Origin of the sequence: Iodidimonas sp. SYSU 1G8, from assembly GCF_039655775.1 — a bacterium.
Lineage (GTDB): Bacteria > Pseudomonadota > Alphaproteobacteria > SMXS01 > SMXS01 > RI-34.
The window spans coordinates 1,923,480-1,981,150 of sequence record NZ_JBBYXJ010000001.1; the positions used below are offsets into that span (position 1 = coordinate 1,923,480).

At 65.4% G+C, this 57,671-nt stretch carries 48 protein-coding genes and 1 riboswitch (2 of these 49 cut by a window edge); of the genes, 16 read left to right on the forward strand and 32 right to left on the reverse strand.

The genetic code is table 11. From position 1 onward, the window contains the following. Positions 1 to 781, reverse strand: partial view of a type VI secretion system-associated FHA domain protein TagH gene (tagH, locus tag WJU17_RS09155; protein ID WP_346327426.1) — the 5' portion only. The gene continues 311 nt to the left of window position 1, outside the view; the window shows 781 of its 1,092 coding nt (coding positions 1–781); its start codon is at positions 779 to 781; its stop codon lies beyond the left edge, outside the window. 79 nt (positions 782 to 860) lie between these two features. Then, entirely contained in the window at positions 861 to 2,999 is a 2,139-nt protein-coding gene (locus WJU17_RS09160) for a tetratricopeptide repeat protein (protein WP_346327016.1), read from the reverse strand. A gap of 490 nt (positions 3,000 to 3,489) precedes the next feature. On the opposite strand from WJU17_RS09160, the gene WJU17_RS09165 reads away from it, so the two are divergent. Then, on the forward strand, positions 3,490 to 4,590 hold the full coding sequence (locus WJU17_RS09165) for a LysM domain-containing protein (RefSeq protein ID WP_346327017.1): 1,101 nt from the start codon (positions 3,490 to 3,492) through the stop codon (positions 4,588 to 4,590). 61 nt (positions 4,591 to 4,651) lie between these two features. Here WJU17_RS09165 and WJU17_RS09170 read toward each other — a convergent pair whose 3' ends face one another. The 4 genes from WJU17_RS09170 to WJU17_RS09185 form a co-directional block, all read right to left on the reverse strand. Then, positions 4,652 to 5,587, reverse strand: a complete 936-nt coding sequence (locus WJU17_RS09170) for a hypothetical protein (RefSeq protein ID WP_346327018.1) — start codon at positions 5,585 to 5,587, stop codon at positions 4,652 to 4,654. A gap of 5 nt (positions 5,588 to 5,592) precedes the next feature. After that, positions 5,593 to 6,618, reverse strand: coding sequence for a polysaccharide deacetylase family protein (locus WJU17_RS09175; RefSeq protein WP_346327019.1), 1,026 nt, complete (start codon positions 6,616 to 6,618; stop codon positions 5,593 to 5,595). 4 nt (positions 6,619 to 6,622) lie between these two features. Beyond that, positions 6,623 to 8,524 carry a protein kinase gene (locus WJU17_RS09180; protein ID WP_346327020.1) on the reverse strand — a complete coding sequence of 634 codons (1,902 nt, stop codon included), beginning with the start codon at positions 8,522 to 8,524 and terminating at the stop codon, positions 6,623 to 6,625. A 153-nt stretch (positions 8,525 to 8,677) separates the two neighbouring features. Beyond that, positions 8,678 to 9,178 carry a GNAT family N-acetyltransferase gene (locus tag WJU17_RS09185; RefSeq protein WP_346327021.1) on the reverse strand — a complete coding sequence of 167 codons (501 nt, stop codon included), beginning with the start codon at positions 9,176 to 9,178 and terminating at the stop codon, positions 8,678 to 8,680. 119 nt (positions 9,179 to 9,297) lie between these two features. On the opposite strand from WJU17_RS09185, the gene WJU17_RS09190 reads away from it, so the two are divergent. Both WJU17_RS09190 and WJU17_RS09195 read left to right on the forward strand, forming a co-directional pair. Continuing rightward, positions 9,298 to 10,083, forward strand: a complete 786-nt coding sequence (locus WJU17_RS09190; protein WP_346327022.1) for an SDR family NAD(P)-dependent oxidoreductase — start codon at positions 9,298 to 9,300, stop codon at positions 10,081 to 10,083. A 27-nt stretch (positions 10,084 to 10,110) separates the two neighbouring features. Further along, the gene (locus tag WJU17_RS09195) at positions 10,111 to 11,280 is read left to right on the forward strand and encodes an acetyl-CoA C-acetyltransferase (protein ID WP_346327023.1); all 1,170 of its coding nucleotides are present in this window, start codon (positions 10,111 to 10,113) and stop codon (positions 11,278 to 11,280) included. Positions 11,281 to 11,356: 76 nt separating this feature from the next. On the opposite strand, the gene WJU17_RS09200 is transcribed toward WJU17_RS09195, so the two are convergent. The 4 genes from WJU17_RS09200 to WJU17_RS09215 form a co-directional block, all read right to left on the reverse strand. Further along, entirely contained in the window at positions 11,357 to 12,112 is a 756-nt protein-coding gene (locus tag WJU17_RS09200; protein WP_346327024.1) for a SapC family protein, read from the reverse strand. 192 nt (positions 12,113 to 12,304) lie between these two features. Then, entirely contained in the window at positions 12,305 to 13,861 is a 1,557-nt protein-coding gene (locus WJU17_RS09205; protein ID WP_346327025.1) for a DHA2 family efflux MFS transporter permease subunit, read from the reverse strand. Next, positions 13,858 to 14,904, reverse strand: a complete 1,047-nt coding sequence (locus WJU17_RS09210) for an HlyD family secretion protein (protein WP_346327026.1) — start codon at positions 14,902 to 14,904, stop codon at positions 13,858 to 13,860. Before WJU17_RS09210 ends, WJU17_RS09205 begins: the two co-directional genes overlap by 4 nt. Positions 14,905 to 15,085: 181 nt before the next feature. Continuing rightward, positions 15,086 to 15,694 carry a superoxide dismutase gene (locus WJU17_RS09215; protein WP_346327027.1) on the reverse strand — a complete coding sequence of 203 codons (609 nt, stop codon included), beginning with the start codon at positions 15,692 to 15,694 and terminating at the stop codon, positions 15,086 to 15,088. Between the two features lie 288 nt (positions 15,695 to 15,982). On the opposite strand from WJU17_RS09215, the gene WJU17_RS09220 reads away from it, so the two are divergent. Then, entirely contained in the window at positions 15,983 to 17,236 is a 1,254-nt protein-coding gene (locus tag WJU17_RS09220; RefSeq protein ID WP_346327028.1) for a DUF6515 family protein, read from the forward strand. 61 nt (positions 17,237 to 17,297) lie between these two features. Here WJU17_RS09220 and WJU17_RS09225 read toward each other — a convergent pair whose 3' ends face one another. Beyond that, entirely contained in the window at positions 17,298 to 18,749 is a 1,452-nt protein-coding gene (locus tag WJU17_RS09225; protein ID WP_346327029.1) for an undecaprenyl-phosphate glucose phosphotransferase, read from the reverse strand. Between the two features lie 198 nt (positions 18,750 to 18,947). Between WJU17_RS09225 and WJU17_RS09230 the strand changes: the two genes are divergently transcribed. Continuing rightward, positions 18,948 to 20,447: a lipopolysaccharide biosynthesis protein gene (locus tag WJU17_RS09230; RefSeq protein ID WP_346327030.1), complete on the forward strand. Its 1,500-nt coding sequence runs from the start codon at positions 18,948 to 18,950 to the stop codon at positions 20,445 to 20,447. 5 nt (positions 20,448 to 20,452) lie between these two features. Here WJU17_RS09230 and WJU17_RS09235 read toward each other — a convergent pair whose 3' ends face one another. Beyond that, the gene (locus WJU17_RS09235) at positions 20,453 to 21,778 is read right to left on the reverse strand and encodes an O-antigen ligase family protein (RefSeq protein ID WP_346327031.1); all 1,326 of its coding nucleotides are present in this window, start codon (positions 21,776 to 21,778) and stop codon (positions 20,453 to 20,455) included. 139 nt (positions 21,779 to 21,917) lie between these two features. On the opposite strand from WJU17_RS09235, the gene WJU17_RS09240 reads away from it, so the two are divergent. Then, positions 21,918 to 22,745: a WecB/TagA/CpsF family glycosyltransferase gene (locus WJU17_RS09240; RefSeq protein WP_346327032.1), complete on the forward strand. Its 828-nt coding sequence runs from the start codon at positions 21,918 to 21,920 to the stop codon at positions 22,743 to 22,745. A 10-nt stretch (positions 22,746 to 22,755) separates the two neighbouring features. On the opposite strand, the gene WJU17_RS09245 is transcribed toward WJU17_RS09240, so the two are convergent. The 7 genes from WJU17_RS09245 to WJU17_RS09275 form a co-directional block, all read right to left on the reverse strand. Next, positions 22,756 to 23,667, reverse strand: a complete 912-nt coding sequence (locus WJU17_RS09245) for a sulfotransferase domain-containing protein (protein WP_346327033.1) — start codon at positions 23,665 to 23,667, stop codon at positions 22,756 to 22,758. After that, positions 23,664 to 24,830, reverse strand: a complete 1,167-nt coding sequence (locus WJU17_RS09250; RefSeq protein ID WP_346327034.1) for a hypothetical protein — start codon at positions 24,828 to 24,830, stop codon at positions 23,664 to 23,666. Before WJU17_RS09250 ends, WJU17_RS09245 begins: the two co-directional genes overlap by 4 nt. Next, positions 24,815 to 25,915: a glycosyltransferase family 4 protein gene (locus tag WJU17_RS09255; RefSeq protein ID WP_346327035.1), complete on the reverse strand. Its 1,101-nt coding sequence runs from the start codon at positions 25,913 to 25,915 to the stop codon at positions 24,815 to 24,817. Before WJU17_RS09255 ends, WJU17_RS09250 begins: the two co-directional genes overlap by 16 nt. Beyond that, positions 25,912 to 27,054 carry a glycosyltransferase gene (locus WJU17_RS09260; RefSeq protein WP_346327036.1) on the reverse strand — a complete coding sequence of 381 codons (1,143 nt, stop codon included), beginning with the start codon at positions 27,052 to 27,054 and terminating at the stop codon, positions 25,912 to 25,914. The genes WJU17_RS09255 and WJU17_RS09260 overlap by 4 nt, the downstream gene beginning before the upstream one ends. 18 nt (positions 27,055 to 27,072) lie before the next feature. Beyond that, on the reverse strand, positions 27,073 to 29,283 hold the full coding sequence (locus WJU17_RS09265) for a polysaccharide biosynthesis tyrosine autokinase (protein ID WP_346327037.1): 2,211 nt from the start codon (positions 29,281 to 29,283) through the stop codon (positions 27,073 to 27,075). 133 nt (positions 29,284 to 29,416) lie between these two features. Next, positions 29,417 to 29,992: a polysaccharide biosynthesis/export family protein gene (locus WJU17_RS09270; protein WP_346327038.1), complete on the reverse strand. Its 576-nt coding sequence runs from the start codon at positions 29,990 to 29,992 to the stop codon at positions 29,417 to 29,419. After that, entirely contained in the window at positions 29,979 to 31,190 is a 1,212-nt protein-coding gene (locus tag WJU17_RS09275) for an outer membrane beta-barrel protein (RefSeq protein WP_346327039.1), read from the reverse strand. Before WJU17_RS09275 ends, WJU17_RS09270 begins: the two co-directional genes overlap by 14 nt. Positions 31,191 to 31,542: 352 nt before the next feature. On the opposite strand from WJU17_RS09275, the gene galE reads away from it, so the two are divergent. Then, entirely contained in the window at positions 31,543 to 32,529 is a 987-nt protein-coding gene (gene galE, locus WJU17_RS09280) for a UDP-glucose 4-epimerase GalE (RefSeq protein ID WP_346327040.1), read from the forward strand. Positions 32,530 to 32,569: 40 nt separating this feature from the next. Here galE and WJU17_RS09285 read toward each other — a convergent pair whose 3' ends face one another. Beyond that, entirely contained in the window at positions 32,570 to 33,160 is a 591-nt protein-coding gene (locus WJU17_RS09285; RefSeq protein ID WP_346327041.1) for a carboxymuconolactone decarboxylase family protein, read from the reverse strand. A 13-nt stretch (positions 33,161 to 33,173) separates the two neighbouring features. Next, positions 33,174 to 34,472: a cytochrome P450 gene (locus WJU17_RS09290; protein ID WP_346327042.1), complete on the reverse strand. Its 1,299-nt coding sequence runs from the start codon at positions 34,470 to 34,472 to the stop codon at positions 33,174 to 33,176. Between the two features lie 168 nt (positions 34,473 to 34,640). Here WJU17_RS09290 and WJU17_RS09295 point away from each other — a divergent pair, with 168 nt between their 5' ends. From WJU17_RS09295 to WJU17_RS09310, 4 genes are all read left to right on the forward strand, one after another. Then, a complete protein-coding gene (locus WJU17_RS09295; protein ID WP_346327043.1) occupies positions 34,641 to 35,312 on the forward strand; it encodes an EthD family reductase in 672 nt (223 codons plus the stop codon). Positions 35,313 to 35,314: 2 nt separating this feature from the next. Then, positions 35,315 to 35,890, forward strand: coding sequence for an EthD domain-containing protein (locus WJU17_RS09300; RefSeq protein WP_346327044.1), 576 nt, complete (start codon positions 35,315 to 35,317; stop codon positions 35,888 to 35,890). Between the two features lie 67 nt (positions 35,891 to 35,957). Continuing rightward, on the forward strand, positions 35,958 to 37,511 hold the full coding sequence (locus WJU17_RS09305) for an AMP-binding protein (protein ID WP_346327045.1): 1,554 nt from the start codon (positions 35,958 to 35,960) through the stop codon (positions 37,509 to 37,511). Positions 37,512 to 37,580: 69 nt separating this feature from the next. Continuing rightward, positions 37,581 to 37,994, forward strand: coding sequence for a group II truncated hemoglobin (locus WJU17_RS09310; protein ID WP_346327046.1), 414 nt, complete (start codon positions 37,581 to 37,583; stop codon positions 37,992 to 37,994). Here the strand turns inward: WJU17_RS09310 and WJU17_RS09315 are convergent. Further along, entirely contained in the window at positions 37,972 to 40,035 is a 2,064-nt protein-coding gene (locus WJU17_RS09315) for a TonB-dependent receptor (protein WP_346327047.1), read from the reverse strand. The genes WJU17_RS09310 and WJU17_RS09315 overlap by 23 nt on opposite strands. Before the next feature lie 108 nt (positions 40,036 to 40,143). Between WJU17_RS09315 and WJU17_RS09320 the strand changes: the two genes are divergently transcribed. Further along, positions 40,144 to 40,653 (forward strand): homogentisate 1,2-dioxygenase, encoded by a 510-nt coding sequence (locus WJU17_RS09320; RefSeq protein ID WP_346327048.1) that lies wholly within the window; start codon positions 40,144 to 40,146, stop codon positions 40,651 to 40,653. On the opposite strand, the gene WJU17_RS09325 is transcribed toward WJU17_RS09320, so the two are convergent. Both WJU17_RS09325 and WJU17_RS09330 read right to left on the reverse strand, forming a co-directional pair. After that, a complete protein-coding gene (locus WJU17_RS09325) occupies positions 40,630 to 41,541 on the reverse strand; it encodes a hypothetical protein (protein WP_346327049.1) in 912 nt (303 codons plus the stop codon). The genes WJU17_RS09320 and WJU17_RS09325 overlap by 24 nt on opposite strands. Positions 41,542 to 41,725: 184 nt before the next feature. Continuing rightward, the gene (locus tag WJU17_RS09330) at positions 41,726 to 42,937 is read right to left on the reverse strand and encodes a glycosyltransferase family 1 protein (RefSeq protein ID WP_346327050.1); all 1,212 of its coding nucleotides are present in this window, start codon (positions 42,935 to 42,937) and stop codon (positions 41,726 to 41,728) included. Between the two features lie 281 nt (positions 42,938 to 43,218). Here WJU17_RS09330 and WJU17_RS09335 point away from each other — a divergent pair, with 281 nt between their 5' ends. Beyond that, positions 43,219 to 43,932, forward strand: a complete 714-nt coding sequence (locus tag WJU17_RS09335) for a response regulator transcription factor (protein ID WP_346327051.1) — start codon at positions 43,219 to 43,221, stop codon at positions 43,930 to 43,932. Between the two features lie 54 nt (positions 43,933 to 43,986). Here the strand turns inward: WJU17_RS09335 and WJU17_RS09340 are convergent, their stop codons facing one another. The 3 genes from WJU17_RS09340 to WJU17_RS09350 all read right to left on the reverse strand — a co-directional run bounded on the left by WJU17_RS09340 (position 43,987) and on the right by WJU17_RS09350 (position 50,052). Next, positions 43,987 to 44,733: a transglutaminase-like cysteine peptidase gene (locus WJU17_RS09340; RefSeq protein ID WP_346327052.1), complete on the reverse strand. Its 747-nt coding sequence runs from the start codon at positions 44,731 to 44,733 to the stop codon at positions 43,987 to 43,989. Between the two features lie 12 nt (positions 44,734 to 44,745). Further along, positions 44,746 to 44,834: riboswitch (cyclic di-GMP riboswitch) on the reverse strand. Positions 44,835 to 44,976: 142 nt separating this feature from the next. Continuing rightward, complete coding sequence (locus tag WJU17_RS09345) at positions 44,977 to 49,194, reverse strand: PAS domain S-box protein (RefSeq protein ID WP_346327053.1); 4,218 nt, start codon at positions 49,192 to 49,194, stop codon at positions 44,977 to 44,979. Between the two features lie 231 nt (positions 49,195 to 49,425). Further along, positions 49,426 to 50,052, reverse strand: a complete 627-nt coding sequence (locus WJU17_RS09350) for a sulfotransferase family protein (RefSeq protein WP_346327054.1) — start codon at positions 50,050 to 50,052, stop codon at positions 49,426 to 49,428. 192 nt (positions 50,053 to 50,244) lie between these two features. On the opposite strand from WJU17_RS09350, the gene WJU17_RS09355 reads away from it, so the two are divergent. Genes WJU17_RS09355 through WJU17_RS09365 form a run of 3 tightly spaced genes read left to right on the forward strand, consistent with a single transcriptional unit; the run spans position 50,245 to position 52,910 of the window. Then, a complete protein-coding gene (locus tag WJU17_RS09355) occupies positions 50,245 to 50,997 on the forward strand; it encodes a glucose 1-dehydrogenase (RefSeq protein WP_346327427.1) in 753 nt (250 codons plus the stop codon). A 4-nt stretch (positions 50,998 to 51,001) separates the two neighbouring features. Next, positions 51,002 to 52,459 carry an NAD(P)/FAD-dependent oxidoreductase gene (locus WJU17_RS09360; protein ID WP_346327055.1) on the forward strand — a complete coding sequence of 486 codons (1,458 nt, stop codon included), beginning with the start codon at positions 51,002 to 51,004 and terminating at the stop codon, positions 52,457 to 52,459. 16 nt (positions 52,460 to 52,475) lie between these two features. Further along, a complete protein-coding gene (locus WJU17_RS09365) occupies positions 52,476 to 52,910 on the forward strand; it encodes a nuclear transport factor 2 family protein (protein WP_346327056.1) in 435 nt (144 codons plus the stop codon). Between the two features lie 30 nt (positions 52,911 to 52,940). Here the strand turns inward: WJU17_RS09365 and WJU17_RS09370 are convergent, their stop codons facing one another. The 5 genes in view from WJU17_RS09370 to WJU17_RS09390 are tightly spaced (at most 33 nt apart) and all read right to left on the reverse strand, a layout consistent with a single transcriptional unit that may run on beyond the window. Beyond that, positions 52,941 to 53,783: an HNH endonuclease signature motif containing protein gene (locus WJU17_RS09370; protein WP_346327057.1), complete on the reverse strand. Its 843-nt coding sequence runs from the start codon at positions 53,781 to 53,783 to the stop codon at positions 52,941 to 52,943. Positions 53,784 to 53,816: 33 nt separating this feature from the next. After that, on the reverse strand, positions 53,817 to 54,068 hold the full coding sequence (locus WJU17_RS09375; protein WP_346327058.1) for a MoaD/ThiS family protein: 252 nt from the start codon (positions 54,066 to 54,068) through the stop codon (positions 53,817 to 53,819). A gap of 1 nt (position 54,069) precedes the next feature. Further along, positions 54,070 to 56,337 carry a xanthine dehydrogenase family protein molybdopterin-binding subunit gene (locus tag WJU17_RS09380; protein ID WP_346327059.1) on the reverse strand — a complete coding sequence of 756 codons (2,268 nt, stop codon included), beginning with the start codon at positions 56,335 to 56,337 and terminating at the stop codon, positions 54,070 to 54,072. Continuing rightward, positions 56,334 to 56,816, reverse strand: a complete 483-nt coding sequence (locus WJU17_RS09385) for a (2Fe-2S)-binding protein (protein WP_346327060.1) — start codon at positions 56,814 to 56,816, stop codon at positions 56,334 to 56,336. The genes WJU17_RS09380 and WJU17_RS09385 overlap by 4 nt, the downstream gene beginning before the upstream one ends. After that, positions 56,816 to 57,671, reverse strand: partial view of a xanthine dehydrogenase family protein subunit M gene (locus tag WJU17_RS09390; protein ID WP_346327061.1) — the 3' portion only. The gene runs 2 nt beyond the window's last position; only the last 856 of its 858 coding nucleotides appear in the window; the start codon is cut by the window's right edge — 1 of its three bases falls inside, at position 57,671; it ends in the stop codon at positions 56,816 to 56,818. The genes WJU17_RS09385 and WJU17_RS09390 overlap by 1 nt, the downstream gene beginning before the upstream one ends.

The window sequence follows — 57,671 nt, forward strand, 5'->3', positions numbered from 1 at the left end:
CTGACGCCAGATACCCCTTCTGGTCGCTCCGGAGCAGCCGGACCGCCAGTTCGTCGGGCATCAGCGACTTGAACGGATTGTTATTGGCCGGCGTCACCATGGTCTGTTCCGCCCGAAACTGCGCCTTCACGACCGACCTGTCGCGCAGCAGATCATAGACATGGGTGATGATCTGACGGTAGAGGCGGCCGGCCCGCCGCAGGATGGCCGTCGCATCGCCTCCAGCCATGGTGGAGGGATCAAGATCGGCGCCTTCGAGGAAAGCAGCCAGCGAGCCGCCTGTGGGGATCGGCGCCGGGCGCGCCGCCGCCGCGGGGATGGGCGCCGGTTCCGGTTCGCCAAACGGGTTGCTCGCCGCGGCGGGGGGAATACTGGAATGGGTCGCCGCTGCCCGGTCAGCGGCCGGGATGCGTTCCTGACCGGGCCATGGATCCCGTGAGACAGGCGACGAAACCGGCGGCCGCGACGATGTTTCCACCAAGACTGTCAGCTCATATTCACCGATCCTGACGGAGTCCTGATGCTCGACCTCGATCCGCGCGCCGCGTTCCAGCCGCTGGGTTTCGCCGTTGAGGAAGATGCCATTGGCGCTGAGATCGGTCACGAAGACCCGTCCGTCCGCCAGGGTGATCTGGCAGTGCTGACGTGACAACAGCCGCGCCCGGTCATCGAGCACCCAATCGCAATCCGGCGCGCGGCCCAAAATCATGGCGCCTTCTTCCAGCGTCCGTTCGGTCGCGCCGCTGATATCGTCGCCAGCCCGGACGAGACGCAATCGCACCCAAGTCAAACCACTTCTCCTCTCTGTTGCCGCCCCAGGCCTGTTTGGCCCGCTTGCCCGCCCGTCATCCCGAACCGCATCATGACGCCCCCAGCAATCCCATCTCGCGCAACCGTATCCGCCGCCGTTCGCGGTCGGCGTCCAGATCGGCGACCAGCATCCGGTATTCGGGAAGGTCGCGCAATGACGCCAGTGCCGGATCCCATGCCACACCCGAGATGCCGGGAAAGCGCTGGGAGACGGCCTGACGCAGCGCGGCCATCGCCTGCGCTGCGTCACCACTAAGGGCCGCGATCCGGGCATCGAGATAGATGAAATACGGGTGCTCGAATCCCATCTCGCGCTGGCGAGCCAGGTACCGCCGCGCGCCTTCGAGCAACGGGGCGGCACCGGCCTCATCGCCCACCGCACGCTTGGCGGCGGCAAGGGTCAGCGCCGGCATGGACGCGGGCGTGCGCCCGTAAAGCGGCCCCGCTCCATCGGACGAGAGCAGTTCGTAGGGCTTGAGCACGTCGATCGCGCCGGACGGGTTGCCCACCGCCAGTTCCGCATCGGCGAGCGCGAAGGCCCGGTCCGGATTGGCCGGTTCGGCCGCGAACAGATGCCGCGCCTCGACCAGCGCGTCGGCGGCCCTGCCCTGGGCCAGACGAACGTCGCCCTTGCCCTGGTCGAACCAGCGCTCGGCTTCCGCGGTGGCGCCCAGATCCAGATAAGCCATGCCGAGCATCAGCCTGATGCGCTCGTCCGCGGGTCCGCTCTTGTTCGCCCGAAGGAGCAACTGGATCGCATCGACCGGCCGCCATTCATCCGCCAGCCGCGCGCCGCGCGCCGCGAGCAGGTTGATGTTCCCGGGGTAGAGCCGGTCGAGACGGTCGAGCAGCGTATCGGCCTCGAGCCGCCGGTCGCGCAAGGCCAGGAACCGGGACATGTTGAGGCCGATCGCCAGATTGTCGGGTTCGAGCTCGTAGGCGCGCTGCAGCTGCGGCACTGCTTCGGCCAGCCGATTCCGCGCGGCGTAGGCCTGATAGAGCCAGAGGCGCGCCCTTGCCAGGGCCGGCTTGCGCTCGACGGCTTTCTTCAGCTTGGTGATCGCCTGATCCGCATGGCCGGAGGCGAGGTCGATGAGGCCCGAGACCGCGTGGCCTTCGGCCAGGGCCGGGTCGATCTCCAGCGCCCGCGCCGCATAGGGCCGGGCGCGGGCCAGCGCATCCTCGAGCGGAACGGTTCCGTAAGTGGACCATCCCTTGCCTTGAAGCAGATAGGCCTCGGCCATGGCGGCATGAGCCTGGGCCAGCCTGGGGTCGCGAGCCAGCGCCTGTTCAAGCGCCGTGATCGCGGTGGCGAGGGATTCCGGCGTCCGCTGCGTCAGCTTGGCGCGCCCGGTCTCCAGCAGTTTGCGCGCGGCGGCGCCATAGGCGTTCTTGCCGGTCGCCAGATCGCCCATTCCCTCCTCCGGCGCGGGCGGCGTGATCGCCTTGCGGATGTCCTCGACAATGGCCTGCGACAGGTCGTCCTGGACGGAGAGCATGTCGCTGACATCCCGGTTGAACGTCTTCGCCCACAGCTGGACGCCGCGTTCGGTATCCACCAGCTGGGCCATGACCCGCAGCCGGTTGCCGACCCGCTGGACGCTGCCATCCAGCACCACGGGGACGCGGTATTTTTCACCAATGGCGGCCAGATCCTGATTGTCGTCCGGCTTGAGCGAGGCGGTCCCGGCCACCACCTTCAATCCGCCGAGGCGGGTCAGCCGGTTGCGTACCTCGGCCGTGAGGGCCCGCGACACGCCTTCCTGCTCGGGCTCCACAGACAGATTGGCGAAGGGCAGCACCGCCATGGCGCCAACGGTCAGCGTGCCGTCTCCCTCGTCGCCATCCCGGCTCTGGAAGTCGTAGTAGAGATAGCCGCAGATGACGAGCAGCGCGACCAGCACCAGGTAATCGCCAACCCGGACAGGCGATGTCGCGACACTACGGTGCGGTTCGGACTCATGCGTTCGGCGCAGCCCTTCGGGCGTCATCTCGAACGCCCAGGCGACGAGCATGGTGATGGGCAGACCGATGCCCAGCATGACGAAAACGAAGGAATTCGACCAGGACGGCAAATGGAAGGCGACGACGAGCTGGTCCGCGAGCTGGATCAGGAACCAACCGACCACAAGGTAGGCGCCGGCGACCCGGATCACGTTACGCCGCTTGAGTTCGTTGATAAACTTCACCGCGTCAGATTCCCCCAGGGACCGGTCAAGTACGCTCGTCCTGATAACCCCCGATACTATATGCGATAATTTTCAAGGTGGGTAGCGCTCGTCAACGGAGCGCCGCGAACCGAATCCCTTGGCCACGAGGCATTGATTCGCCCCGGTAACGATATTTGCATACAATCTGTCGACGGCCGTGATGGTTTTGGAGCGGGCGCGCCTCCTCCTCTATCCATCTGGATACAAAGGACAAACTTGGACTTTGTTTCGCTTCGGAGGATGGCCTCACGGCTCTTCATGACAAAGACCATTTACGATCCGCACGCGATAGCCGATCATTCCCACGCTCAGTACTGACCAGAACGTTGCGAACAGCCGGATGCCTTGGCGCGGCAGCTGTTCGCGGGGTCTGTATCGGCCGGTTGGCAACCGTTGTCGCATCCGCTCGAATCGCCTATTGGGGGTATCCGTGTCGTATCATTCCAGACTGCTTCTCACCGCTTCGGTCATGGCTCTGTTAACCGCCTGCGCGTCCAAGCAGGAAGCGGCTCCCCCGCCGCCGCCGCCGCCGCCGGTGGTCGAAGCCGCGCCGGTGGCCGCGGCCCCGGTCGTGCAGGCGCCGGTTTACACCGCCACCCCGGGCCTCAAGCCGCGCGAAAGGTTCCGCGAGGCGCTGAAGCAGCTCGAGACCGGACAGGAAGGCCAGGCGAAGGCGGAGTTGCACGCCTATATCGCGGAAGTGCCCGACAACAAGCGGGCCCAGGCGCTGCTGTCCCAGATCGAGATGCCCATCGACCAGTATTTCCCGCCCGAGAACTTCACCGTCACCGTCGCGACCGGCGAGACGCTGTCGACGCTGGCGCAGACCTTCCTGGGCGACGCGCTGAAATTCTACGCGCTGGCCCGCTACAACGGCATCGCCAATCCCAGCCAGGTGTCGGTCGGCCAGTCCCTGAAGATTCCGCGCACCCCCGCCTCGCTCGCCGCCAAGGATGCGCGCGAGAACGGCTTGGCCGCCCCGCCGGTCACCACCGCCGAAGCCGGCGATGCCGCGCTGCTCGAGCCCGAGCCTTCGGCACCGCAAAAATCGATGCCCACGGCCAAGGGCGCGACCAAGGGCGCCGTCGAGAAGGTGCGAGCGCTGGCCGCCGCGGGGGACAGCGAGGGAGCGATCAAGGAGATCGAGGCCCAGAAGCTGGGCAGCAGCGGCCTCAGCCCGGCCGACACCACCTTCGTCGCCGACACCTACATGGCCAGCGCCCGCGTCCTGAAGGGGTCGAACCCGGCCCTTGCCGCCAGCCGCGCCCAGAAGGCGGGCGATCTCTATCTGGCGACGGGCGACAAACCGGACAAGGCGCTCGATGCCGCGGAACTGGCGTCGTCGCTGAACCCGGGCGGGGCACAGACCCAGAAGCTGCTGACCACCGCGAAGGCCGCCGCGGCCGACCGCTACTATCGCAACGGCCTGTCGGCCTTCCGCCGGCAGGAACTGGACAAGGCCATCCAGAACTGGGACAGGGTGCTGCAGATCGATCCGACCCACGAAAACGCGGCCTTGCAGCGCGCCCAGGCCGTGGAACTGAAGGAAAAACTCTCCAAGCTGCGGTAAACCCTGAGGCGAGGCGCGCGGCGCCGCGCACGCATGCCGGACCGAGGCGCGGCCGATCGTTCTATCTGGCCGGAATCTTGCCCAGGGTTTCGCGCATCTTGCGTGCCTGCAGCAGGCTGCGCTTGGTCTGCAGGTGATCGGGGTTGTACTCAAGGGCGCGCGTCAGCAAGGCGATCGCCTGATCCACGTCCGAGCTCATCATGGCGAGGCCCTCGCTGTACAGCTTGAGCCCGAGTTCGCCGCGCACCGCCTGCGCCTTTTCCGCGATAGCCGGCTTTTCCGCCTCGGTCGCCATTTCGGCCGCCGTGTCCAGATAGGTCAGGGCCTCCTGATAATTGCCGCGCCGGCGGCTTTCGCCGGCCAGTCCGAGATAGCCCTGTTTGCGGTAGTCCAGCGCGGCCTTGTGATCGGGATTGCGCTTGAGAAACTGGTCGGCCGTGTCGATGACCTTCCGGTAGTCGCCCTTCTTGAGCGACACGTTCGCCCTGGCCTCGAACTCTTCGCTGGTATCCTGCGCGCGCGCCAGCGACGCCCTGTATTCGGCCATCGCCTTGTCGTCCTTGCGGCCCTGATTGGCGAGGGCGATGATCCGGTCGATCTGGCGCAGCCGGTCGCGCGCCGCTATGTCGCCGCCATCCAGCAACAGCAATTTCAGATAGGCGGCCTGCGCCTGTTTCCACTGCTTGCGCTCAAAGGCCGCGTCGGCCTCGGCGCGCAATCCGGCGCGGCGGGCATCGAGGGCTTCGGTCAGATCGGCGATCCGCGCGCGGGCTTCCTCGTCCTGCGGCGCGGCGGCGGCGACGATGCGCCATTGCCGCAGCGCCTCGACCATGTCGCCCGCGGCCTCGAGCTGCTTCGCGGCGTCCTTGCGCGCCCCGACGAAATCGGCCAGCGCCGCATCGGTGCGGGGCGCGACCGAAACCGGCGCCACGTCGTTACCGCCGCATGCGGCGAGGAGCAGCATGACGGCGACCACCGGCCACAGACGGATCATCATGCCCTTCACCGCAGATCGAGGGTGACGCGCACGGTCACGTACTTCTTGAAGTCCGCCAGCGTGTCGTCGGAATAGACCATGTCGCGCCGCAGCAGCAGCGGATCGGCGAAGGCGGGATTGGCGCCGCGCTGCACGGTGGCCGCGGTCACGTAGCCGCGTTCGGCGAGGACGGACAGCACCGTGGGGCTGGTGTCGCCATACGGATAGGCGAAGTGCCTGACCTTCGCGCCCAGCTTGGCCTCGATGGCCGTCTCGGGCACCGATACCTCGCGCGCGACGCGCTCCTGGTAGGCCGTGCCGGCGCTCTCGTTCGGCAGCAGCGCCATGCTGGTATGAGTCTTGGAGTGGGACTGGATGTCGATGACGCCGCTGTCGCGCATTTCCTTCATCTGGTCCCAGGTCAGCGCCATGCCCGTGCCGGTGAAATCCGAATAGACATAGATGGTGGCGGGAAAGCCGTACTTGCGCAGGATCGGATAGGCGACCTCGTAGGACGACCGGTATCCGTCATCGATGGTGATGACCACCGCCTTCGGCGGCAGCGCCTTGCGGCCATTGAGGAAATCGTCCATGTCGGCCAGCCGCACCACCTGATAGCCGTTCTCCTTCAGATAGGCCATCTGCTGCTCGAACGCGTTCTGCGAGACTTCCATCTTGTTGCGCGCGCGGCTGCCGGCGCCGAACTGGTGGTAACACAGAATCGGCACCACCTGATATCCGTCCGGGTCGATGGCCCACTGGGTACCGGCCTTGAGCGGAATGACCATGATCTGGCCCGGCGTCGGCTTTTCCACCCGACTGGCGGCGGCGACCGCCGGAGCGAGCCGCTCGTCGTTCAGATAGGTCTTGGCGAGCGACTGCACCGTATCCGTCGCGCTGGCCCGAACCAGGACGAAATCATCCGTGCGCGCGACGATCGTGTCACGCGGGCGCTCGACCTGAATCTGCTCGGTCGCGCATCCGGCCAGCGCGAGCAGGGTCGCCGCGCACACCGCCCGCCGCACGAAGCCGCCCACCGGCAACGCCGCCATGAGATCAACCCTTTCGCGGAACCTTGACGTCAGGGCTGGAGTCGTCCGGCTCTTCCGCGAAGGGATCGTTTTCATGGACGGGTTCGTTCTCGTTGAAGGGATCGTTTTCCAGGAACGGGTTATTCCGGTCGATCACCGGCGCCGCGCCCGCCGGTGAAATCAGCGTCGCGTCGATATTGGGGCGGACCGCGGGTCCGTTGGAGACCATGGTCAGGTCGCCGTCGGGCGCGGGCATGTCCTCGTCGCGCCACATGGCCGGGATCGGCCGCAGGTCGGGCCCCTTGGCCGGCGTCTCGGCGGCGACCGCGGCCGCGACGATGTTGTGCAGCGCCTCGGACATCTTGTTGAAGGCGGCGAAGAGTTCGCCGATTTCGTCGCGCCGCGTCTCGGAGATGCGCTGGTCGAGATCGCCCGCCGCCACGGCCAGCATGCCTTGGCGAAGACGTTTCATCGGCCGCGCCAGAAGGCCGCCGAACACGTACAGCATGATCACGACGGCCAGCACGGTCACGACGCCCAGCGCCGCCATCAGGCCCTTGGCGATGTTCATCACCTGGTCCATGCCGTCCTTGGACAGGCCCAGATAGATCCGGCCGACTTCCTTGTTCTGGAACATGATCGGCGTGTCGAAGTTGAGCACGCTCGAGCCGTCCGGCAGGTCGATCGACGATGATTCCACGTCCGGCGCCAGCTTCAACACCTCGATATTGGCCGGACGGACATAGGGCTTGCCCGCCAGCGAAGTGTCGGTCGCCGCGCGGATGGTGCCCGTGTGGTCGGCGACGATCAGGTACTTGAAGGTATCGCGTTCGCTGGCGTCCTGAACGAAGGTCTCCAGCCGTATCCAGTCCTCGCTGAGCACCGGAATGGCCGATTCCGTGGAGATGAACTTGGCGAGGGACGAGCCGGCGTCCAGTTCCTGCGCCTGGATTGCGTCGCTGAGAAAGTGAAACACCGTGAACATCGCCGCCAGCATGACGCCGCCGATGATGGCGCCCATGCCCGCGGCCCATTTCACCTTCAGCGGGACATACTTGTTGGCCGCCGCCTCCTGTTCCTGCTCGAGCAGGACGCCGAGTTCGCGCGACAGCGCCTCGGCCAGTTCCGCGCCGGTCTGATAGCGCTTCTCGGGCTTCTTGCTCAGCAGCTTGGTCACGATGCGCTGCAGGCCGACCGGCAGATCCGGCGCCGTCTTGCGGATCGGTTCGGGATCCTGCTGGGTGATCTGAAGCAGCAGCGACGTCATCGTGCTGGCGTTGAACGCCTTCGCGCCGGTGAACAGCTCATAGAGGATGACCCCGACCGAGAACAGATCGGAGCGGCCGTCCACATTGTCGCCCATGGCCTGCTCGGGTGACATGTAACGGGGCGTTCCCATCACCGTGCCCGCATGGGTCTTGCCCATCTCGTCGGCGCCGTCGCGGCGCGCGATGCCGAAATCGGCCACCTTGATGGTCTCGCTGTTGCGCATGAACAGGATGTTGGCCGGCTTGATGTCCCGGTGGACGATGCCCAGGCGGTGAGCGTAATCGAGCGCCTGCGCCAGCTGGATACCGATGGACACCACACGCTTGAGCGGGATTTTCTCGTTCTTGTCGAGCAGATCGCTCAGGGTCTGCTCTTCGAGGAACTCCATGGTGATGTACGGTTTACGCCCGGCGCGGCCGACATCGAAGATGGTGACGATATTCGGGTGGGAAATGGCACCCGCCGCCCGCGCCTCGCGCAGGAAGCGGTTCATGTAGTCTTCGTCGATGCAGAGTTCGTCCTTCAGGACCTTGATCGCGACCGTACGATCAATCTCGGGGTCATATGCCTTGTAGACATCGGCCATCGCCCCTTCACCGATGAGTCCATCGACCAGATAGCGCCCTATCGATGTGCCTTCCATACCCTTAGCGGCCATGTCAGCCTCCCGCCCCTTTCCCCGACTCGCATCCCCGCCCACGATTATCGGATCGGGCAACTCTAGTGCAGACCCATGAGATCAGCAAAGATTCTGCGTTGCAGCAAGCATTCATGCGCCGCGGTCCGCTGCTGCCCGCGGCACCGCATCCGATCATTCGGCGTCCTTGGGCGGCGGCACGCTCCGGCCCGCGAAAACGGGGGCGAGAATGCCGTGCTCGGAGCCGGGAATCACGGCCGCGCCCACCGTCCGGGCATAGAAGTCGGCGGGACCGACACCGCCGATGATGGCATAGGCATATCCTTGGGCGCGCTGCGCATGCAGCACGGACAGCAGCAGCGCCCTGCCTATTCCACCGTCTCGCGACGAATCGCCCACGCCCATCGGCCCGAAGAAGTTGCGACAGGTGGTATCATAACACGCGAATCCCAGAACTTCCCGGTCCTTCACGGCGATATGGCACGCGACGGGAAGCCGCGAAAACGCCGCCTCGGCTTCGCCCAGCCAGCCCGGAAAAACCGCGGCCACCCAGGCCAGCACACCGGCCTTCTCGAGCGCCAGGGCCGGGCGGATGTCGATGTCACGCGCCGTCATCCCCCGGAGCACGGGCTCCAGCTCGGGCAGGTCATAGAGGCGGGCGATCATGTCGGGCATGGCGGTAAGAGCCTACTCCATCATCGGCGCGCCGTACTGTCTACAAGGGAGGCCGTCATCTTGTGTTGGAGTCGCTTCCCGGGCGCGCCATAGTGCCTCAACGTCAGGGAGGAAATTTCATGGAACTGGGACTGAAAGACAAGGTGGTGTTCATCGCCGGCGCCTCGCGCGGCATCGGCAGGGCCATGGCGGAAGCCTTCGCGCGCGAGGGCGCCCGGGTCGCCATCACCGGCAGGACCGAGGACTCGCTGGAGGAAGCGCGGGCGGCGCTCTCCGCGAACATCGGCAAGGACAGCGTGGCCGCCATCACCGGCGACATGACGCAGTCATCGGACATCGCCAGGGCGCTGGACCGCACCGAGGCCAAGCTGGGCCCCATCCACTGCGCGATCGCCAATGTGGGAATCGGCCGCGCGCCACTGGGCATCGAGGTCGGCGATGACGACTGGAACGCCGACATCGCGCAGAATCTGACGGGCTCGATGTTTCTCGCCCGCGACGCCATCAAGCGCATGCTCAAGCGCCCCGCCGACGCGCGGGACGGGGCGAATGTCATCATGATCTCGTCCATCGCCGGCGTCGACGCCATGGGCACGGCCATCCCCTACGCGGCCACCAAGGCCGCGATCAATCACGCCGCCACCGCCATGGCCAAACTGGTCGGCAAGGATGGCATCCGCGTCAACGCCATCGCCCCGGGCAACATCCTGTTCCCCGGCGGCAGCTGGGAGAAGATCACCGCCTCGCGTCCCGACGCGTGGCAGCGCTGGATCGACCGGGAAGTGGCCCTGAAGCGTTTCGGCAAGGTCGAGGAAATCGCCGACGCGGCCCTGTGGCTGGCATCGGATCGCGCAAGTTTCGTCACCGGCGCCACCATCGTCGTGGATGGCGGCCAGGTACGCTGAACCCCACCAATCGAAGGGAGAGAACACATGGAAGCCTATATCGTGGCAGCGGCCCGCACCGCGGGCGGACGGCGCGACGGACGGCTGCGCGGCTGGCATCCGGCGGCGCTGGCCGGCCAGGTGCTCGACGAGCTGATGGCGCGCACCGGCGCCGACCCGGCGCTGATCGACGACGTGATCATGGGCTGCGTCAGCCAGGCGGGCGAACAGAGCGTGAATGTCGCGCGCAACGCCGTGCTGTCGTCGAAACTGCCCGAGAGCGTGCCGGCGACCAGCATCGACCGGCAATGCGGTTCGTCGCAGCAGGCGCTGCACTTCGCCGCGCAGGCGGTGATGTCGGGCACCATGGACTGTGTCATCGCCAGCGGCGTCGAAAGCATGACGCGCGTGCCCATGGGCCTCGCCGCCTCGCTGGCGGCCAAGAACGGCTTCGGCTCGCCCTACAGCCCAGCCATGGCCGAACGCTATCCCAACATCCAGTTCAGTCAGTTCACCGGCGCCGAGATGATGGCCCGGAAATACGACCTGAGCCGCGAGCAGCTGGATGCCTTCGCCTATGACAGCCACCGCAAGGCCATCGCCGCCACCAAGGGCGGCCTGTTCGAGCAGGAAATCCTGCCCGTCGAGGTGGAAATGCCCGACGGGGTCAGGCAGATGCACGTCACCGACGAAGGCATCCGTTTCGAGGCGACGCTGGAGAGCATCTCGCAAGTGAAGCTGCTGGCGGAAGGCGGTCGGCTCACGGCGGCCAGCTCCAGCCAGATCTGCGACGGCGCGTCCGGCGTCATGGTGGTCAACGAACGGGGTCTCAAGGCGCTGGGCGTCGAGCCCATGGCGCGGGTCCATCATCTGACCGTCACCGGCAGCGATCCCGTGATCATGCTGGAGACGCCGATTCCGGCGACCAAGCTGGCGCTGAAGCGCGCGGGCATGTCCGTCGAGGACATCGACCTGTTCGAGGTGAACGAGGCCTTCGCCTCGGTGCCCTTGGCATGGCTCAAGGAAACCGGCGCCGATCCGGACCGGCTGAACGTCAATGGCGGCGCCATCGCGCTCGGCCATCCGCTCGGCGCCTCGGGCACCAAGCTCATGACCACCCTGCTCTATGCGCTGAAGAACCGTGGCAAGCGCTGGGGTCTGCAGACCATGTGCGAGGGCGGCGGGCTGGCCAACGTCACGATCATCGAGCGGCTCTGACCGGCCAGGAACGGAAAGGGCCGCGCCTTTTGGCGCGGCCCTTCTCAATTCGGCCCGTGATGCGGGCGAAAGCCGATTACTTCTTGCCGGATTCGCGGCTGATCAGGTTCTGCCAGCTGTGCATCGAGATCAGGTGGCAATAGATCACCGGCAGCGCGCCGCCCTGGCGCAGTTCGTTGAACGCCGCATCGGACAGGGCGTTGAACTTCTTCTCGTCGACCAGCTTGAAGCCGGTCAGCGAGACCTTCTCGCCGCTGTCGAGAGTGAAGGTGCCGCGATTGCTGGTGAACAGGTCATGCTTGACCAGCAGCTTGGCGATGTCGTCGGTCTTGCGGTGTTCCTGCTCGTAGGCGGTGCAGAACTTCAGCGCGTTGTTGGTGACTTCGGTGCGCTTGCCGTCATTGAAGAACGGGTTGTCGCGGTTCTCGCTGATACGGTCAGACGTACGGTCAATGCACAGGGTCAGCGTCTTGCCATTGGCGTTCTTCATGAACACGAACGGATAGCGGCGCGCATAGGCCGGCGCGTAGACGCCCTTCGCCCAGGTGCCGTCCTTCTCGACGAACAGGTTCGAGCCCTGGCGCAGCCCCACAACCGCGACCGGGAAAGGATTCTCGGTATCCGTGAACACGATCGGGTAATGCCGGACCGCATGCGGCATTTCCGCGGCATTGATCGGCAGGGAATTGGCCTTGCGGGCGAATTCGAACGTCGCTTCCGGACGGAGGCTGAGGTTCTTGTGCTTGTCGGCGCGAAGGACCTCGGGCTTCTTGTAGAAAAGCGGCAAGGTCGGCGTGGTCCCCTTGGTCTGCGCAGCAGTCGCGGTCGGCATATTGGCCTTCTCTCATAGGTAAAGTGGCATTGACTGAGTCGGGCAGTCTATGGCTCGCGGCTGAAAAGTAAATCGGAGAATCCCCCGCGCCGCGCCCGTGATACGGGATGAAGAGCACAAACCGCACTCTGTCGTGTCATCCCGACTGCACTATGAACTTCGAGGGACAGGTCGGCCGCTCCCCCTCGTCATTCAGTCGCGCGTCATCGAGCGGGGCATGCGGACGAAGAACATCAGGACGATGGCGAGCAGCGCCGAGATCATCAGCCAGTGAAAGGCGTTCAGGAAGCTGATCATCATGGCCTGACGGGTGACTTCCGCGTTCATGAGCTGCAGGCTGGCAGGGTCGGCCAGCGAGGGCATGCCGGCGAGGCGCCAGATCTCGTGGAACGGCGACACGAACTGGGTCAGTTCGGCATGGTTGATCTGGGTGTGCTGCGCCAGCAGCGCCACGGCGATCGACAGGCCCGCCGACGTGCCCATGGCCCGCATCAGGTTGAACATGGTCGCCGCCTCCACGTGCAGGTGCCGCGGCAGGCTGGCGAAGGCAATGGTGTTGAGCTGGACGAAGACCAGGCCAAGGCCCAGCCCCTGGATGAACGCCGAGCGGACGATGTCCCATTGCGAGATGTCCGTGGACAGGCGCGACAGATCCCACAGACCGATCGCCGTGAGGCTCAGACCGGTGATCACCAGATAGCGCACGTCGATCTTGTTCATCATCCGGGCGGAAAGCACCATGCCCAGCATGGTGCCCACCCCGCGCGGCGCCAGCAGATACCCCACCACCAGCACCGGATAGCCCATCACGTTCTGCAGCATGGGCGGCTGCAAGGCGACCGTGATCATCATGTTGCCGCTGACCATCACGAACAGGAGCGAGCCGGTGACGAAATTGCGGTCGAGGAACAACGCCCGGCTGACGAACGGCTTGCGGGCGGTGACCGTCTGGACGACGAACATGTAGAAAGCCAGCGCGGCAATGCCGGCATAGAGCATGATCTCGGTGGAATCGAACCAATGCTTGGTTTCCCCCCGGTCCAGCATCAGCTGGAACGCGGCGATGGCGATGATCAGCGTGGCGAAGCCGAACCGGTCGAAATAGGTATCGCCACTGGAGCGATATTCGTCGAGGAAGGCCCAGACGCCCGCCATGGCAACGAGGCCGAGCGGCAGGTTGATGAAGAACACCCAGCGCCAGTTGGAGATCTCGGTGATGTAGCCGCCCAGCGTGGGTCCGAGAATCGGACCGAGCATCATGCCCACACCGATGATCGCCATGGCCTTGGCGAAATATTCCCGGGGATAGAGACGCATCATCACCGCCTGCGCCAGCGGCAGCAACGCGGCGCTCGACAGCCCCTGAAAGGTGCGATAGGCGACCATCTCCTCGAGCGTGCTGGCGATGCCGCACAGCACCGAGGTGATGGTGAAGCCCAGCAGCGACAGCATCAGCACGCGTTTCTGCCCGAAACGGCTGGCCAGCCACCCCATCAAGGGGGTGCCGACGGCCGATGCCACGATATAGCTGGTGAGCACCCAGGCGATCTGGTCGATGGTCGCCGCCAGCGAGCCCTGCATATGGGGCAGCGCCACATTGGCGATGGTCATGTCGATGGACTGCATGGTGGCGCCCACCATGATCGCCGCCACCGCCATCTTGTCCCGCAGGCTGAGGCGAAACGGCTCTCCCGGCGCGGCCGCGGCCGCGGCCGGCGCGGCGGCCGGTGCGCCGATTGCCTCGCTCACCGGTTTGCGACCGTGCTGAAGGGCAAGCCGCGCTCGCGCTCGGTATCGATGGACACGTGCACGCTCATGCCCGCCCGCAGCGGCACCGCGCGTTCACCGTCGGCCAGTTCCAGCCTGACGGGCACACGCTGGGTGATCTTGACCCAATTGCCCGTGGCGTTCTGGGGCGGCAGGACGGAATATTCCGAGCCGGCGGCCGGCGAGATGCCGGAGACCACCGCCGCGAGTTTCACGTCGGGATAGGTATCGACAACCAGGGTCGCCTTCTGCCCGGCGCGAATCTGGGAGAGATCGGTTTCCTTGAGGTTGGCCTCGACCCAGATCGAGTCGGTCGCCATCAGCGCGAAGATCGGCTGCCCGGCCGTCACGTACTCGCCCGGCTGCAACCCGGTCTTGGCGACGATGCCGTTGACCCGGGTCCGCACGGTCGTATTGCGCAGATTGCGCCGCGCTTCCTCCAGCTTGGCGCGGGCGCGCACGACGGTCGGATGCTGCTCTGCCTCGAGCGCGCCGCCCAGTTCGGCCACCGTGGTCTCGATATCCTTGCGGGCGGTCGCGAGGCGATTGGTGGCCGCGACCATCCGGTGCTGCACTTCCTCGTATTTCGCCTTGGAGATGGTGTTGCTGCGGGACAGCCGCTCGTACCGATCGAATTCCCGGGTCTGGTATTCGAGGTCGGACGAGGCCGCCGCCAGTTCCGAGCGCTTCATCGCCAGCGTCGCCTTCTTGGACGACACGCCCAGACGCGTTTCCGCCAGTTCGGCCTCGGCCTCTGCCACGGCGATGGCGAATGGTTCGGGATCGATCTGGAACAGGACGTCGCCGGCCTTCACCGCCTGGTTCTCGCGCACCATGATGGTTGCGATCTCGCCGCTGACATTGGCCGCGACCGACACCATCCCCGCCCGCACATAGGCATTGTCCGTCGTCACGTAACGGCCTCCCGTGGCGTACATGTACACCGCCACGGCCAGCGCGACGACGGGCCCGGCCACCAGCAGCGCTGTCCGCACGGTACGCCGGCGCCTCTCCTGCTGCGCCACTATCGTGTCTCCCCGGTTTTCCGTCATTCGTGCTTATTATTCTTCGAGGTCGTCACGTTACCGCAATTTTTCCGTCGCCAAAGCTGCTTTTTTGGTAGAGCCCCCATTTCCCGCCCGGATAGGGCAGGACGCAAAAAAAGAGCGGCTCAAGCCGCCCTTTTCCCATCCACGATGGGCCTGATCAGCCCTTGCGCGCTTTCGCGAGATTGGTCTCGGCGAACGACCAGTCGAGAAGCTTGTCCACGACGGTCTCCAGATAATCCGGCCGCAGGTTTTGATAGTCGAGATAATAGGCGTGCTCCCAGACATCGATGCCGAGGAGCGCGGTCTGATCTTTCTCGACCAACGGCGTTTCGGCGTTGGAGCTCGTCGTCACCTTGAGGTCGCCGCCGGCGAGAACGAGCCAGACATATCCGCTGCCGAACTGCCCCTTGCCCTTCTCGATGAAACTCTTGCGGAAGTCGCCATAGGAGCCAAAGGTGGCGCCGATCAGCCCTCCCAGTTCGCCGCCCGGTTCACCACCGGCGCCCGGCCGCATGGAATGCCAGTAGAAGGTGTGATTCCACACCTGGGCCGACTGATTGAACAGCCCTTTCTTTTCGGCGTCGCCATGAGCTTCGCGGATGATCGTCTCGAGGTCCGCGGACTCCAGGGGAGTCCCCTTGATCAGATCATTGGTCTTCTCGACATAGGCGTTGTGGTGCTTCAGATGGTGAATGCGCAATGTCCGCTCGGAAATGTGCGGCTCGAGGGCATCGTATCCATAGGGAAGGTCGGGCAGTTTAATCACAGTTCACTCCTTTGCGAGGCGCGGTGGCGCCTCTTGCATAGTCTCGCGCAATGGTGAAAATTCCTCGACAACACTAAGCCGGAAACCAACACCGGAAATTTGCGTTCGACTTACCAACGCGGAGAGACAAACGGGGTTCCTTCTGCGCGCGGCACGGCATCGAAAGCTTTTGTTTTCGGTTCATTCCGCATTCAGCACGACAGACGCAATCTACTGCCATGGAACACTCCGGTTGCGACCCACGTCCACCAGAATGTCCGCTAACAATCCGCATTAGGGAGTTGACCGATGCGTAGGACTCTTACTGCAACCTTGAGAACCGCACTGATCTCGAGCACGGCCTGCGCCATGCTGATCAGCGCGCCCGCCGCCTTCGCCCAGCGGGGCGGCAATGATGACGACGATCCGCGCGCCCAACGTCAGGAACAGCGTCAGGAACGACGCCAGGAACGGCAGGAACAGCGCATGGAGCGCCGGCAGGAGCAGCAGCAGCGCGCCATGCCCCAACAGGAACGCGCCCGTCCGCAGGCCGAGGAGCGCCGGGAACGCCCGCGCCCGCAGATGGAACAGCGTGCCATGCCCCAGCGCGAGGATCCGCGCGCCGGTATCCGCGACAGGGCGGAGGCGGCCCGCGAGAGCCGCGAAGAACGGCGCGCGGAGCGCCAACGCGACAACGACCAGTCGCCGACGCGGATCAACCCCATGCAGCAGACGCCGCAGCAGCGGGATGCCGCCCGGGAATGGCAGAACCAGCGGAACGACCGCCAGGAGAACCGCGCCAACATCCGTGAGGAACGCCGCGAGGACCGCGCCGAAAGGATTGACGACCGGCGTGATGATCGCAACCGGGCGATCAACGAGCGCCGTGACGACCGGATCGATCGCCGTGATGACAGGCGTGACGCGCAGCAGGAACGCCGCGAGGACCGCGCGGAACGTCGGGACGATCGGCGCGACTGGCGGGACGATCGCCGCGATGCGCGCCAGGATTGGCGGCAGGACCGCTGGCGCAACGACCGCAACGACTGGCGCCACGACCGCCGCAACTGGGAACGCCGCTGGGCCGAACGCAATCGCCGCGAACGCGGTTGGGTGTGGGACCGCGCGCCGCGCCGCAGCTATGCCTGGTATCGTCCGGGTTTCAGCATCGGCTATCTGCCGAGGGGCTACCGTTCGCTCCGCGTCGGCCCGCGTGATTACTATTACTACGAGGGCCTGTACTATTCGCGCGGCTCGAGCGGCTACGTGGTCGTGAACGCCCCGTACGGCGCCTTCGTGCCAGACCTGCCGGTCGGGTTCAGCACGCTCTATTACAGCGGCCGAGAGTACTATTACTACTACGGCACCTACTATGTGTGGGACCCGCGTTACCGGCAGTACGTGGTCGTGGAACCGCCGATGGGCGTTGCCGTGAGCTATCTGCCCGATGGCTATGACACGGAATATCGCGACGGCTTCATGTACTACCGCTACGGCAATACCTACTACCGGCCCGATTATCGGGACGACGGTTCGGAAGTGTTCATCAGCGTCCGCTTCTGATCCTGCCCCATGCGTCTGGGATGGCCCGGCTGGCGACAGCCGGGCCATTTCGTTTCACGGGTCAGTACGCATTCTTCTGAAAGAGAAACACGCCCGCGGTACGCAGGAGAATCTGCAGGTCGAGCCATAGCGACCAGTTGTCCACATAGGCCAGATCGTATCGCAGGCGCCTTTCCATATCCTGCAGCGTCCGCGTTTCGCCTCTGGCGCCATTGACCTGCGCCCAGCCGGTAATGCCCGGCTTGATGCCGTGGCGCACCAGATAGTCATCGATGCGACCGGCATAGTCGGCGTTCATCGAAACCTCGTGCGGCCGCGGTCCGACCAGCGACATGTCGCCGCGCAGCACGTTGATCAGTTGCGGCAGCTCGTCGATGCTGGTGGCCCTGAGGATGCGCCCGATCCGGGTGACCCGGTTGTCGTCGCGTGTCGCCTGCCTGAAAGCCGCGGCCTCCTCGACCCGCATGGTCCGGAACTTGAAGATCGAAAATTCGCGCTTCTGGAATCCCGCCCGTTTCTGCAGATAGAAGACCGGGCCGGGCGAATCCAGCTTGATCAGGGCGGCGATGAGCAGGAACAGCGGCGAGACGAGCAGGAGCAGGATGCCGGCCAGGACATAGTCCTCGATCCGTTTGATGAGATGGGCCTCGCTCGACAGCGGCGCCCGCATCAGGTTCATGGCCAGCAGACCATCGAGTGTCTTGATGGGCCGGCCGACCCATGCGTTGCCCAGCCGGGGCAGCACCAGTTCCACATCGAGGGCAAGCCCCCGCAGCGCCCGGACACAGGCGTTGATGTCCTCCTGCTCACGCCAGTTGAACAGCAGGATGACCCGATCCGGTCCCAGATCCTCGGCAAGACGCGGCAGATGATGCAGCCCTGAGTACACGTCGCAGCCATGCGAGCGCTCAAGACTGTCGCCCTCCGTCGCGATCACGCCGAGCACGCTGATGCGCCGCTGCGACTTGCCGAACAGCCAGCCCATGAAACTGCCGATGCGCTCGGGATCGCCGACGAGCAATACGCGGTCCCGCAGCATCCCCTTGGCCTGCGCCGCACGCACCAGCGCGGCGCGCAACAGGAACGATAGCGCGATGCCGACGAACCCGATCAGCATCCACGACAGGAACCAGACGCGCGAGAAATCCGCCGATGTCTTCGATCCGAAACCGATCGCCAGCAATATGGTGGCCACCATGGCCTGAGCACCGAGCAGCCGGAACAGCTGCGGTGTGCGATGGGCATAGGAGTCGATGTCGTAAAGCCGCCGCCAGCGGAAGATGTTGAGAGACAGCATGATCGCCAAGGCGACCGGAAACAGGTAGCCGGACGGCATGTCCAGATCGCCGAAGCGGATCAGGAACGCCACGAACGCCGACCCGAGCATGATGACCGCGTCACCGATCATCGCCATGATCTCGATCGTGCGGGGCGTCCAGCGAATGACCGCCGGCTGCACCCTCTTCGACCTGGAAAGGTCGATCCCCTCTTGGCTCGCGTTAAGCACGAGCATGCCCTCGATATGCGCAGGAAATGTGCGCCTGTTGCCCCACCACTCCTTGTCCTTCAATTGCGGTAGAATGCCAAGGGCAAATCCCGCGATCAACCCTCACAACCCGGTTACCGCGCGCTCGGACTCCCGTGCGATTGCACGCCGGCGGATGCGGGTGTATGCCACGAGACCATCACTCGCGCATGGAGCGTCTTCGCCTTGGAGCGGCCCGAACAACCGGCGGACAGTCTGGATTTCGACGGCGATGTCGGCGCGCTCAAAAGGAAGTCGGTCCGCGGCGGCGCCGTTCTGGGCGTCCTGCAACTGTGCCAGGTCTTCCTGCAGCTGGCCTGGACGGTGGCCATGGCCAGGTTGCTGCGGCCGGAGGATTTCGGCCTGGTCGCCATGGCCGTCCCCCTCGTGTCCCTCATCGGCATCATTCGCGACATGGGACTGGCGGATGCGGTGTTGCGCCGGCCGCGGCTGACCTATGCCGAGATGTCCAATCTCTACTGGGTTTCCCTCGCGATCCACGTCGCCGCGTTCTGCCTGTTCGTCGCCGCCGCGCCGCTGGTCGGACTGTTCTATGGCGCGCCCGAGGTATCGTGGATCGTCGCCGCCTATAGCCTGTTGCTGCTGCTGAACGGTGTGGCGTCGCTGCACGTGGCGCTGCTCACCCGGCGGCTGCAATTCGCCCGGGTCGGCCTGATCAAGCTTGTCGGCTTTACCGTCGGCGCGGCGGCGGGCGTAGTGGTCGGCCTCATCTGGCACACCTACTGGGCGCTGGTCGTCATGGGCCTGACCGTCGGCCTCACCGAGCTGTTGATGGCATGGCTGATGAGCGGGTGGGTTCCCAGCCGGCCGCATCGGGGAACCAACGTGCGCACCATGGTCGATTTTGGCGCCAATGTCGGCCTGTCGCGGCTGATGAACTATGCCTCCTCCAACGCGGATACCGTCATCGTCGGCAAGGTACTCGGCGCGGTCGCCCTCGGGTTTTACGACCGCGCCTACCGCCTGATGGTCACGCCGACCTCGCTGCTGCTGAAACCGCTGGAGTCGGTGGCGCCCTCCATTTTCAGCCGCCTTTTGGACACGCCCGATGTCTATCGCCGCTCGGTGCTGGGCGCGATGGGCCTCGTGCTGATGGCGACCATGCCCGGCATGCTGTTCGCGGTGGTGATGGCACCACTGCTCATTCCGCTTGCCTATGGTCACGGCTGGGACCCGGTCGTGCCGATCTTCCAGGCCTTCGGCGTGGCCGCGGTCCTGCGGTTCCAGATGGTGATGCTCGACTGGCTGTTCGTGGTCGAGGGCCGGTCGAGGGCCTATCGGCATTGGGGAGTGGCGCGCGCCTCCGTGATGATCGCCGGCTTCGCCATCGGCGTGAACTGGGGCGCGCTGGGCGTCGCCGCCAGCTATGCGATCGCCATCGCCCTGCTGCTGCCGGTCCAGGCCATCTGGCTCGGCCGGACGTCGCCGGTGCGTCCCGCCGACATCGGCCGGAGCATCGTCATTCTCGTGCCGGGCGCCGGGATGGCCGTCTCGACCATGCTATGGCTGGTGCGCGCGCGGCCGCTCCCCGACTGGGCGGCGCTGATCCTGGCGCTGGCGGCATCCTATGGACTGGTCATCGCCGTGGCCGCTCTTTTCCCGTCGGGACGCGCCACCATGAAGGGCGGCATCGTCACGATCCGCGAGGGCCTGCGGCGCTCCTGATCGGTCTATTCCCCGGGCTCCAGGGATTGCCGCAACCGCGGAGGCTGCGCCGCCGGTCCCGCTGCCGCCGCCGGTTCGGGCGCCTCGACCGGACGGCGCTGCCAGCGCATGCCGATCAGCCCCGACGTGAAGAGCATCCAGGTGATCTCGGAATGCTCGAAGATCACCTTCTCGGCGATGCTGTACACCAGGATGAAGACCATCAGCCCGCCAAAGAACGCGCCCGCGTCGTCCTTCGTCATGGCGAGGTAGCTGAGCGCCCGGTAGATCATCTGGCCGAACAGGGCCGCGACGAGCACCAGCCCGACGAGGCCGAGTTCGAGCCACACGTCGAGGAAGCCGTTATGACCGTTGCCCAGCTTGGTGTTCTCGCTGCCGAAGGTGTTGAAGAACACCTGGAAGGCATAATCCTCGATCCAGAACGAGCGGTAGCCCGCGCCCAGAATGGGGCTGTTGAAGCCATATTCGAAAGCCGCCTGCCAGATATAGACCCGGTTGGTCAGGGTCGCGTCCCGGCCCAGTAATTCGAGGACTTCGCCGGTATTGGTGAGGACGAGGGCCAGCACCGGGATCGCCGCCATGGTCGTGACCGCCAGCCGGAGATAGACCGGCATGCCGCCCCGGCGCGGCTCCCAGACGATGACGATGCTGATGAAGGCCGCCATGCACGCCACGATCGCGGTCGCCGCGTGCGCCTTCCACAGGCACAGCAGGAAAATCCCCAGCAGGACCGCGTCATAGGCCTGGAAGCGCCATGCCGTGCGGCGCAGGACCCAGATCGCCAGCAGGCCGAGGGCCATCACGCGGCCGAACATGGTGTTGATGCCGACAATGCCGCGCCACCAGCCCGCCTTGCGGATGTCGCCGGTTTCGTAGGCCGTCATGGGCAGGGTGAAGATGCCGATGATGCTGATGATGGCGACGAGGGCGAGCGCGATGCCAGTCAGCTTCAGCAGGTCGCGCAGCGGAAATCTCAGCGCCAGGTAGAAGCAGAACACGCTCGTCATCACCAGCGCCATGCTGCGCCGGAACGCCACCATCGGCTCCACCGACCACAGGCACGACAGCACCACATAGCCGAGCGCCACCAGCAGCAGCTTGTTCTGCGACAGAATGCCAAGCAGTTCATGGCTGTGCCGCCGGACGAGCAGGATGCCCGAAATGCTGTAGAGGGTCAGCAGGATGGCGAAGCGGAGAGGGTTGCTTTCGTCGAGTCCGTCCTGTCCCGCCGTGACCGAGGTCGCGGAGAGAACGAGCACCAGCGCATTGCACGCCGTAAACAGGGTGAAAACCACGAAGGCTTTCTCCCAGACCGGCACTTTTGCGTCCACTGCTGCCCCCTTTGCCGATCCGACGCGGGCTGGCTGTATCGCCAGCTCATCGCTCCTCATCGGCCCACTACCCATGGAAATGTCTTGGCACTCCACGGTATGGTGGTCAACCAGATTCACCCGCCTGAAAGTCCCTGCCTTGCAGTCCCTGACGTCCGAAAACGCACCTTCGGCACCGGCCTCCGGCAGCCGGCCCCGTTCCATCCTCCATGTGCGTGTCGGCGGCGTGCCCACGGCCTGCCTGAATCGCGAGGAGCTTGCCCTGCAGATGGTCGAGGACTGCCTGGCGGCCCGCAACGATCCGGATCTTCCGGCCAAGCTGGTCTACACCTCAAACGCGCATGGAATCTCGCTGGCCGCTACCGACGAGAACTTCCGGCGGGCGCTGGCCGAAGCCGACCTGATCCATGCGGATGGGGGCGTGATCGTCGCCGCGTCCCGCCTGCTGACCCCGCATCGCATCCCGGAACGGTCGGCGACCACCGACTTCATCCATGACGCCGCCGCCGCCGCCGCGCGGGAAGGGCTGAGCTTCTACCTGCTGGGCGCGCCGGAGGAGATCAACGCCGCCGCGGCGCGAAAGCTGGAGGAGCTCTACCCCGGCATCAGGATCGTCGGACGGCGCCATGGCTATTTCAGCGAGGCCGACGAGGAGGCTATCTGCGCCGAGATTTCAGCCTCGGGCGCGGATGTGGTCTGGATCGGTCTCGGCAAGCCGAAGGAGCAGATTTTCTGCCTGCGCAACCGGCACCGGATCAAGGCGGGATGGATCGCCACCAGCGGCGGCTGCTTCCATTTCCTGAGCGGTGACTACAAGCGGGCGCCGAAATGGATGTGCGACAACGGGCTGGAATGGCTGCACCGCATGGTCACCCGGCCCCGGCAACTGGGCTGGCGCTACATGGTCACCAATCCGCACGCGCTCTACCTGCTGGCGACGCGCACCGGCGGCACCGTCTACCTCTAGCCGCGACGATCTACCAGCCGAGTCTGGTCAGGTCGCGGCCGAGAAAGTCGCTCCAGAACACGGTCTCGTCCGCCGCGATCCGTTTCAGCCGGGCGGTCAGTTCGGAAGGCGCCTTGGACGGCGCCGCCTTGATGAGATGGGGGCGCACGCGGGTGAAGTTTCCCCGCTTGATCCAGCGTGCCTGCTCGATGGCGATGCCGAGCAGACTGTCCAGATCGGGCAGCCGCGTGTCGTTGTAAAGCGGCGGCTTTTCGCCGAAGGCGTCCGGGTCCACGCCGAGGAAGTCGCCGAGCCGGGCGCGCAGCAGGTCGGGCCGCGCGAACATTTCCTCGTAGATCAGCACCATGAGCCGCTCGCGCGGAAACTCGGCCAGATAGGGCTGGATCAGGCGGGAATAGAGGCTGTTGCCCAGATAGCGATAGTTCCACAGCACGTCGTCATACTGCCGGACATAGGGACCAGCCTCGATCCGGCCGCTCGCGAGCGCCGTGTCGATGCCCTGACGCTCCGCCGCCATGGCGGCGTCGGGATCGTCCGGCAGGGACTCGAATATCTCCTGCCACGAGCGGCGTTCGTGGCCGCGTTTGACCATGTGCAGGAAACCGGAATAGGTGCGGGCCGCCGGCGCGCGCAGAATGGCGATCAGCTTGATGTCGCGGCCCAGATGGCCGGCGATGCGGCCGGCGATGCGGGGATCGGCCAGATAGGTCGTCGTGCCGTCGATCCGCGCCGGCTCGCTGCCATTGGCCGCGCGGAAGCAGCGTTCATAGCGCTCGGGAGACGCCAGGTTGATGGCGCGGGAGTAGAAATTGGGCTCCTTGGGGTTCGATACGGCGCATTGCGGATGCTCGGACAGGAATTTGCACAGCGAGGAAGTCCCGCTCTTCTGCGCGCCGATCATGATCACATTGGCCAGCGTCAACGGCGCTCCTCCTCCGGCACCGTATCCCGGATCTGGCCGCCGCGGGCGGCCATCTCGCGCAGGATGCGCGTATCGGTCGCGTCCCGGTCCCAGGGCCTCGCGCCGACATCCGGCGCCAGCAGGGCCGGCAAGGCGGCGGCGGGAACGATCTCGATGTCCTCGGGCCAGCCGATGGGCGGCGACGGGACGATCGGGTTGAAGGCGAGCGCGTCCAGTTCCGGCGATCGGGTCTCGAACGCCACCGTGCCTTGGGCTTCATTGCCGTGCAGGTAGATGCGCGAGCCCGTCGTCACGCCCTGCTTGCTGAAGAATTTCACCGCCGGACGGGTCGAGGGACCGGCGATCACCAGGTTGCCCACGACGCTCATCAGGGTCGGCCCCTTGTCCGCCGGACCGCCATAGACGTGCACGGCGTTGAACCCGGGGTTGTAGATCAGGTTGTTGATCACCGCGCCGGTCGCGTCCGGTGAGAACACCGGATTGCGGAAGCCGTTATGAGCCATCAGGTTGCGGTGGATCAGCACGGTCCGGCTCTTGCCGCCGACCAGCACACCCATGGAATGGGGCTGCTTGGGATGGATGGAGCGGTTCAGCGTCTCCGCGACGATGCTGTTCCGGATGGTGACGTTGCGAACACCGTCGAACCAGGTGCTGATCCCTTCGTCGATCGCCCATGAAACCGAACAATGGTCGATCAGCACGTTCTCGACGATGCGCGTTCCCTTCGGGCTGCCGAGAATGGCGATGCCGTCCCGGTCCTCGGGCTTCTCGCCGGGGCCGTCGCCGACCCGTATGCGAAGATGCCGCACGATGACATCGCTGGCCTTGATGCGCAGGGTCGAGCCCCTAAGGGTGATTCCGGGCGATGGCGCCGTCTCGCCCGCGATGGTCATTCGGGGGTGATCGACGATCAGTGACCGCGCCAGGGAAATCTCCCCGCCGACGGTGAAGACGATCTTGCGGGCACCCGGCGTGGTCACGGCCTCGCGCAGGCTGCCCGGGCCGGAATCGTTCAGGTTCGTCACCTTGATGAGCCGCCCGTCATCGCCGCCCGAGGTGCGCGCGCCCGCGATTGGCGCGGACGCCGTGTCCGCGGCGGAAACGGACGCCGGCAGCCCCGCCAGCGCGAGGGCAAGGAGACACTGGGTCAGGAATCGCCGCATACCGCCTCCTCGAAGCCACCGATCATCCGCGCCATGGTGAACGCGCCTGCCCGTTCACGCGCCAGCTGTCCGAGCCGGTCCCGTTCGCCACCGGACGCGAGAGCCTGCCGGATCGCCTCGCGCCAGGCAGCCGGATCATTCAGCGGCAGCAGGACACCCGCCATGCACCCCGCCTCGTCGATCAGGGTCTCGCGCTGTTCGGGAATGTCGCTGGCCAGGATCAGCATGCCTTCCGCCATGGCCTCGAGCAATGCATTGCTCTGGCCTTCATAGAGCGACGCGAGGGCGAAGACGTCGCAGGCGCGGTAGAGATCGGGCAGCCGCTCCGGCGGCAGATGGCCCAGCAACAGCAGCCGGCCGTCCATGCCGAGCCCTCGGGCCTGTTCGGCCAGAGCCGGCGCCTGATGGCCGCTCCCCGCGATCACCAGCACAAGGTCCGGAACGCCGGCGGCGGCCTCGACCAGCAGAGGATAATTCTTTTGCGCCGCCAGCCGACCGACCGCGAGCAACAGCGGCGCGCCGGCCGGCAGGCCGAAGGCCGCGCGCGCCTGCGACCGCGACAGGGCGCTGGCCCGCCAGTCCACCCCGTTATGCACGACGGACACGCGGCGAACATAGTCGGCGGGATACCGCGCCACCGACGCGGCAACCGCGCCCGAGACCGCGATGACCTTGCTGTAGACTCCGATGGAGCCGAGCAGCCGGTCCGCGATCCGGAGCAGCGGATGGTAGGTGTTGCAGACACTGCGATGGGAGACGACCCGCCGCTCAATGCCAAGCAGCGCCGCGACACTCTGCCCCACCACATGGGCCAGCGGCAGGAACGAAAGCACGGCGTCGGGACGGTGCCGGCGCAGCGCCGCGAACAGGCGCGGGGCAAGGGTCAGATAGCCGAGGCCCGAGAGCGGACCATCGACAATGAAGCGCGAGCGCACCCTCGCCTCCGGCGCCGGACCGCGCCGGTAGAGAAACCAGAGCTCGACATCGTGTCCCCGCTCCCGCAGCCCGTCCGCCACCCTCTGAGCGGCCTGCTGGGCGCCGCCTCCCGCCGTGAACGACGTCAGCACCACGATGCGGCGGGTCATGGCGCGGCGCCGGCGAGAGCCCGCATATAGGCATCGGCCGCCTTGCCGGCGGTGAAGCTGCGGCCGCGCTCGACCCGCGCGGCGCGCGGCGGCGCCGTATCGAGCGCGTTCGCCATGGCCGCCGCCAGGGCCAGATGATCGCCCACCGGCACCAGCGCCCCCAGATCGCCGCCGCACAGGATCTCGTGCGGGCCACTGGGACAATCGGTGGCGACGGCTGGCGCGCCGCAGGCCAGCGCCTCCACCAGCACGGTGGGAAACCCCTCCCAGGCCGACGCCAGCACGAACAGGTCGGCGCGCGCCATGTAGGCGTAGGGATTGTCGGTGAAGCCGGCGAGCTCGATGTCGTCGCTGATCCCCAGGCTGGCGGCCAGCGCCTCGATGCCGGCGCGCTCGGCGCCCTCGCCCAGGATCAGCAGGCGCGCGGACCTCGTCCGGCGCAAGGCGGCAAAGGCGCGCAGCAGCGTGGGGTAATCCTTCGCGGGCGTCAGGCGGCCCACCGCCAGCAGCACCGGCGGACCGCCATCGCCGAACCATCGGTGCATGCAGGGCTGCGCGGCCTTGTCCAGGATGTCCGCCGAGACGATGGGGTTATGGATGACCACCGCCCGGTCGGGCGCGAGGCCGGAATAGCGCAGCAGGGACTCGCGCACCCCCTCCGACACGCAGATGACCCCGTCGGCCAGCGGGTAGATCCACGGAATGGCGCGGTAGGATCTGCTGCCGCGGAACTGGGCGGCGTTCTTGTCGACCTGGTTGTGCTCGGTCAGCAGGATCCGGGCACCGGTTCGCGCGAGGCGGCCCGCCACGACGGATGCCGTGTTCGCCGAGACCATGGCGCCGAGGATGGCCGACGGCCGGGTGCGGCGGATATGCCGGATCAGGGGCAGGATCGCCGCGCTCCAGCCGCGGCCGCCCATTTCCGCGATCCGGACCCTGGGATCGACCAGTCCGAGGAACTCGCCCTTGCGGCGGAACAGCGCCAGGCCCACGACAACGCCGCGCGCCGCCAGTTCGTTGACCAGCAGGATGCTGACGCGCTCGGCGCCGCCGGCGCGCAGATCCTGCAGCACCATCAGGACGTCCAGCCTCCCCTCCGTGCCGCGATCCTCGGATGCTGGTCGGGATGCTTGCGCCACGGTCCCGGCTCCCGCCGATCAGGAGGTGTAGTAGCTTTGATAGGCCTTCCCGTAATAGGCCGAGCCGTACTGGTACGAGGACAGCCGGTCCATGTCGGCCCGGGTCATGACCACGCCGGCCACGGGGGCGGCACTGCCATCCAGATGCTTGAGACCGTCCACGAGCGTGTTGCGCGGCGTCTTGCCCCAGCGCACCGCGAAGACGACGCTGTCGCAGCGGTCGGCCAGCACCTTGGCGTCGGCCACCGCCAGCAACGGCGGCGTATCGATGACGATCAGGCCGAAATGCGGCTTCAGCTGGGTCAGCAGCGTACGGAACTTCTGCGATTCGATCAGGTTCAGCACGTTCTGGGTTTCGCTGCCGGCGGTGATGTACTGAAACTTGAACTTGTCATGGGTGCGCATGACCGTTTCCAGTTCCGCTTCGCCCGCCAGGAATTCGACGAGACCCGGTCCACGATCGACACCCAGTTCCTGGTGGACCTTGGGGCGGCGCAGGTCGCAGTCGATCAGCAGCACCCGCTTGCCGCTCGAGGCGGCGGCGGCGGCCAGCGACATGCTGGTGACGGTCTTGCCTTCCGCCGGATTGGACGAGGTCACCGCGACGATCTTGGGCGGATTGTCCACATTCGACAGGTTCAGGCTCACCAGCAGATTGCGGTAGCTTTCGGTGTACCGCGACATGGGCGAGGTTACCACCTGCATGGCCTTGCTGGTGTTCGGTGCCGTCTTGCTCTTGATTTCGGGGACGATCGTCAGCACCGGCAGGCCGGTCCAGTTCTCGATATCCCGGGTCGTGTGCACGCCGCTGTCGAGCCGTTCGACGATGACCGCGAGGCCGATGCCCAAGCCCGTGGACCCCACCAGCGCCAGCAGCAGCATCAGCATGGTCTTGGGCGAACTGGGGGTCGAGGGCGGCTGCGCCTCGGAAATGACGCGCGAATCCGTGGTCTGCAGGTCCTGCTGGTCCGCCAGTTCCTTGAAGCGGTTCAGGAATGTCTCGAGCAGCACCCGGTCGGCATCGCCTTCACGCGTCAACTCGCGCAGCTTGATCTGACGCTGGTTGATGCTGGACAAATTGCCTTCGAGACGCCGCTGGGTGCCGACCAGCATGCTCTCGCGCGAACGGGCGACCGCGACCTCGCCTTCCAGCGAGGCGACGATCTTGGCCACTTCCGCGCGCACCTTCTGCTGGATGTCGTCGAGCTCGACCTGGGCCTGCAGGATCTGCGGATGCTTGGGCCCGTAGCGCTGGCTGAGCGAGGCCATGTTGCGCTTGATGTCGGATTCCTGCTCCTTCAGCCGCTGGATCAGGTCGTTGTCGAGCACTTCGGAGACCGACACGCTGCCGTCGGCGCTGTTCATCACCGCGCGCACGTTGGCAAGGCGCGCCTCGGCCTCGGCGCGCTGCGTCCCAGCCGTGACGATCTGCGAGTTCAGCGAGGATAGCTGTTCGGCCGTGGCCGAGATGGCGTCCCGACCCTCGATCAGGTTGGCTTCCTGCCGGTACTGCTCGACGGCCTGCTCAGACGAGCGGACCTGGCCCTTCAACTCTTCCAGGCGCTTGTTCAGCCAGGTGACGGTGCGCTGTGTCGCCTCGAATTTGGCGTCCAGCTGGGAGACCAGATAGACCTCGGCCGCCGCGTTCGCGATCTTAGCCGCCTTTTCCGGCGATTCCGCCTGCGCCGTCAATTCGATCACCCGGCTGCGGCCGCTTCCCGAAACGGTGATCGCGCCGTCGAGGCTGTTGGCCGTGATCCGCTCGATATCGTCGGGCGTCAGCGCCACGTCGTCGCCGCCGCGCACCTTGTCCAGCAGGCTGGCCACGAAGCCGGGTTCCTGCAGGGTCACGTTGAACTCGGGGTCCTTGGTGAGATCGAGTGACTTGACGATGTCTCGGTGCAGCCGATGGGAGGTCAGCACCTCGATCTCGGTCTGGATGGTCTCGAAATCCGGCGGCAATCCGGACAGGACCGCCGTGGTCTCGACCACCCGGTTCACACGAGGCTCGACCAGGATCATGACCGTCGAGCTGTACAGCCGGGTCATCTGCGACAGCACGGCCAGGGTAATCAGCATCACCACGAAGACCGTGCCGATGATGACGTAGCGGCGGCGCCAGAAGAGGCTGAAAAGGTCCCGGAGCGAAACCTCGTTCTGGTCCTGGCCACCCCACATGCCGTACAGCGACAGAAGGCTGCGGCGCCTGGTTTCTGATTGGTCGTTCATCGAACCGGTAAGACCTCGATCTCGCGCGCGGCGGACATACCGCATCGCGCGCCCTGGTGGGCATTGGGGTCGCGGCCAGCGCGCGAGGGCGCGTTACCGGCACACGGGAAAGGGCAGGAACAGCGGAACATGATCAGAAGTACCGCTCACGCACCCGGATGACGTCGCCCGGCATGACCGCGGTTTCGATCGGCAACAGCGTTTCTTCCGATGTCCCGTCGACCGAACGCTTGATGTAGACCTGCTCGGTCTTGGCCCGGTAGGTGAACCCGCCGGCCAGCGCCACGGCCTCGAGCACCGTCATCCCGCTGACATAGGGATAGCTCCCCGGGCTGTTCACCTCGCCGATGATGAAGAACGGCCGGTAGTTCATCACCTGAATGCTGACGTTCGGGTTCTTCACGTAATCCGGCGTCAGCCGCTCGATCATGGTCTGCTCGAGCTGCGCCGTGGTCAGTCCCTGCGCCTTGATGGGGCCGATCAGCGGCAGCGAGATATTGCCGTCGTCGCCGACCTTGAACTCGCCGGACAGATCGGTCTCGCCGAAGACGGTGACCCGCACCTGATCCCCCGGCCCCAGATTATAGCGCTGGTCCGTCTGCGCCGAAGCGGACGCGGCGAACCCCGCCAGCATCACCAGCATCACCGCGAGCCACGTCTTCAGCCAGACGGCCATGCGGCGCCCGGCCATGTCTTCAATAGTCCACATGCAGATCCACATAGGCCGTGTTGATATCAAAATTGTCGCCCAGCACCGTCGAACTGCGCGTGTTGTAGCTGTAGCCCGCTCGCAGCCGGAATTGCCGGCTGAGCAGGTATTCGACCCGCGCGGTGCCACGCCAATTGTCGTCGCTGCGCGCGATGCCTTCATATTCGCGGTGGCGGTATTCGCCGCCCAGGCTGATGATCAGGTTGCGCCGCAACTCGTGATCGACCGTCACGCCGAACCGGGTGTTGAAGAAGCCCGAGCCGCTGCTCTGGGTCGTTTCCTCGACGGTCCGCTCGCCGGTAAAGGTCACCGTCGTCAGCTTGGTCGGCGCCCAGATCACGTTCAGGCCGCCGCCGACACCGCCCACGTCGTCGAACTGCGCGTCGTCATAGGTCTGATGCCGATAGCCCACATACGCCTCGGCGGAGATGGTGCCCGTCAACTCGACGATCACGCCGCCATAGACGCCGTAGCCCTGCGAATCACGGTTGAAGCCGTTGTCGTCGACCGCGAGCCGGTAGTCGCGAATATTGTACGAGCCGCTGACGAAGCCCTGCACCGAACTTGAGAAGTCGTAGCCGACGCGGCCTTCGACATCCCAGGTCAGGCGATCACGATCGTTCTCGTTGATGATCGTGCCGCCCGGACCCTCGACATTCTGGAAATCGATGCTTTCCAGCGCCGTCTGCACCCGGACCGCTACCCGATTGATCCGCTGGTCGAAGGTCAGGGTCGGCAGCACCCGATAGATGATCGTGGGCGTGATGCCGCCGGCATCGTCGGGCGAATCGCGCCTCTCATGCATTCTTGCCGCATTGACGCTGGCCGAAATCCGGCTCGCCTCCGAGATATCGTAGCGTCCCGTGACGTCGACGACGGCGTCCTGATAATCCTCGGAAGAATTCTTGGCATGGAAGGCCAGATCGCCGCTCGCCTTGACCCGAAGCGAATGACGCTTCCAGAGCGAGCGCATGTCCACGGTCGGGCGCACGCTCATGATCGCGTCGGACACCGGGTTGAGCCGGTCGGCGTAGATGTTGTCGTTGTACTCTGCTCGGGCATTGATGGTCGGAAAGAACATGAAGCTGCCGGCCCTGATGCCGACGGGATCATATTCAGGATGCTTCCGGTCCATGACCGTTTCGCCGATGACGGCCTTGCCGAATTCGACCGCATGGCTCGGCTGCGTCTGCAACATGGCGGACAGCGCCAGAGCGGCTCCGGCGGAAAGACAAACCACGCCGTGCCGCTTGAACCGGCGCGGTGCGATACTACGTCTGTTACTGGTTACGTGGTGTCGCCGCATAAACGACATTCTAAGCCCCCTTGACCACCGCCGAATACAGGCGAAATCAGCGGGGAGCCCTCCGACTCCCTGTAACAACGGGACGACCGGCCACGAATGGCTGTCGACCCGCGCTGGCCCGCGCGCACTCCTGCTATCGGCAGTGTCCGTCACCGAATACATATGTGAATTCAGACGATATGTCACTGTGAGTTGCCATGCGGAAGCCACATAGTTAAGTAGGCTTCAGGGCGAGAGGTGACGGATGGGCGGAAAGATTCTGGTGACCGGCGGCGCCGGCTATATCGGCAGCCACACGGCGCAATTGCTGGTGGACGCGGGCAACGAGGTCGTCGTGCTGGACAACCTGTCCAATGGCGACCGTGCGCTGATTCCGGACGGCGCGGCATTCGTCGAGGGCGATGTCGGCGACCGCGCCCTGCTCGCCGAGATCCTGTCCCCCGACTTCGACGCCGTGCTGCATTTCGCGGGCTATCTGGTCGTTCCGGATTCGGTCGCGGACCCGCTCTCCTACTACCGCAACAACACGCTCAACTCGCACGGCCTCATCGAGACGGCCGTCAACGCGGGCGTGAAGCATTTCATCTTCTCGTCCACGGCGGCGACCTATGGCGACGCCGGCACCGAGCCGGTGACCGAGGATACGCCGCCCAATCCGGCCTCGCCCTATGGCCGCTCCAAGCTGATCACCGAATGGATGCTGCGCGACACGGCCGCCGCCCATGACCTGACCTATGTGGCGCTGCGCTATTTCAACGTCGCCGGCGCCGATCCCACCGGCCGGCGCGGCCAGGTGTCGAAGAACGCCACCCACCTGATCAAGCTCGCGGTCGAGGTGCTGACCGGCCAGCGCGATCACATGACCATCTTCGGCGACGACTACAACACGCCCGACGGTACCGGCGTGCGCGACTACATCCACGTGGTCGATCTGGCCGACGCCCATGTCCGCGCGCTCGATTATCTGCGGCGCGGCGGCGACAGCCAGGTGCTGAACTGCGGCTATGGCAAGGGCAGCTCGGTCAAGCAAGTGATCGCGGCGCTGGAGCGGGTCTCGAACCAGAAGGTCAACGCCCTCACCGGCCCCCGCCGGCCGGGCGACGTCGCCGAGGTCGTGGCCGAAGCATCGCGCATCCGCGGCCTGCTCGGCTGGCAGCCCCGGTACGACGATCTGGAGCTGATCGTGAAGACCGCCCTCGACTGGGAGCGCAAGCGGATCGGTCAGGGCTGATCGAAGGGCCGGCGCGCTGGCGCACCGGCCCGGTTTCAGATCAGCGGACCAGGATCGCTTCCTGCTTCCACGGGGCGATGATGTCGTCGCTTTCCTGGAAAGTCTTGGGCAGTTCCTCGACCATGTGCCAGGTCGCGGCGAGGCGGCCGAAGCCGACGAAGAAGGCGACGGTGGTGCCCAGTTCGACGATTTGCGCCTCGGTGAAGTGCTTGCGCAGATTGTCGTAGACGGCATCGTCGATGGACAGATGGTTGGTGGCGAACCGCTCGCCATAATCGATGGCGGCCTTTTCAGCGTCGGTCAGGTTGGTGGCCTGGGCCGGGCGCTCCAGCGAGCAGACCAGATCCTCGGTCACGCCGTCATTGGCGGCTTCAGTGTAGCGGATCGCCATGCAGCTGCGGCACTGGTTGTGGAACGCGACGCGCAGTCGCACCAGTTCGACGAGGCGCGGCGACAGCGTCCGGGTGCGCTTCATGGCGCCGCCGAAACCGACGAAGGCCTTGGCCAGCTCCGGCACGTTGGCGAAAATCCGCATCAGGCCCTGCTCCAGCGGCGTGGCCTCGTCGGCCCGCGTCATGGCGCGCAGTTCCGGATCCCAGTTCTCGATCTCGACCTTGGCAACTCGGGTCATGGTCTCAACTCCTTCAATGTTTTTTCGGCGTGAATTCGATGTGCAGTTCCTTCAGCGCCCGCAGACAGAAATTGGGCTGGTGACGGAACTTGTTCTTGCCCGGCGCGAGCCAGAAATCGTCGATCCGGTCGATGAATGACTTGAAGCCCCAGTACAGCTCGCGACGAGCGAGCGGCGCGCCCAGGCAGTGATGGATGCCCGACCCGAACGCCAGATGGCTGCCGGCGTTCTTGCGCTCCAGATCCAGCTTGTCGGGGCATTCGAAGTGCCGCTCGTCCCGGTTCGCCGCCGCGTAGCGGGTGTTGATGATGGCGCCCTTGGGAATGGTGACGCCGTGCATCTCGATGTCCCTGGCGGCGATGCGGAACAGCCCCTGCACCGGCCCTTCCAGGCGCAGCACCTCCTCGCAGAAGGTCTTCAGGTACTTGTCCGGATCGTTCTTCAGCTTCAGCCACGAGTCCCGGTCGTCGGCCAGCAGCATGATGCCGGCGGACAGGGCGTTGGTCGAGGTCTCGGACCCACCAACGAAGGTGTCGCCGGTCAGCTCGCCATGCAGCTCGTTGTCGTTGAGGGTGCGGCCCCATTCGGGAATGAAGGTGTTGACCAGGTCCGACAACAGGGAATCGTTGGGCTCCTGGCGCAGCTTCTCGATGATCGGCTGGAAATAGTGCTGCTGCTCGATCTCCATCTCGACCGACCAGCGTTCCTCGTCCTCGGTCTGCATCATGCCCAGCTTCTTCACCCAGGCATCGGTCCAGGCCTTGATCTGCCAGATGTCCTCTTCCTTGGCGCCCATCTGCCGGCCGATGATGATCAGCGGCAGCGGTACGGCGAACTGGCGCACCCAGTCGCAGCGGCCATCCTCGATAAAATCGTCGATCAGCCGGTAGGCGAGTTCCTGGACGTCCGGATCCAGCTCCTTGATCTTGCCGGCGCGGAAGGTCTTGTCGAACAGATTGCGCAGGGCGCGGTGGTCCGGGTCGTCGCGCGCGGCCAGCGTCGGCGCCGGCAGCCAGCCCTTTTCCTCGTACAGCGCCCGCATGCGCTTGGCCCGGTCGGTGTTGATGCGGGTATCCTCGACGCTGCGGCTGTTGGAGAAGCTCTCGGTGTCCATCAGCACCTTGCGCAGGTCTTCATAGCGGGTGACGGTATAGAAGCCGGTGACCGGATCCTTCCAGATCGGCGCCTCGTCGCGCAGCATCTTGTAGGCCGGATACGGGCATTCCTGCACTTCCACATCGAGCAGGTTCACCTCATCCGGAGAGGCCGGCTGAACGGGCTCGGCCATGCGGTTCACTTCGACGTCGGACAATGCTGTCTCCTTCCGTTTCGCGGGAGCGCACGCATCCGTCGGGCCGCGCTCCCCTCGCTTCCCCGGAAAAAGGATGCGTCAGCGGCTAAATCGAGTCCATGAAAATTCACGCGTGACCGTCATTGGCCCGCGTGCTGATATGCACGGCATCAGGCGGGGAGACGAAAAATGCTGAAGGCGGTCGAGTTCTTTCGCAAGCGCGCGGGCATGCCGGACGACGAGTTCTACGATTACTGGCTGACCCGGCACGCCCAGGTCGTCCTCGGGCTGCAGGGCCTGGTCCGCTACACCCAGAACCACCCGCTGCCCGAGACGCGCGAGGGCGCCGCGCCGGCCTATGACGGCGTGGTCGAGGTCTGGTTCGACAGCGCGGATGCCCTGCGGCGCAATACCGAAAGCAGCTACTGGCCCGAGGTGGTTGCCGACGAGATGAAGTTCATCGACCGATCCTCCCTCGCCCTGCTGCTGGTCGACGAGCACATCATCATGGACGGCGCCTGGCCGCGCGCCGGCGTCAAGAGCATCAAGACGACGACGCACCGGCCCGGCATGGACATCGCCGCGTTCCAGCGGCACTGGAAGGATGTCCACGGCCCGCTGGTCGGCGCCATCCCCGGCGTGCGCCGCCATGTGCAGAACCACGTCAAGGCCGGCGCCTACCAGTCCGGCGCGGCGGTGTTCTGCGACGGTTATGGCGCCACCTGGTTCGACAGCCTGGCCGATGCCCGCGCCTCCGGCCCGACGCCGGAGCACAAGGCGGTCGATGCCGACGAGGCCGCGTTCAAGGATACCGCCGCGACCATCCGGCTGATGGTCACCGAACATGTGATCAGGGCCTGACCGTGCTGAAATTCGCCGCCTTCTTCCGCAAGCATCCCGAGCTTTCCCATGCCGAGTTCCAGCGCTACTGGCTGGGCGTCCATGCGGGCGTGGTCCTGCGGCTGCCCGGCCTGATGCGGTATGTGCAAAGCCATCCCCTGCCCGGCACCCTGCAGGCCGCCTCGCCCTTTCACGGCATGGCCGAGGTGTGGCTGGCGGACGACGCCGACCTGTCCCGCGATCCGGCCGATCCCTACTGGACCGAAGTGGCCGAGGATGAAGCCCGCTTCATCGACCCCGCCAGCCTGACCGTGCTGCCCATCGACGAACGGGTGCTGAAGCAGGGCGAGTGGCCGAGGCCCGGGATCAAGATCGTCCGGACCCTGAAGCACATGAACGGCAAGGTCCCGCCCGTGGCGCTGATGCCGACGGTCGGGCGCTATGCGAGGAACACGGCGCGCGGCGAGGACGGGTTCTGCGGCGGCTATGACACCACATGGTTCGCCAATCCCGCCGCGGCGCACGGTACGGCGGCGACCATGAAGGACGCCGCGTCGATGGATGTCATGATCACGGGCGAGCACGTCATCAAGGCTTGACGGCCCGGCGCCGCTGCTGGTCTCCTGCGTGCGGGGAAGACCGCATGGTAACAAGGGGAGACTGCCGATGAACGATCCGTTGACCGATCTGGCGCGCGCGCAGCCGGACAAGCTGGCCGTCATCGACGACCGTCCCGACGGCACCATCATCCGCTGGACCTATGCCCAGCTCGAGGACAACGCCAACCGGCTCGGCAATGTCTTCCTGTCGCTGGGGCTGGAGCCGAAGAACCGGGTCGTCTGGTTCGGGCGCAACTCGCCCTGGATCGTCGCCATGATGGCCGCGGGCCGCAAGACCGGCGCCACTTCGGTGCCGATGAACTATCGCCTGGCGCCCGAGGAAGTGGCCTACATCGTCGACAATTCGGATGCCGACTTCATCTTCGTCGATGCCGAGTTCGCCCCGGTGCTGGAGCAGATCCGCGCGGACATTCCCAAGGTGCGCGCGATCGTCGTCTTCGACGGACCGCCCGGCAAGGACATGCTGAGCGCCGCCGAGCTGATCGCCGACGCGGACACCGCCACCATCATGCCCCGGCTGCTGCCCGGCCAGGCCAATTCCATGATCTACACCTCCGGCACGACGGGCCGCCCCAAGGGCGCCTACCGCGACAACATGGGCAACGCTGAACTGGCCGCAAAGCTGATGGAGCTGATCGGCTACCGCCCGGACGACGTCTACATCACCACCGGCCCGCTCTACCATTCCGGCCCGGCCTCGTTCATGGGCATGGGTCTCGGCATGGGCCAGACCGTCATCCTGCAGCGCAAGTTCGATGCCGAGGACTGGCTGCGCCTGGTCGACAAGTACAAGGTGTCGTCCAGCTTCTCGGCGCCCACCCCGGTCCGGCGCATCTGCCAGGTGGACGAGGAAATCTTCGCGAAATACGACGTCAGTTCCATGCGGGTGCTGATCGCCAATGCCGCGCCGTGGTCCTACGCGCTCAAGAAGATGTATCTGGACCGCTTCCCCAAGCTGTCGCTGTTCGAGGTCTATGGCTCGACCGAACTGGGCGTGAACACCATCCTGACGCCTGAATACCAGCTGTCCAAGCCGGGCTCGTGCGGCAAGCCCGCGCCGGGCGTGGAGATCTTCCTGCTGGATGACGACGGCAATGTCATCACCACGCCGCACACGCCCGGCGAGCTGTTCATCCGCAGCAAGGGCGTGTTCACCGAATACTACAAGGCGCGGGACCAGTTCATGAAGGACCGGCGCGGCGACAAGCAGACCGTGGGCGACGTCGCCTATTTCGACGAGGAAGGCTTCTACTACATCTGCGACCGCAAGAAGGACATGATCATCTCCGGCGGTATGAACATCTATCCCGCCGAGATCGAGGACGCCCTGGAGCACCATCCGGACGTCATGGACGTGGCGGTGTTCGGCATCCCCAGCGAGGAATGGGGCGAGAGCGTGCACGCCATCGTGGTGCCGCGCCCCGGCAGCCACCTGACGCCGCAGGACGTGATCGCCTATGCCCGCGATCACATGGCCGGCTACAAGGTGCCGCGCTCGGTGGATTTCATCGACGACATCCCCCGCACCGGGTCCGGCAAGATCCTCAAGCGCGAGTTGCGCGAGCCCTACTGGAAGGGCCAGACCAGCAAGGTCGGTTGATCCTGCGCAAAGACGGCACCTTCTCGACCCGCCATCCTGTCTGCCGGATCAACAGGCCGGGAAGCCATTATGCGACAGACACCCTACGACATGCTCGGCGGCGAAGCGGGCGTGCGCGCCCTCGCCGCCGCGTTCTACGACGCCATGGACAGGCTCGAGGAAGCACACGACATCCGGGTCATGCACGCCGCCAATCTGGACGAGATCAAGGACAAGCTGTTCGAATATCTGTCCGGCTGGCTGGGCGGCCCGCCGCTTTACCGCCAGAAATATGGCGGTATTTGCCTGACCAAGGCCCACGCGCCCTATGCCATCGGCGAAAAGGAGCGCGACCAGTGGCTGCGCTGCATGGAAGAGGCGCTGATCGAGGTCGGCGCGCCGGAAGAGCTGCGGCAGGCCGCGAAGGTGCCGTTCTTCCGGATCGCCGACACGGTCAGGAACCGACGCGACGACACCGCCGCTAGTAGCGCGCACGCATGCTGACGTAGAAGCTGCGGCCCTGTTCGGGGAAGCCATCGGTCAACGTATGTGATTCGTCGAACAGGTTCCGCGCGCCGACACCGATCGCCACGCCGTTCAGCAGTTCGTAATCGATGCGCAGATTGGCCTGCACATGGCTGCCGGTGCGATAATAGCGCGTGCCCGCCGTGTTCACCGTCCAGCGGCTGGACGCGATGTCCAGGTTGGGGACGATGCGCAGGCGCTCGAGCGGCGACCAGTCGACATAGAGAAACGCCTTGTGTGTCGGCACGCCGGTCGGCTCGAAGGCCGCGTTCGACGGATCGTTCAGGTCGCGGTGCGTGTAGGTGTAGTTGACGCCCGCGTTCAGCAGCGGACCCAGCTCAGCGGTCAGCGACAGCTCGCCGCCATAATACTTGCCCTTGCCCACATTGCGGCTCTGGCTCACCGCGTTGTCGGTGCAGACATTGGCCGGCGTGCAGGTGACGTAGATGAACGGAAACGACACGATGACGTCCGAGAGGTGGGAATAGAACAGCGCCCCTTCCGCCCGCACGGCGCCGAAATCATGGGACCCGCCGATTTCCACATTGGTCGCCCGCTCCGCGTCCAGGTCCGGGTTGGAGATCGCGCCGCCAAAGCGTGAACTGAAGCGCTCGAACACCGTGGGGAACCGCGACCGGGAGGACACGCTCGCGTGCATTGCCGTCGCCTCGTCCGGCGCCCATTCCAGCTTGGCCTGGCCGTTGACCGCGTCCGCGTTGCGAAGCGGATAGCTGAAGATGGCCGATGGGCCGCCGCCCGGCGGCGTGCCGTATTCCTCGGCCCGCTTCAGGTCACGCCAGTCGACGCTGACGCCCGCCACGAAAGACAGCGCCGGCGACAGCGCCAGGCGGTTTTCGGCGGCGATGCTGTAGGTTTCCTCCAGGTTGGTCTGGCGCGGCTCGGTGAAGCCGGAGGGAAACCCCTGCTGATATTCAACATGCTCGTCGCGCCGGTAATGGAAGGCGATGCTGAGCGTATCGGCGGAAGACAGCGCCAGATCGAGCTGGGCGGAACCGCCCCAGGCCTCATCCTCATAGTGGCTGTTGAACGCCCGGCCGAGGGTCTGGCTGTTCTGGTTCCGGTTGTCGAACGCACGAAGCAGATTGTTGAAGCTGTTGCGGTAAACCCGCGTTTTCAGCGTCGCCCAGTCCGCCATGCGGGTGGTCGACAGGAAATAGATGCTTTCGAGATTCCAGTACGGCCAGCTCCAGAAGCGCTGGGTATTGAGGCCGTCGGTCACATGCAGCGGCGCGTTCTTGCTGCCCTCCTGGCGCGTGTAGCTGATCGAGTACTCGTCCGTGTCATTGGGCGTGAAGCCGAATTTCAGGTTCGCGCGCCAGTCCTCGGTCCGGGAAAAATCCCGCTCGCCGCCAGTTTCCGCCGAGCCGGAAGTCGGTACGTAGCCGCCCGGCAAATCCCAGTGATCGACGAAATTGCGCGTGTACGAGCCCTGCGCGTACCATTTTTCCTGCCGGGTCCCCAGCAGGACGAACACATTGTATCCGGCGTAGTCGACATCGGAATCCAGACCGAGCGTGCCCCGCACCTCGGCCTCGAATTCCTTGGTCGGCTTGCGCGTCACCAGATTGACGGCGCCGCCCATCGCGCCAGGACCGTCGAGCACCGAGGCATAGCCTTTCGCCACCTGGATTTCGGCGATGTCCGGCGTGAGGAAGCGGCCATAGTCGAGCCTGTTGTCGGCCGGCAGATAGACGCGGATGCCGTCAATGGACAGCGGCACCTGGAAGCGGTCGAACCCGCGCACGAAGATGAGCCGTTCATTGCGCGAGCCACCCGAGTTGGACGCCGAAACACCCGGAATCACGGCCACCGCATCATCCAGCGTGTTGCGGTTGAAGAGATAGATCCCCTCGGCGGGCAGCGTCGACTGGCCGATCGGCGCGTTCTCGTGCCGGGGCGCCGTGACGGTGATCTGGCCCAGGGTGAAGGCATTGTCCTCGGCGGCGGCGGTACCGGAGGCACCGGTCAGCACGGCCAGTATCGCGGCGGCGTATCGCATTCATTCCCCCATACGTCATTGCTCTTGATTGATCGCTATATACAGATGAATATTTCGTTACGCTATATTCAACAGGATATATCGAATCGAATGAGGGAGGGAAATTCCATGCGTCACGGACTGCTCTATACGGTTTTGGGGCTGGCGCTCGCTCTGGCGCAAACGGCGGCGGCCATGCCTGACTGCACCGGTAAGTCCAGCGAAATCCCCGCGGAACTCTCGGCCTGGAACATGCGCACCGCGGTCGCGGCAGCCCCCGCGGCGTCAGCCGCCCCCGAGGTCACCCTCGGGGGCGCCGCCGATGTGGCGTTGGCGAAGGACAGCTCGATCGCCTACGCGGCCGCGCCGGGAAAGGCAGGCGCGGCGGACAGCCATGGCGGCCTGTTGGCTCTCGACGTCACCGACGCAGGCACCTATCAGGTCGCGCTCGGCGGCAAGGCGTGGGTCGATGTGATCCGCGACGGCAGGGCGATCCCCTCGACGACGCATGGCCATGGGCCGGACTGCTCCGGTATCGCCAAGATCGTGGACTTCCCGCTGGAGCCGGGTCGCTATCTGGTACAGATCGCCGGGAGCGCGTCGCCCGCGATCACGCTACTGGTCCTGCGCCGGCCGTGAGGCCACGGCCTGCTCCTCTTCGTCCGGTCTCGGCGCATAGGTGCCGATCGAGGTGAGGAGAAACGCGGTCAGATTGGCGGCCTGGAACATGGCGCCCGACACCAGGAACATGCCCGCCACCGCCGCCTCGGGCGCATCGATGTAGTGGCTCATGCCCAGCCCCAGCCCGACCAGCATCAAATCCTGGTTGGGCAGAAGGGGCAACCGCGTCAGCACCATCTGGGCGGTCAGGAACAGCAGCCAGGTCAGGAACGGCACATGCGGGAACACCACCGCCCACTGCGCCGTCTGCAGCAGCAGGATCAGCAGGACCCGTACCGCGTGGATGCCGGTGATCCTCGCCGCCATGCCGAACGGCACGCTCATGATCCGGCGGTTGAGGCCGATGACCAGCAGCACCATCAACGCGCCCACCAGCACCGTCGCGCCAATGTAGCTACCCGTGTCTGGCGATGCCTTGAGAATGGTCTCGAGCTGGCCGGTGGCGAAAAACGCGGCGACCAGAATCAGCGTGAACGAGTTGGAGGCCAGGCCGGAGAGCAGGTTGTTGTCCTTGACCATGGACAGGATCTGCCGGCTCCCCAACGCGAGGTGACGGCGCGCCCACAGGAACATGTAGGCTTCGCCCGAATAACTCATCACCGCGTAATTGTAGACACGCTTGCGCACGAACATGGGCAGGCTGCGCCAGAAGCCGATGCGCCAGCGCATCGTCCGATAGGTGAACAGCTCGGCCACCGGGATGACGAAGTACATCGCCACGAACAGCACATAGAACCAGATGGTCTCCGGCAGCGACCGGCGCACCTCGCTCCAGCCGATTTCGGCGATCCGGCTGGCCAGATACACCAGCACGCCGCCGACCAGCAGCAACTGCATCGCCTTCAACGCGATTTTCACCGGCCGGCGAGAGAGCCAGTGGTTCCACGCCGTCAGCGAGAAGACTCTTGATTTCTGCCAAGGCGCCAATGCTTATCCCCGCGCCTCCATGCCCGCCTTGCGCGGACGCTGCCTCCTGCGCGTCATGGCGCCCACATAGAGCATTGGGGCAGCGTTGAAAAGAGCGCGCGTCTCACGTCAGCGCGGTACCGTTGGCGACGGCGGACGCCCCTGCCGGGACGGTGTCGGCCGCCAGGCCGCGCCGAAGCGCGATGACCTCGCGGTAATGACCCAGCAGCTCTTCCATGACGGCGTCCCACGTGTAGCGCCGCGACCGGTCATGGGCGGCGGCGCCCATCGCGCGGCGCAACTCGCCATCGGTGACCAGCGCCGCGACCGCCTCGATATAATCACCCTGACAGTCGGGGGTGACGAGAAAGCCGCTTTCGCCCGAGGCCACCAGCGAGCGCGAACCGGTCGCGTCGGCACAGACGGCCGGAAGCCCCGATGCCATGGATTCCAGCGTCACGATGCCGAATGTTTCCGTGACGCTGGGATTGAGAAAAATATCCGAGGACGCATAGGCCCGCGCCAGGGCATCGCCTTCCAGGTGGCCCGTGAACACGGCGTCGTCGGGCAGCGCCGCCGCGAATCGCTGATGTTCCGGGCCGTCGCCCACGACCATGACACGGTGAGCGATCCCCTTTGCCCGCAGGCCGAGGATGGTCCGCACGAACGAATCGATCCCTTTCTCCAGGACCAGCCGTCCCACGAACGCCACCACCACCTCGTCGTCGGCGATACCCATGGAGCGCCGCCAGGCCGTATCGCGCCGGCCCGGATTGAATCGGGCCTCGTCGACGCCCCGGCTCCAGATCCGCACGTCGCGGGCCATCTGCTGCTGGCGCAGCACCTCGGCCGTGGACTCCGACGGCACATAGATCTGTTCGCATTCCGCGTAGAAGTGCTGGAGGTACCGGGTGACGTATTTCTCGACCCAAGCAGCGTGATAATAGCGAAAATAGGTATCGTACCGGGTGTGGAACGAGGCCACGCACGGCATGTTCCAGCGCCGCGCCAGACGCCGCGCGGCATAGCCCAGCAGATCCGGCGCCGCGAGATGGAACAGGGTAGGACGGAACGCCTTCAGGCGTTCGCGCTGGGCGCGCGGCAGGCCCAGCGCCATTCGATATTCCGACCGGCCCGGAAGCGGGACAGAGGGCACCGAAACGAGGGTTCCCGCCGGCTCGAAGGCGGGCGGATCGACGGTCGCCGAGAAGACCAGGCTGGGGATGCCCCGCCGCTCCAGATAGGAAACGAGATGATTGAGCGCGACGGCGGCGCCATCGGTCACATAATTGTAATTGCCCGAGAACAGGGCGACCCTGAGCGATTGGTCAGGCATGGTGGAGCGTCGGTCTTTTAGTCGGCATGCGCCTTATCTTAATCCATCCACCCGTGCCGGTACTACCCGGGCCGGACCGCCTCCGGAGGAACACGCCGTCCCCGCCATCCTCGATAGCTTGTAGCCGGTGGGAGAATACGCAAGAGCAGGCGATCAAGTTTCGGAAAAAAGCGTATGCGCGACACGGTTGTGGGCTTTTGCTATCCGGTGCGCGCCGGAGTAACATGTTCCGGGGGCAAGGGCGCCGTTCGGCAAGATCATATGGGAACGGACCACGACGTATGGGCGATCGCACTGCTATCGCATTGATTGAAGACGACCCGGCTCTTGCGAAGGCAATGGCCCAGTATCTGTCGTTCTCTGGGTTCGAGGTGGCCATCGGCGCCTCGTGCGAGGAGGCGCGCCTGATCGCCCGCACCCAGCCGATCGCCCTGTTCATCCTGGACCGTATCCTGCCCGATGGCGACGGTCTGTCGCTGGCGGGCTTTCTGCGCACGATCTCGGATGCGGCCATCATCATCCTCTCGGGCAGGGGCGAAGTGAACGCCCGGATCGAAGGCCTGAACACCGGCGCCGACGACTATCTGGTCAAGCCCGCGGCGCCCGAGGAACTGCTCGCGCGGGTCAACGCCGTCATTCGCCGGTCGCGCAGCGCCCGTCCGGTCGAGGCCAATAACGGATCCATCTGGCGGGTGAACAATTTCACCCTCGATGCGGTCAACAACCAGTTGACCGGCGACGCCGGGGCCAGCGCCGCGCTGACCGAGATCGAGACGCTCATCCTGTCGCGCCTGATCCAGAGTCAGAACGACGTGGTGGACAAGAACAGCCTGAGCATGTTCGCGCTGGGCCGCGCATGGCAGCCGGAGGACCGCAGCATCGACGTGCATCTGGCGCGGCTGCGGCGCAAGTTCCGCGACGTGGGACTGAACGACAACGTCATCCACACCGTCCGCGGCAAAGGCTACCGCTTCGTCACATCGTCCCTCACTTGACACGAAAACGGCACCTTTTCAGGTGCCGTAGTTGGTCTTCAGTGCCTTAGGGAGTTAGCGGGCGGCGACCTGGCCCGCGGCAGGTTGATCCGCGGCGGCCAGCAGCCACCAGTTCTTTTCGCTCAGGGAGTAGACGGCCTGGTACTGCTCCAGCTGCTCGGGCGGCATGGTCCGGAGCTCGACGCAGTCCAGCACGACGGGCGCGCCGTCGACCATCACCAGCGAGACCATGTGCGCCTGGTCGTTGAAGGCGACCAGCGTCATGCGCATGTCCTCCGGCGCGACGCCCAGTTCCCGCAGCAGGAAATACTTGAACAGGGCGAAATCCTCGCAGTCGCCACCCTGCTGGTTGAACATTTCTTCCGGCGTCGCCCAGTAATCGGCCTGCCGGTAGATGTCCCAGTCGGACCAGTAGCCCATCTTGTTGACGATATCGTTCACCCGCTGCACCTGTTCCGCGCGCGACAGCGGCCGCAGCTCGACGAGCGTCTGGTTCCAGAAGGTCTTGAAGCAGTGTTCCGCGCTCTCGTCCTGGCACGGCGACGGGCTGACCAGGGCGCTTTCCTGCCGCCGGAGCACATCCGTCCATTTGCTGGAATGTCCGACATCGAGCGGCATCACCGGGCGAGCGCCGAACGCCTCCGTCAGAGGGTCCGCCGCGACGCTGATGCGGTCGAGGGAATTGGTGTCCGTGCGGCCCGCGGCCGAGGCCGGCGCCACCGCGAGCGACCATGCCAGGATGGACGCCGCAATGACCGAGAACCACGGCACAATAAAGCCATGACGAGGCTGGATTGACATCCGCCTGACCCTTTCGGCGGCCCCGCTACCCGTTCGGTATTACCGAGTGTGGGCCGGTGGCTTTGCGTCCCGCCGTTTCCGACGGTTTGCCGTTTCGAGGAATAATAAAACTTCTACGAGCCTATTTAGGCAGGTGGATCAAAACGGGGCACGTAAAGTTTCGTAAATGGGACGGAATTAAGGTTAAGAATTGTAACATCTTGACGAATTAGAACAAATTCGCAGCAATTTCAGGGCGCCGCCCTATGAATCGAGGACCTCCCGCAGCTTGTCGGCCAGCTCGTTCCGGGGGAACGGCTTGGAGAGCAGCACCACGCCCTCGTCGAGACGCCCATGATGGATGATGGCGTTTTCCGTGTAGCCCGACATGAACAGGGTCTTGCAGCCCGGCAGCTTCTCGCCGATGGCCTCGGAGACCTGGCGCCCCGTCATCCCCTTGGGCAGCACGATGTCGGCGAGCAGCAGGTCAGGCCGGACGCCATCGCTGACCAGCTGGATGGCCTCGGGACCATCGGACGCCACCACCACCCTGTATCCGAGGGATTCGAGCAGCACCGTCACCGTCTGCCGCACGGCCGGGTCGTCCTCGACCAGCAGGATCGTCTCGGTTCCCGTCTTGACCGTCCGCGTCTCGCGGACGGGCTCGTCCTCGGCGACGCCGGCCTTGTCGCGCGGGAAGTAGATCTTGATCGTGGTGCCTTCGCCGGGCTCGCTGTAGATCTTGATGTGCCCGCCCGACTGCTTGACGAAGCCGTAGGTCATGCTGAGGCCGAGGCCGCTGCCCCGCCCCACATCCTTGGTCGTGAAGAACGGCTCGAAAGCGCGCGCGATGACCTGCGGCGTCATGCCCGTGCCGGTATCGGTCACCGCCAGCATGAGATAGTCACCGGCCTCGACCTCGCCATGTTCGGCGGCATAGTGATCATCGAGCTGGGCATTGAGGGTCTCGATGGTCAGGCGGCCGCCCAGCGGCATGGCGTCACGGGCATTCACGGCGAGATTCATCAGCACGTTTTCGAGCTGGCTGCGGTCCACCTCCACCGGCCACACATCACGCTGCAGCATGGTCTCGATGGCGATCTGCTCGCCCAGCGTGCGCTGGAGGATGCGTACCGTGTCATCCACCAGCTTGTTGATGTCGATCACCTTCGGTCGCAGCGGTTGGCGGCGCGAAAAGGCGAGCAGCCGGCTGGTCAGTTCGGCGCCCCGCGCCACCGAGGACAGGGCGGCGTCGGCAAATTCATTGCCGTCGGGATCGTCCTCGACCATCTCCTTCAGCATCTCGATGTTGACCTGCATGGCCATCAGGAGATTGTTGAAATCGTGGGCGACGCCGCCGGTCAGCTGGCCGATGGTCTCGAGCTTCTGGACCTGCTGCAGCTGCGCCTCGGCGCGCTTGCGGTCGGTGATGTCCTGAATCGCCGCCACGTAGGCGCGCTGACCGCCGATCTGCATCGCGGTCACCGAAATCTCCACCGGAACGGTTTCGCTGCCATGCCGGAGCAGGGTGAACTCGCGCGGCACGCCGAGCCCCGCCTTGGGATCGCCGGCGTCTCCGACCGGCAGGAACATGGCGGCATAGACCGCCCGGTCCTCCGAAAGCAGAACTTCCGAGAGGCGGTTACCCGCCATGTCGCGCACCGGCGCGCCCACGATCCGCTCGGCCTCCGGATTGAGCGACACGATCGCGCCGGCGGAATCCATGGTGACGATGCCGATGGACGCCGCCTCCATCACGGCCCGGTTACGCGCCTCGCTGTCGCGCAGGGACTGTTCGGCACGGCGCAACTCCGTCAGATCCCGACCGGAACTGAGGATGCTGATCTCTCCCGTCTGCGAGTCGCGGACCGATGACGTGATCCAGTCGATCAAGCGGCGCTCGCCCTTGCGCGTCACCACATAACCTTCACGTCGCTGATACCGGTCATCGCCAGTGTCCACCAGTCGATCGAGGCCGAGCTTGAGGTCCGAACGGACGTCGGGCGGTACCGCGAGCTGAAACCAGTTCCGGCCCATCAGCTCGTCTTCCGCGTAGCCGAGCAGCTCCCGGCATTGGCGGTTCACCAGTCGAATGGTCCCGTCCGGATCCAGCGCGATGATGATGACCCCGGCGATGTCCAGATAGCGTTCCGCCCGTTGCCGGGCCTCATGGGCTTCCTGCTCGGCCTGCTTGATGTGCGTGACGTCCTGGATGATGCCGTTCATGCCGATGACACGGCCGGTCGCGTCACGCTCGACATAGTTCACGGTCTGGACGTGCAGCATTCCACGCGTTTGCGACATGAAGCGGTAGGTGGTTTCCGCCCGCTCATCAACTCCCCGGATCAACCGCTCCGCCCCCACATTGAGCGCGGCGCGATCGTCGGGATGAATCAGCGCCTGTCCCGCTTTTGCATCGAAGCAGGCGAATTCGTCGCCCACGCCCAGGATGGCGCGGGTAGCGGCCGGCATGGTGTACAACCGTGAAGCGGCGTCGTAGTGGGTTTCTCCCAGGCGCGCCATGCTCTGCGCCTGACGCAGCTGCCGTTCGCTGCGCGCCACTTCGCGCAGCGCCTCGTTACGCTCGGTCACGTCCATGTAGGACGCGATGATCAGCGGTTCCTCGTCGGGCGCGCCCCGATGCGCCGCGGCGGCGACGAGCACGTCGCGGTGGCTGCCGTCCAGACGCACGATGGGAAGCTCGCCCTCCCAGTGTCCTGGCGGTCCGAGCAGGCTGCCGAAGGCCGCCTGCGCCAGCTCGGGGTCCCGCACCGGATCGAGCGCGTGCAGCCGCCGGATCTCCTCCGGCCCCGTCGCGCCCATGAGGTCCATGAAGGCCCGATTGCCATAGCTGAAGTAGCCATCCGCGCCGACCATGGCGATCGCCCCGGCCGAATTCTGCAGGGCGCTGTCGCGAATGGCGATTTCCCGGTCCGCCGCGCGCCGCGCGGTATTGTCCTGGACCGCGCCGTTCATGCGGATCACGCCGCCCTTTTCGTTGAGAAAGGCGCGGGCGAGGCCGGTGATCCAGATAGTGCCGCCTTCCGGGCGCACCAGGCGCATTTCGGTTTCGATGATCTCGTCCTGGCCGGACCGCAACCGTTCGACGTCGGCGGCGACCCGGGCGGCATCGTCCGGATGCACCCGCGACATGAGATCGCCCAAAGGCAGCGGCCCGTGATCGGCCGGAAAGCCGTAGAGCCGGAGCATCTCGGGCGAACAGTTCAGGGTCTCGGAGCCGACGTCCCATTCCCAGCTGCCGAGTTGCGCGATCTGCTGCGCGACGAGCAGGTTGCGTTCGCTGTTGGCGAGCGCCAGTTCTGCCTGCTTGCGCTCGGTCACGTCCCGCGTGGTGCCGACGATACGCAGCGTTTCGCCCGTTTGCCGGCCCAGCACCCGGCCATAGGCCGACAACCAGATGGAACGCCCGTCCGGCAGGCGCGTGCGCATGGTCAGGTCGTAGGTCGAGCGTTCGCCGGCCACGATGCCGGCGAGCACCTCCTCGACCTTGCGCTGATCCGCGGGCGGCAGCGCCGCGATCCAGTCGTCCAGATTGTCGGAAATGGTCTCGTTGCCGCGTCCGATCAGGCGCGCGAGATTCTCGTCCGCCAGGATGCGGCGCTCCAGCGGTAATATTTCCCAGGCCGCCGTGCCGGATACCTCGCTGGCCAGCCGGTAGCGCCTGTGCAGGGTTCGCAGCTCCCGCTCCTGCTGGCGGCTTTGTGACACATCCTGCATGGCGCCGAGCACCGAAAGCGGATGGCCCGCCGCATCGCGCGTCACCTCGCCCAGGATGCGCAGATGCAAAAGCCTGCCATCGTCCCGGACCACGCGCGCTTCCAGATCGTATGATGCCTCACCACGCAGGGCGTCGGTGACCGACCGGGCCAGGCTTTCCTTGTCCTCGGGATGCACGAGCCGCATCCAGTCGTTGTCGTCGGCCTCCTGGCCGGCAAGCCCCAGCAGCGCGGCGACACCTTCGCTCCATGTAACCCGATTTTCGGCGATGTCCCATTCCCAGGCGCCGGAGCCCCCCAGCAGTTCCGCGCGTTTCAGGCGGTTGGCCTCGGCCTCGACCCGTTCCTCGAGCAGCTTTTCGCGCGTCACCACTTCCGAGAAGATCAGGATGCCACCCACCTCGCCTTGCCGGTCGCGCCAGGGAACATATTCCCATTTGACCGAGAGACGCGCGCCGCTGGGCAGGATGTATTCATCGGAATCATGCCGGATGATCTCGCCGGCAAGGCAGCGGCGATGGCGCTCGCGACGCTCTTCGTCCAGATCGGGAAAGACGTCGTAGTGCAACCGGCCGACGACTTCGACGCCCTCGAGTTCCAGGTCCTTGTACCAGCGATCGCTGACCGCCAGATAACGCAGGTCGCGGTCCAGCACGGCGACCGATGCGGGCGTGTGCGCGAGAAACAGCCCCCACAGGCCGGGACTGTCCGGCGGTGCGGGCAATGAATCCGGCGGCCTGTTCATGTCACGCGCCGCGCGGTCAGCCGCAAGGCTGACGCCGTTTGCCCGGCGCGTGGCCGCGCGGGATGTCCAACTGCATTGCCCCGATGCATGCCGACCCCGCTCCTCTCGCGGATCTTGCGTGTCTCCCCGCCGGACGCGTCAGGCTCCCCACCCCCGCGCCGACCTGTCCGATACTGCACTCTGGCGCCCGGCAGATAAAGTACTGAAAGGACTGAGCGTCCCAGCCCCTTGTCAGCGGGGCGGAGGGAAGTGCTGCTGGAACTCCTCGGTGGTGTTCACCTTCGGATAGGGCGCCGCCGGAACCGGCACCCCGAGGAAGCGGCACAGCGGCTCCCAGCCGTCCGAGGCCTGGAACACCAGGAGGCGATCGGCGGGAATCACCTTCCGCACGGTTTCGTTGTGACGGTTGTAGACCGCGATGGCATGGGCCCGGTCATCGATGTCACCGCCGAACGTATTCTCGATGACCAGCTTGCGCGCCATCTCCATCTGAACCTGCACGTTGGGCGGCGCGCCCTCGCGCGGCATCTTCATGGCGCGGAAAATGGTGGCCTGGCAGCTGTCGTACCATTTGTCCGCGTCGCGCAGGCTGAGGATGACCTTGGCGTCGGGATAAAGCTCGGCAAGTTCCCGGTAATAGTTGCAGGCGGGCCAGTCGACCGTCGCCTTGTAGCCCTGGAAGACGTCCTCCCAGTCGGGCGCGGCGCCATGGGCGATGTCATGCCATTTGCCGCCGAAGCCGTGCTGCATGACTTCCATCATGTGATAGCACGGATCGAAGCCAAGCAACTCGAGCGCGCCCTTGAGCGACAGCGTGCCGGTTCGGCCGAAGCCGGCGCCAATAACCGAAAGAGCCATGTCTCCCCACCCTTTAATCAGGTTTATGAACGGCGCCGCGTCCGGCCCGGAACAGGCGACCATTCCCCCAGCTTACCTCAGGAGCCGCCCGCCGCCACCCGGATAAATCCGTGGCAGCGCGGGGTGGTATGACGCATCCTTGGACCGCGCGACACGGGAGAGCCGCGCGACCATCAAGCGGGGAGAGACATGATGAGCGGACGATTCGATCTGACCGGCAAGGTCGCCTTGGTCACCGGCGGCAGCCGCGGGCTGGGCAAGGAAATGGTGCTGGCCTTCGCCGAAGCGGGCGCCGACGTGATCATCGCCAGCCGCAAGCTGGAGAACTGCAGGACACTGGCGGACGAGGTCGCCCAGCGCTTCGGGCGCAAGGCGCTGCCCTATGCCGCCCATGTGGGCAACTGGAACGAACTGGATGGCCTGGTGGACGCGGCCTATGACGCCTTCGGCAAGGTGGACATCCTCGTCAACAATGCGGGCATGTCGCCGCTCTATCCATCGCCGGAGGATATTTCCGAGGCGCTGTACGACAAGGTTCTCGACATCAATCTGAAGGGGCCGTTCCGCCTGAGCGCCCTGGTCGGCGGCCGCATGGCGCGCGGCGATGGCGGCTCGATCATCAACATCTCCAGCATCGCCTCGCTGCGGCCGACGGCCAACGTCATCCCCTATGCCGCCGCCAAGGCGGGCCTGAACGCCATGACCATGGCCTATGCCCACGCCTACGGGCCGACGGTCCGCGTCAACTGCATCTGCTGCGGCGCGTTCCGCACCGACGTGTCGAAGGCCTGGGACATGGAGGCCGCCGAGTCCCGCGCCCGCACCAATTACGCGCTGCAGCGCATCGGCGAACCCGAGGAGGTCGTGGGCGCGGCCCTCTACTTCGCCTCCGACGCGTCGAGCTACACCACCGGCGCGGTGCTGACCGTCGACGGCGGCCGCTGACCACATGGCCGGCGCCCGTGAAAAGGGACCACGGGTCGCGATCCTGGGCGCCGGCATGTCCGGCCTGTGCATGGGAATCGCCCTGAAGCGCGCGGGATTGGACGATTTCGTCATCTACGAGAAGGCGGACAACGTGGGCGGCACGTGGCGCGACAATACCTATCCCGGCGTCGCCTGCGACGTGCCGTCCCACCTCTATTCCTATTCCTTCGCGCCCAATCCGGACTGGAGCCACGTCTATGCCCCCGGCGCGGAAATCCAGGCGTATTTCGAGCGGTGCGCGACGATCTACGGGCTGTGGCCGCATATGAAGCTCGGCCAGGAAGTCACCGACGCCCGTTTCGACGAGGCCGGCCACCGCTGGCGCCTGACGACGGGCGCCGGCGAGCACGACACCGCTGATGTACTGGTCAGCGCCATCGGCGCGCTACACATACCGAACCACCCCGACATCGCCGGTCTGGACGGCTTCGCGGGCAGCGTGATGCACTCGGCGGCGTGGAATCCCGGGATCGAGCTTTCCGGCAAGCGCGTGGCCGTCATCGGCAGCGCCGCGAGCGCGGTGCAGATCGTGCCCTCCATCGCCGACGGGGCCGGGCACATCGAGGTGTTCCAGCGCACGCCCAACTGGATCATCCCGCGCCTCGACCGTGCCTATCCCAAATCATGGAAGCGCGCGTTCCGGCGTTTGCCGTTCCTGGGGCGGCTGCACCGCTGGCAGCTCTACTGGATGCTGGAGAGCCGCTTTCCCCTGTTTCTGCGCCGTAACCGCCGTAACGAGCGGGAGAAACGGCTCGCGCTGCGGCACCTGGAGTCGCAGGTGCCCGACCCGGACCTGCGGGCAAAGCTGACGCCCGACTATCCGCCCGGCTGCAAGCGCATCCTGGTGTCAGACGATTACTACCCGGCGCTTGCCCTCGAGCATGTCCATTTGGTGACCGAGCCCATCGCCCGGATCGAACCGGACGGCATCGTCACCACGGACGGCGCGCTGCACCATGCCGAAATGATCATCCTCGCCACCGGCTTCCGCACCACCGACATGCCGAAGACCGAAATCACCGGCCGCGGCGGCCTCACCCTGAACGAGGCATGGAAGGACGGCATGGCGGCGCACCGAACCGTGGCCGTTCCGGGCTTTCCCAATTTCTTCATGCTGTTGGGTCCCAACAGCGGCCTGGGCCACAGCTCGATCATCTTCATGGTCGAGCAGCAGGTGCGCTACCTGATGCAGTGCCTGCGGAAGCTGGTCGCGCGCCGCACCATCGAGCCGCGCCCTGACTCGGCCGCCCGGTTCGACGCCGCCCTCCAGCGCGGCCTCGCCGGCACCATCTGGCAGGCCGGCTGCAAGAGCTGGTATCAGGACGAGAACGGCAAGATCACCACGCTTTGGCCGCACGGCACGATCCGCTACTGGTGGGACATGCGGAAGGTGCGGTTCGGCGAGTACACATTGAAATGACAGGGGAGAAATCGCGATGTCCACCGGACCGATGGAAGACGTCCTCGCCATCCGCGAGTTGGTCGAGCGCTATTGCGACGCCGTGATGCTGAAGGACCCCGCCCTCTGGGCGACGACCTGGGCCGAGGACGGCGCGTCCTGGGTGATGTACGGCAATCTCATGGATGGCCGCGATGTCATCGTGTCGCGCTGGACGGAGATGATGAGCGCGGTGAAGTCGATCAGCTTCTTCCCCATGATGGTGTCCGTCGACGTGAACGGCGACACCGCGACCAGCAAGAATTACTTCAAGGAAGACATTGAGTTGCATGACGGCCGGACCTACAGCTCCACCGGCTACTACAACGACGTGCTGATTAAGCGGGAGGGGCGCTGGTTCTTCGAGACGCGGACGCATACGTCACTGCACCGGAGCGCGCAGATTTCAATCGTCACCAATGTCGAAAATTGAACGTTACATGCCAAAATTATTATTATATAATTATTTATTACTAATTTTTGTTTTCATTTCTTTCTCTATTTCAATTTTACCTATACTGTAATGAGCCTTCTTATGATCATTTGGGCATAACGCAATCACATTCGTAGCAGTATCGTTCCCTCCTTCCCCAAGGGGCACGATGTGATGAGTCTCGAGATAAATTGAACCATTTTCCATTCTGAAACCCGGTTCACCGCAATACTCGCACCGGCCAGCAGCCCTTGTGAGAGCGTGTGCGCGGACTGTTCGGCTCCGCACATAGGCAGAGCCAAAAACATCAATTTTTTTGGCTTTCGATTGCTCGAAATCATTTAGGTCGAATTGATCTACGTAATGCTCCTGTGGAGCACTACGATACAGTTCAAATTCACCGTTGGAGCTATCGTAGTTCCGAACACTCCAAATTTCAGAGTCTAGTTGTCGCGCCGTAACCACCGACGGAGTCGCATTCGGATCACCAGTGTTACGCTTGGATCCATCGTTGATTATAACATAGATAGGCAAATTGTACTTAAATGCGGATTGCAGCAGGAGATCAACTTTATTCGCTCGCCTAGCCCATGCCGGTTTACCGCCCGGTCTAGAATGAACTAAAGCGTCATCTCGATAATTTCCCTGATACGACACAATACTATCTTTCAATATAAGGGAATCATGCCACAAATTTAGAACAATGAATCGCCCAGGCTCTGCATAACCCCACTCATAGCAGTATTTTGGATTTGCTTTGTAATTTTTAGACGAATAACTAGATTTCCAATCAGACGTATCTAATCCGATTTTTTCCAGTAAATCGAAAACCAACTCCTTTCTCTTGGGTAGCAACTTAATGATTTCACTCATGCAGACCTCTTGCTAAAATTCGAAATTCCTTATTCACCCACCCCTGATCGCCGGCAGGAAATAGACCTCCGATTCCGGCCCCACTTCCTCGAGGAAAGCATCCTGGTGAACCACCCCGTCGATGGCGACGGCCATGGCGTCGGACTCCAGCACCTCGGCGATGCCGGGATAGCGCTCCTCCAGCGCCCTGATCAGGCGGCGGACGTTGCTGCCTTCGCAGCGGACTTCGACCTCGCCGCCGGCGAACCGGCGGCCCAGGTCTCCGGACAATACGACCCGCGCCACCTCAGCCTTTCGCCTTCTCGGCCGCCTCCAGCGCCGCCAGCACCTTTGGCGGCGAGAACGGCAGGTCGCGCATGCGCACGCCCACGGCGTCGAAGATGGCGTTGGCGATGACCGCGAGCGGCGGCACGATGGGCGCCTCGCCCACGCCGCGCACGCCGAAGGGGTGGTTCGGGTTCGGCACCTCGATGATCACCGCGTCGATCATGGGCAGGTCGGACGCCACCGGCATGCGGTAGTCGAGGAAGCCCGGGTTCAGCAGCCGGCCCTGGTCGTCATGGATGTATTCCTCGTTCAGCGCCCAGCCGATGCCCTGCACCGCGCCGCCCTGCATCTGGCCTTCAACATAGGACGGATGCACCGCCTTGCCGGCATCCTGGAAGGTGGTGTAGCGCAGGATGGTAATCTTGCCCGTCTCGCGGTCCACTTCCAAATCGCACAGATGGGTGGTGAGCGACGGGCCGGCGCCGGCCGCGTTGATGGAGGCGTGGCCCATGATCTGGCCGCCGGTCTTGGCGGCCTTTTCGGCGATCTGGGTGATGGTCAGCGAGCGGTTGCCGGTGGCTTCCTGGGCCGCGCCATCGCGCCAGACCACATTGTCGACGTCGATGTCCCAGATCTTGGCGGCGCGCTCGCGCATGATCCGCACCGCGTCCTCGGCCGCCTGCACCACGGCCATGCCGGTGGCGAAGGTGACGCGGCTGCCGCCGGTGACGTCGTTGAAGGCGATCGCCGTGGTGTCGACGATGGACGGGCGCACCTTCTCGGCCGCGACGCCCAGCACCTCGGCGCACATCATGGCCAGCGAGGCGCGGCTGCCGCCGATATCGGGGCAGCCTTCGACCAGCGAGATGGTGCCGTCGCGGTTGACGACGACGGTGGCCGCCGACTGGCCGCCGATGTTGATCCAGAAGCCGCTGGCGACGCCGCGCCCCTGGTTGGGCCCCAGATTGGCCTTATAATGCGGGTGGTCCTTGGCGATCGACAGGCATTCGAGGCCGCCCAACGGACCGTGGGTAGGTCCATAGGGCGCCTTGGAGCCTTCGACCGCCGAGTTCTTCGCCCGGAAGTCGATGGGATCCATGTTCAGCTCGCGCGCCAGCTCGTCCAGCACGGACTCGAAGGCGAACGCGCCGTTCGGCGCGCCGGGCGCGCGATAAGCATGGATCTTGGCGATGTTGACGACCACGTCATAGCCGGTGATCGACAGGTTCGGAATGTCGTAGGGCGCCGAACAGAACATCACCGCCGCGCCCACCGGCGAGCCCGGGAAAGCGCCGGCCTGGAACTTGATGACCACCTCGGCCGCGGTGATGGTGCCGTCCTTGGTGACGCCGATCTTGGCGGTCATGGAACTGCCGGAATGCGGACCGGTGGCGCGCAGCACCTCGCCGCGCGTCATGGTCATCTTCACCGGCCGGCCCGAGGCCTTGGCCAGCATCAGCGCCAGCGGCTCGAGATAGACCGTGGTCTTGCCGCCGAAGCCGCCGCCGATCTCGGCCGGGATCACCTTCAGCGACGAGGCTTCCATGCCCAGCATGTTCACGCACAGATCGCGGATCAGGAACTGGCCCTGGCTGGAGCACCAGACCATCGCCTGCCCGTCCTCGGCATAGTTGGCGACGCAGCCCTGCGGCTCGATATAGCCCTGGTGCACCGGCTTGGTGGTGTAGGTCCGCTCGATGACGATGTCGGCTTCTTCGAAGCCCTTGGCGATGTCGCCCTTGCCCACGAAGATGCGCTTGGCGACGTTGGACGGCTTCTCCGGCTTCGGGTCGACGCCGTCGGTGAACAGATCGTCGTGCAGCAGCGGCGCGCTCTCCTGCATCGCCTCGTCGACGTCGATGACGTGCGGCAGAACTTCATACTCAACCTCGATCAGGCCGAGCGCCTGCTGGGCGATCGCGTCGGAGATCGCGGCCACGGCGGCGACCGGATGGCCGTCGTAGAACACCTTGTCGCGCGCCAGCAGGTTCTTGGCCAGATGCTGGGCGTTGATCGCCGATTCGCCGGCCTGGGTGATGCCCGGCGGCGGCAGCGGCAGATCGGCGCTGGTGATCACGGCCTTGACGCCGGGCAGCGCGCGCGCCTTGTCGGTGTTGATCGACCGGATGACGGCGTGGGCGTGCGGGCTGCGCAGAACGCGGCCCCACAGCATGCCCGGCAGCGTGAAGTCCGAGGCGTAGTTGGCGCGGCCGGTGACCTTGTCGGCGCCGTCATGGCGGATCGGACGGGTGCCGACGACCTTGAATGACTTGGGTTCGTAGGTCATGCCTGTTGCCCTTTCATCCCGGCGGCCGCGTGCTGCACGGCGCGGACGATCTTGTCATATCCGGTGCAGCGGCACAAATTACCGGCCAGCCAGTAGCGGATCTCGGTTTCGGTGGGATCGGGATTGCGATCGAGCAGCGCCTTGGCCGCGACGATGAAACCCGGCGTGCAGAAGCCGCATTGCAGGGCGGCATCCTCCAGGAACGCCTGCTGAACCGGATGCAGCCGGTCGGGCGCGCCGATGCCTTCGATGGTGACGATTTCCTTGCCGGTCGCCTCGACCGCCAGCATCAGGCAGCCGCAGACCAGCGTGCCGTCGACCATGATGGAGCACGCGCCGCAATCGCCGGTGCCGCAGCCCTCCTTGGTGCCGGTCAGGCCCAGCGTGTTGCGCAGCACATCGAGCATGGTCTCCGGCGCCTCGCACAGGAACTCGACGGGATCGCCATTGACGGTGGTGGATACATGAGATTTGGCCATCAGCGTGCTCCCGCCCGTTCAAAGGCGATCAGCGTCGCCCGTTTCGCCAGTACCCCCACCACCTTGCGGCGGTAGTCGATGGTGCCGCGCTTGTCGTCGATCGGCCGGGCGGCGGCGCCGGCCAGTTCGGCGAGCTTCGCCAGCACGGCATCGTCCAGCCGCGAGCCGATCAGAATCTCCGCGGCCCCGTCCAGCAGCAGCGCCGTCGGCGCCACCGCGCCGATGCCGACCCGCGCGTCGGCGACGGCGCCATCGGCATCGAGGGTCAGGTTCACGGCGGCGCCGGCGACGGCGATGTCCATTTCCGTGCGGGGAATCATGCGCAGATAGGCGTCGCCCGAGCGCGCCGGACGCGCCGGCAGCAGGAACGAGGCGACGATCTCTCCCGCGGCCAGCGAGGTCCTGCCCGGTCCGGTGGCGATCTGCTCCACCGGCACGGAACGCCGGCCGTTCGGGCCGACGATCTCGGCCACCGCGCGCGCGGCGATCAGCGCCGGCGTGGTGTCGGCGGCCGGCGAGGCGTTGCACACGTTGCCGCCCAGGCTGGCCCGCCCCTGAACCTGCGTCGAACCGATCAGCCCGGCGGCCTCGACCACGCCCGGCCAGGCCTGCGCCAGCGCGGCATGATCGGTGATGTCCGCGCCGCACACCGCCGCGCCGATGCGGAAGCCGTTGCCCGTGTCGGAAATGGTCCGCATCTCGGCGATTCGCTTCACGTCGATGACCGCGCCCGGCGCCGCGCTGCCCGCGCGCAACTGCACGAGAAGGTCGGTGCCGCCCGCGAGAACACGGGCGCCGGCGACCGACGCCAAAGCCGCCACGGCCTCTTCGACCGAGGCTGGTGACTGATACTGC

Excerpts from the sequence above, each read along its gene's own strand:
- WJU17_RS09165 (WP_346327017.1), top strand. The coding sequence starts at position 3,490 with ATGGCTCTGTTAACCGCCTGCGCGTCCAAGCAGGAAGCGGCTCCCCCG.
- WJU17_RS09170 (WP_346327018.1), bottom strand. The coding sequence starts at position 5,587 with ATGATGATCCGTCTGTGGCCGGTGGTCGCCGTCATGCTGCTCCTCGCC.
- WJU17_RS09175 (WP_346327019.1), bottom strand. The coding sequence starts at position 6,618 with ATGGCGGCGTTGCCGGTGGGCGGCTTCGTGCGGCGGGCGGTGTGCGCG.
- WJU17_RS09180 (WP_346327020.1), bottom strand. The coding sequence starts at position 8,524 with ATGGCCGCTAAGGGTATGGAAGGCACATCGATAGGGCGCTATCTGGTC.
- WJU17_RS09185 (WP_346327021.1), bottom strand. The coding sequence starts at position 9,178 with ATGCCCGACATGATCGCCCGCCTCTATGACCTGCCCGAGCTGGAGCCC.
- WJU17_RS09190 (WP_346327022.1), top strand. The coding sequence starts at position 9,298 with ATGGAACTGGGACTGAAAGACAAGGTGGTGTTCATCGCCGGCGCCTCG.
- WJU17_RS09195 (WP_346327023.1), top strand. The coding sequence starts at position 10,111 with ATGGAAGCCTATATCGTGGCAGCGGCCCGCACCGCGGGCGGACGGCGC.
- WJU17_RS09200 (WP_346327024.1), bottom strand. The coding sequence starts at position 12,112 with ATGCCGACCGCGACTGCTGCGCAGACCAAGGGGACCACGCCGACCTTG.
- WJU17_RS09220 (WP_346327028.1), top strand. The coding sequence starts at position 15,983 with ATGCGTAGGACTCTTACTGCAACCTTGAGAACCGCACTGATCTCGAGC.
- WJU17_RS09225 (WP_346327029.1), bottom strand. The coding sequence starts at position 18,749 with ATGCTCGTGCTTAACGCGAGCCAAGAGGGGATCGACCTTTCCAGGTCG.
- WJU17_RS09250 (WP_346327034.1), bottom strand. The coding sequence starts at position 24,830 with ATGCGGCGATTCCTGACCCAGTGTCTCCTTGCCCTCGCGCTGGCGGGG.
- WJU17_RS09255 (WP_346327035.1), bottom strand. The coding sequence starts at position 25,915 with ATGACCCGCCGCATCGTGGTGCTGACGTCGTTCACGGCGGGAGGCGGC.
- WJU17_RS09265 (WP_346327037.1), bottom strand. The coding sequence starts at position 29,283 with ATGAACGACCAATCAGAAACCAGGCGCCGCAGCCTTCTGTCGCTGTAC.
- WJU17_RS09270 (WP_346327038.1), bottom strand. The coding sequence starts at position 29,992 with ATGTGGACTATTGAAGACATGGCCGGGCGCCGCATGGCCGTCTGGCTG.
- WJU17_RS09275 (WP_346327039.1), bottom strand. The coding sequence starts at position 31,190 with ATGTTGCAGACGCAGCCGAGCCATGCGGTCGAATTCGGCAAGGCCGTC.
- galE (WP_346327040.1), top strand. The coding sequence starts at position 31,543 with ATGGGCGGAAAGATTCTGGTGACCGGCGGCGCCGGCTATATCGGCAGC.
- WJU17_RS09285 (WP_346327041.1), bottom strand. The coding sequence starts at position 33,160 with ATGACCCGAGTTGCCAAGGTCGAGATCGAGAACTGGGATCCGGAACTG.
- WJU17_RS09295 (WP_346327043.1), top strand. The coding sequence starts at position 34,641 with ATGCTGAAGGCGGTCGAGTTCTTTCGCAAGCGCGCGGGCATGCCGGAC.
- WJU17_RS09305 (WP_346327045.1), top strand. The coding sequence starts at position 35,958 with ATGAACGATCCGTTGACCGATCTGGCGCGCGCGCAGCCGGACAAGCTG.
- WJU17_RS09310 (WP_346327046.1), top strand. The coding sequence starts at position 37,581 with ATGCGACAGACACCCTACGACATGCTCGGCGGCGAAGCGGGCGTGCGC.
- WJU17_RS09315 (WP_346327047.1), bottom strand. The coding sequence starts at position 40,035 with ATGCGATACGCCGCCGCGATACTGGCCGTGCTGACCGGTGCCTCCGGT.
- WJU17_RS09320 (WP_346327048.1), top strand. The coding sequence starts at position 40,144 with ATGCGTCACGGACTGCTCTATACGGTTTTGGGGCTGGCGCTCGCTCTG.
- WJU17_RS09330 (WP_346327050.1), bottom strand. The coding sequence starts at position 42,937 with ATGCCTGACCAATCGCTCAGGGTCGCCCTGTTCTCGGGCAATTACAAT.
- WJU17_RS09335 (WP_346327051.1), top strand. The coding sequence starts at position 43,219 with ATGGGCGATCGCACTGCTATCGCATTGATTGAAGACGACCCGGCTCTT.
- WJU17_RS09340 (WP_346327052.1), bottom strand. The coding sequence starts at position 44,733 with ATGTCAATCCAGCCTCGTCATGGCTTTATTGTGCCGTGGTTCTCGGTC.
- WJU17_RS09345 (WP_346327053.1), bottom strand. The coding sequence starts at position 49,194 with ATGAACAGGCCGCCGGATTCATTGCCCGCACCGCCGGACAGTCCCGGC.
- WJU17_RS09350 (WP_346327054.1), bottom strand. The coding sequence starts at position 50,052 with ATGGCTCTTTCGGTTATTGGCGCCGGCTTCGGCCGAACCGGCACGCTG.
- WJU17_RS09355 (WP_346327427.1), top strand. The coding sequence starts at position 50,245 with ATGAGCGGACGATTCGATCTGACCGGCAAGGTCGCCTTGGTCACCGGC.
- WJU17_RS09360 (WP_346327055.1), top strand. The coding sequence starts at position 51,002 with ATGGCCGGCGCCCGTGAAAAGGGACCACGGGTCGCGATCCTGGGCGCC.
- WJU17_RS09365 (WP_346327056.1), top strand. The coding sequence starts at position 52,476 with ATGTCCACCGGACCGATGGAAGACGTCCTCGCCATCCGCGAGTTGGTC.
- WJU17_RS09370 (WP_346327057.1), bottom strand. The coding sequence starts at position 53,783 with ATGAGTGAAATCATTAAGTTGCTACCCAAGAGAAAGGAGTTGGTTTTC.
- WJU17_RS09380 (WP_346327059.1), bottom strand. The coding sequence starts at position 56,337 with ATGACCTACGAACCCAAGTCATTCAAGGTCGTCGGCACCCGTCCGATC.
- WJU17_RS09385 (WP_346327060.1), bottom strand. The coding sequence starts at position 56,816 with ATGGCCAAATCTCATGTATCCACCACCGTCAATGGCGATCCCGTCGAG.